Annotated in this window: 52 protein-coding genes, 2 tRNA genes, 1 rRNA gene and 1 pseudogene (1 of these 56 only partly in view); 34 read left to right on the top strand and 22 right to left on the bottom strand. The window is 65.8% G+C overall.

All coding sequences use genetic code 11. The features are described from left to right. Together VFQ64_RS06735 and VFQ64_RS06730 are read left to right on the top strand one after the other, a co-directional pair. Positions 1–912, top strand: the end of a protein-coding gene (locus VFQ64_RS06735; RefSeq protein ID WP_325102538.1) for a multidrug efflux RND transporter permease subunit. Its footprint begins 2,271 nt before the window's first position; 912 of the gene's 3,183 nt are visible here — the last part of the coding sequence; its start codon lies beyond the left edge, outside the window; its stop codon occupies positions 910–912. Between the two features lie 13 nt (positions 913–925). Beyond that, positions 926–2,326, top strand: coding sequence for a TolC family protein (locus VFQ64_RS06730; RefSeq protein ID WP_325102537.1), 1,401 nt, complete (start codon positions 926–928; stop codon positions 2,324–2,326). Positions 2,327–2,359: 33 nt separating this feature from the next. On the opposite strand, the gene VFQ64_RS06725 is transcribed toward VFQ64_RS06730, so the two are convergent. From VFQ64_RS06725 to VFQ64_RS06710, 4 genes are all read right to left on the bottom strand, one after another. Further along, complete coding sequence (locus tag VFQ64_RS06725) at positions 2,360–3,376, bottom strand: NAD(P)H-binding protein (RefSeq protein WP_325102536.1); 1,017 nt, start codon at positions 3,374–3,376, stop codon at positions 2,360–2,362. A 20-nt stretch (positions 3,377–3,396) separates the two neighbouring features. Next, entirely contained in the window at positions 3,397–3,798 is a 402-nt protein-coding gene (locus VFQ64_RS06720; protein WP_325102535.1) for a BLUF domain-containing protein, read from the bottom strand. Positions 3,799–3,825: 27 nt separating this feature from the next. After that, complete coding sequence (locus VFQ64_RS06715; RefSeq protein ID WP_325102534.1) at positions 3,826–5,301, bottom strand: PH domain-containing protein; 1,476 nt, start codon at positions 5,299–5,301, stop codon at positions 3,826–3,828. A gap of 68 nt (positions 5,302–5,369) precedes the next feature. Further along, positions 5,370–5,852 carry a PH domain-containing protein gene (locus VFQ64_RS06710; RefSeq protein ID WP_325102533.1) on the bottom strand — a complete coding sequence of 161 codons (483 nt, stop codon included), beginning with the start codon at positions 5,850–5,852 and terminating at the stop codon, positions 5,370–5,372. A gap of 136 nt (positions 5,853–5,988) precedes the next feature. Between VFQ64_RS06710 and VFQ64_RS06705 the strand changes: the two genes are divergently transcribed. After that, a complete protein-coding gene (locus VFQ64_RS06705) occupies positions 5,989–8,094 on the top strand; it encodes a S9 family peptidase (RefSeq protein WP_325102532.1) in 2,106 nt (701 codons plus the stop codon). Positions 8,095–8,720: 626 nt separating this feature from the next. Here the strand turns inward: VFQ64_RS06705 and VFQ64_RS06700 are convergent. Further along, entirely contained in the window at positions 8,721–9,473 is a 753-nt protein-coding gene (locus VFQ64_RS06700) for a hypothetical protein (protein ID WP_325102531.1), read from the bottom strand. A 220-nt stretch (positions 9,474–9,693) separates the two neighbouring features. Here VFQ64_RS06700 and VFQ64_RS06695 point away from each other — a divergent pair, with 220 nt between their 5' ends. The 3 genes from VFQ64_RS06695 to VFQ64_RS06685 are packed head-to-tail and all read left to right on the top strand — an operon-like array spanning position 9,694 to position 13,059. Then, complete coding sequence (locus VFQ64_RS06695; RefSeq protein ID WP_325102530.1) at positions 9,694–11,967, top strand: ATP-grasp domain-containing protein; 2,274 nt, start codon at positions 9,694–9,696, stop codon at positions 11,965–11,967. Beyond that, positions 11,948–12,631 carry a hypothetical protein gene (locus VFQ64_RS06690; protein WP_325102529.1) on the top strand — a complete coding sequence of 228 codons (684 nt, stop codon included), beginning with the start codon at positions 11,948–11,950 and terminating at the stop codon, positions 12,629–12,631. The genes VFQ64_RS06695 and VFQ64_RS06690 overlap by 20 nt, the downstream gene beginning before the upstream one ends. Then, positions 12,616–13,059, top strand: a complete 444-nt coding sequence (locus VFQ64_RS06685; RefSeq protein WP_325102528.1) for a GNAT family N-acetyltransferase — start codon at positions 12,616–12,618, stop codon at positions 13,057–13,059. Before VFQ64_RS06690 ends, VFQ64_RS06685 begins: the two co-directional genes overlap by 16 nt. Positions 13,060–13,074: 15 nt before the next feature. On the opposite strand, the gene VFQ64_RS06680 is transcribed toward VFQ64_RS06685, so the two are convergent. Further along, positions 13,075–15,141: a family 1 glycosylhydrolase gene (locus tag VFQ64_RS06680; protein ID WP_325102527.1), complete on the bottom strand. Its 2,067-nt coding sequence runs from the start codon at positions 15,139–15,141 to the stop codon at positions 13,075–13,077. A gap of 508 nt (positions 15,142–15,649) precedes the next feature. Between VFQ64_RS06680 and VFQ64_RS06675 the strand changes: the two genes are divergently transcribed. Both VFQ64_RS06675 and VFQ64_RS06670 read left to right on the top strand, forming a co-directional pair. Continuing rightward, a complete protein-coding gene (locus VFQ64_RS06675) occupies positions 15,650–16,942 on the top strand; it encodes a family 1 glycosylhydrolase (RefSeq protein WP_325102526.1) in 1,293 nt (430 codons plus the stop codon). A gap of 2 nt (positions 16,943–16,944) precedes the next feature. Beyond that, the gene (locus tag VFQ64_RS06670; RefSeq protein ID WP_325102525.1) at positions 16,945–17,679 is read left to right on the top strand and encodes a glucose 1-dehydrogenase; all 735 of its coding nucleotides are present in this window, start codon (positions 16,945–16,947) and stop codon (positions 17,677–17,679) included. 105 nt (positions 17,680–17,784) lie between these two features. On the opposite strand, the gene VFQ64_RS06665 is transcribed toward VFQ64_RS06670, so the two are convergent. Together VFQ64_RS06665 and VFQ64_RS06660 are read right to left on the bottom strand one after the other, a co-directional pair. Next, positions 17,785–18,411 (bottom strand): 2-dehydro-3-deoxy-6-phosphogalactonate aldolase, encoded by a 627-nt coding sequence (locus VFQ64_RS06665; RefSeq protein ID WP_325102524.1) that lies wholly within the window; start codon positions 18,409–18,411, stop codon positions 17,785–17,787. Further along, complete coding sequence (locus VFQ64_RS06660) at positions 18,408–19,301, bottom strand: 2-dehydro-3-deoxygalactonokinase (protein ID WP_325102523.1); 894 nt, start codon at positions 19,299–19,301, stop codon at positions 18,408–18,410. Before VFQ64_RS06660 ends, VFQ64_RS06665 begins: the two co-directional genes overlap by 4 nt. 407 nt (positions 19,302–19,708) lie before the next feature. On the opposite strand from VFQ64_RS06660, the gene VFQ64_RS06655 reads away from it, so the two are divergent. Further along, positions 19,709–20,845 (top strand): cellulase family glycosylhydrolase, encoded by a 1,137-nt coding sequence (locus VFQ64_RS06655; protein WP_325102522.1) that lies wholly within the window; start codon positions 19,709–19,711, stop codon positions 20,843–20,845. Between the two features lie 151 nt (positions 20,846–20,996). Here the strand turns inward: VFQ64_RS06655 and VFQ64_RS06650 are convergent, their stop codons facing one another. Further along, a complete protein-coding gene (locus VFQ64_RS06650) occupies positions 20,997–22,367 on the bottom strand; it encodes an erythromycin esterase family protein (RefSeq protein WP_325102521.1) in 1,371 nt (456 codons plus the stop codon). Between the two features lie 250 nt (positions 22,368–22,617). After that, a complete protein-coding gene (locus VFQ64_RS06645; RefSeq protein ID WP_325102520.1) occupies positions 22,618–23,403 on the bottom strand; it encodes an SDR family NAD(P)-dependent oxidoreductase in 786 nt (261 codons plus the stop codon). A 531-nt stretch (positions 23,404–23,934) separates the two neighbouring features. Between VFQ64_RS06645 and VFQ64_RS06640 the strand changes: the two genes are divergently transcribed. Next, positions 23,935–24,372: a hypothetical protein gene (locus tag VFQ64_RS06640; RefSeq protein ID WP_325102519.1), complete on the top strand. Its 438-nt coding sequence runs from the start codon at positions 23,935–23,937 to the stop codon at positions 24,370–24,372. A gap of 10 nt (positions 24,373–24,382) precedes the next feature. After that, positions 24,383–24,946 (top strand): RNA 2'-phosphotransferase, encoded by a 564-nt coding sequence (locus VFQ64_RS06635; RefSeq protein ID WP_325102518.1) that lies wholly within the window; start codon positions 24,383–24,385, stop codon positions 24,944–24,946. A 70-nt stretch (positions 24,947–25,016) separates the two neighbouring features. Here VFQ64_RS06635 and VFQ64_RS06630 read toward each other — a convergent pair whose 3' ends face one another. Beyond that, positions 25,017–25,430, bottom strand: a complete 414-nt coding sequence (locus VFQ64_RS06630) for a hypothetical protein (RefSeq protein WP_325102517.1) — start codon at positions 25,428–25,430, stop codon at positions 25,017–25,019. Positions 25,431–26,045: 615 nt separating this feature from the next. On the opposite strand from VFQ64_RS06630, the gene VFQ64_RS06625 reads away from it, so the two are divergent. From VFQ64_RS06625 to VFQ64_RS06585, 9 genes are all read left to right on the top strand, one after another. Further along, on the top strand, positions 26,046–26,840 hold the full coding sequence (locus tag VFQ64_RS06625; RefSeq protein ID WP_325102516.1) for a hemerythrin domain-containing protein: 795 nt from the start codon (positions 26,046–26,048) through the stop codon (positions 26,838–26,840). Between the two features lie 85 nt (positions 26,841–26,925). Continuing rightward, positions 26,926–27,606: a protein-L-isoaspartate(D-aspartate) O-methyltransferase gene (locus VFQ64_RS06620; RefSeq protein WP_325102515.1), complete on the top strand. Its 681-nt coding sequence runs from the start codon at positions 26,926–26,928 to the stop codon at positions 27,604–27,606. A gap of 592 nt (positions 27,607–28,198) precedes the next feature. Further along, positions 28,199–29,434, top strand: coding sequence for a tyrosine-type recombinase/integrase (locus tag VFQ64_RS06615; protein WP_325102514.1), 1,236 nt, complete (start codon positions 28,199–28,201; stop codon positions 29,432–29,434). A 312-nt stretch (positions 29,435–29,746) separates the two neighbouring features. Next, on the top strand, positions 29,747–29,986 hold the full coding sequence (locus VFQ64_RS06610; protein ID WP_325102513.1) for a helix-turn-helix transcriptional regulator: 240 nt from the start codon (positions 29,747–29,749) through the stop codon (positions 29,984–29,986). Between the two features lie 7 nt (positions 29,987–29,993). Next, positions 29,994–31,409: a DUF3987 domain-containing protein gene (locus VFQ64_RS06605; protein WP_325102512.1), complete on the top strand. Its 1,416-nt coding sequence runs from the start codon at positions 29,994–29,996 to the stop codon at positions 31,407–31,409. Positions 31,410–31,725: 316 nt separating this feature from the next. Beyond that, positions 31,726–32,319, top strand: a complete 594-nt coding sequence (locus VFQ64_RS06600; RefSeq protein ID WP_325102511.1) for a hypothetical protein — start codon at positions 31,726–31,728, stop codon at positions 32,317–32,319. Positions 32,320–32,467: 148 nt separating this feature from the next. Beyond that, positions 32,468–32,650, top strand: coding sequence for a hypothetical protein (locus VFQ64_RS06595; protein WP_325102510.1), 183 nt, complete (start codon positions 32,468–32,470; stop codon positions 32,648–32,650). Positions 32,651–32,932: 282 nt separating this feature from the next. After that, positions 32,933–33,619, top strand: coding sequence for a hypothetical protein (locus VFQ64_RS06590; protein ID WP_325102509.1), 687 nt, complete (start codon positions 32,933–32,935; stop codon positions 33,617–33,619). An 80-nt stretch (positions 33,620–33,699) separates the two neighbouring features. Then, positions 33,700–34,059 (top strand): hypothetical protein, encoded by a 360-nt coding sequence (locus VFQ64_RS06585; protein WP_325102508.1) that lies wholly within the window; start codon positions 33,700–33,702, stop codon positions 34,057–34,059. 214 nt (positions 34,060–34,273) lie between these two features. On the opposite strand, the gene VFQ64_RS06580 is transcribed toward VFQ64_RS06585, so the two are convergent. Both VFQ64_RS06580 and VFQ64_RS06575 read right to left on the bottom strand, forming a co-directional pair. Beyond that, positions 34,274–35,974, bottom strand: a complete 1,701-nt coding sequence (locus VFQ64_RS06580; protein ID WP_325102507.1) for a DNA methyltransferase — start codon at positions 35,972–35,974, stop codon at positions 34,274–34,276. A gap of 258 nt (positions 35,975–36,232) precedes the next feature. Further along, positions 36,233–36,323 (bottom strand) — tRNA-Ser (locus VFQ64_RS06575). A gap of 89 nt (positions 36,324–36,412) precedes the next feature. Between VFQ64_RS06575 and VFQ64_RS06570 the strand changes: the two genes are divergently transcribed. The 6 genes and pseudogenes from VFQ64_RS06570 (at position 36,413) to VFQ64_RS06550 (ending at position 43,489) form a co-directional block, all read left to right on the top strand. Beyond that, positions 36,413–37,267: a peptidylprolyl isomerase gene (locus tag VFQ64_RS06570; protein ID WP_325102506.1), complete on the top strand. Its 855-nt coding sequence runs from the start codon at positions 36,413–36,415 to the stop codon at positions 37,265–37,267. A gap of 35 nt (positions 37,268–37,302) precedes the next feature. Then, complete coding sequence (locus VFQ64_RS06565) at positions 37,303–38,031, top strand: DUF3445 domain-containing protein (RefSeq protein ID WP_325102505.1); 729 nt, start codon at positions 37,303–37,305, stop codon at positions 38,029–38,031. An 86-nt stretch (positions 38,032–38,117) separates the two neighbouring features. Further along, entirely contained in the window at positions 38,118–39,155 is a 1,038-nt protein-coding gene (bioB, locus tag VFQ64_RS06560; protein WP_414712874.1) for a biotin synthase BioB, read from the top strand. 2 nt (positions 39,156–39,157) lie between these two features. Further along, positions 39,158–39,424 (top strand): annotated as a pseudogene (locus VFQ64_RS15600) (winged helix-turn-helix domain-containing protein); the annotation flags it as partial. A gap of 93 nt (positions 39,425–39,517) precedes the next feature. Continuing rightward, complete coding sequence (locus tag VFQ64_RS06555) at positions 39,518–41,605, top strand: acetyl/propionyl/methylcrotonyl-CoA carboxylase subunit alpha (RefSeq protein ID WP_325102503.1); 2,088 nt, start codon at positions 39,518–39,520, stop codon at positions 41,603–41,605. Positions 41,606–41,812: 207 nt separating this feature from the next. Then, on the top strand, positions 41,813–43,489 hold the full coding sequence (locus tag VFQ64_RS06550) for a heme lyase CcmF/NrfE family subunit (RefSeq protein ID WP_325102502.1): 1,677 nt from the start codon (positions 41,813–41,815) through the stop codon (positions 43,487–43,489). On the opposite strand, the gene VFQ64_RS06545 is transcribed toward VFQ64_RS06550, so the two are convergent. Further along, positions 43,486–44,082 (bottom strand): L,D-transpeptidase family protein, encoded by a 597-nt coding sequence (locus VFQ64_RS06545; RefSeq protein ID WP_325102501.1) that lies wholly within the window; start codon positions 44,080–44,082, stop codon positions 43,486–43,488. The two genes, VFQ64_RS06550 and VFQ64_RS06545, sit on opposite strands and share 4 nt — an antisense overlap. Positions 44,083–44,278: 196 nt before the next feature. Here VFQ64_RS06545 and VFQ64_RS06540 point away from each other — a divergent pair, with 196 nt between their 5' ends. Next, complete coding sequence (locus VFQ64_RS06540) at positions 44,279–44,965, top strand: murein L,D-transpeptidase catalytic domain family protein (protein WP_325102500.1); 687 nt, start codon at positions 44,279–44,281, stop codon at positions 44,963–44,965. On the opposite strand, the gene VFQ64_RS06535 is transcribed toward VFQ64_RS06540, so the two are convergent. From VFQ64_RS06535 to infA, 7 genes are all read right to left on the bottom strand, one after another. Beyond that, complete coding sequence (locus tag VFQ64_RS06535) at positions 44,947–45,822, bottom strand: MBL fold metallo-hydrolase (protein ID WP_325102499.1); 876 nt, start codon at positions 45,820–45,822, stop codon at positions 44,947–44,949. The two genes, VFQ64_RS06540 and VFQ64_RS06535, sit on opposite strands and share 19 nt — an antisense overlap. Continuing rightward, a complete protein-coding gene (locus VFQ64_RS06530) occupies positions 45,822–45,968 on the bottom strand; it encodes a hypothetical protein (RefSeq protein WP_325102498.1) in 147 nt (48 codons plus the stop codon). Before VFQ64_RS06530 ends, VFQ64_RS06535 begins: the two co-directional genes overlap by 1 nt. 188 nt (positions 45,969–46,156) lie before the next feature. Beyond that, a tRNA-Phe gene (locus tag VFQ64_RS06525) sits at positions 46,157–46,231 on the bottom strand. A 29-nt stretch (positions 46,232–46,260) separates the two neighbouring features. Next, the gene (locus tag VFQ64_RS06520) at positions 46,261–46,431 is read right to left on the bottom strand and encodes a DNA gyrase inhibitor YacG (protein WP_325102497.1); all 171 of its coding nucleotides are present in this window, start codon (positions 46,429–46,431) and stop codon (positions 46,261–46,263) included. Next, positions 46,431–47,348, bottom strand: coding sequence for a ribonuclease (locus tag VFQ64_RS06515; protein WP_325102496.1), 918 nt, complete (start codon positions 47,346–47,348; stop codon positions 46,431–46,433). Before VFQ64_RS06515 ends, VFQ64_RS06520 begins: the two co-directional genes overlap by 1 nt. Next, complete coding sequence (locus VFQ64_RS06510) at positions 47,341–47,913, bottom strand: Maf family protein (RefSeq protein ID WP_325102495.1); 573 nt, start codon at positions 47,911–47,913, stop codon at positions 47,341–47,343. Before VFQ64_RS06510 ends, VFQ64_RS06515 begins: the two co-directional genes overlap by 8 nt. A 109-nt stretch (positions 47,914–48,022) precedes the next feature. Then, complete coding sequence (gene infA, locus VFQ64_RS06505) at positions 48,023–48,268, bottom strand: translation initiation factor IF-1 (RefSeq protein WP_197394904.1); 246 nt, start codon at positions 48,266–48,268, stop codon at positions 48,023–48,025. Positions 48,269–48,382: 114 nt separating this feature from the next. Here infA and hisS point away from each other — a divergent pair, with 114 nt between their 5' ends. From hisS to VFQ64_RS06475, 6 genes are all read left to right on the top strand, one after another. Beyond that, positions 48,383–49,711 (top strand): histidine--tRNA ligase, encoded by a 1,329-nt coding sequence (gene hisS, locus VFQ64_RS06500; protein WP_325102494.1) that lies wholly within the window; start codon positions 48,383–48,385, stop codon positions 49,709–49,711. Then, the gene (gene prfA / locus VFQ64_RS06495) at positions 49,708–50,784 is read left to right on the top strand and encodes a peptide chain release factor 1 (RefSeq protein ID WP_325102493.1); all 1,077 of its coding nucleotides are present in this window, start codon (positions 49,708–49,710) and stop codon (positions 50,782–50,784) included. The genes hisS and prfA overlap by 4 nt, the downstream gene beginning before the upstream one ends. A gap of 226 nt (positions 50,785–51,010) precedes the next feature. After that, a complete protein-coding gene (prmC, locus tag VFQ64_RS06490; protein WP_325102492.1) occupies positions 51,011–51,826 on the top strand; it encodes a peptide chain release factor N(5)-glutamine methyltransferase in 816 nt (271 codons plus the stop codon). A 258-nt stretch (positions 51,827–52,084) separates the two neighbouring features. After that, entirely contained in the window at positions 52,085–53,029 is a 945-nt protein-coding gene (locus tag VFQ64_RS06485; protein WP_325102491.1) for a DUF4167 domain-containing protein, read from the top strand. A 129-nt stretch (positions 53,030–53,158) separates the two neighbouring features. Continuing rightward, complete coding sequence (locus VFQ64_RS06480; protein ID WP_325102490.1) at positions 53,159–53,587, top strand: CBS domain-containing protein; 429 nt, start codon at positions 53,159–53,161, stop codon at positions 53,585–53,587. A 38-nt stretch (positions 53,588–53,625) separates the two neighbouring features. After that, positions 53,626–54,546 (top strand): hypothetical protein, encoded by a 921-nt coding sequence (locus VFQ64_RS06475; protein WP_325102489.1) that lies wholly within the window; start codon positions 53,626–53,628, stop codon positions 54,544–54,546. Here VFQ64_RS06475 and VFQ64_RS06470 read toward each other — a convergent pair. Next, positions 54,533–56,002: a lipopolysaccharide biosynthesis protein gene (locus VFQ64_RS06470; RefSeq protein ID WP_325102488.1), complete on the bottom strand. Its 1,470-nt coding sequence runs from the start codon at positions 56,000–56,002 to the stop codon at positions 54,533–54,535. The genes VFQ64_RS06475 and VFQ64_RS06470 overlap by 14 nt on opposite strands. 433 nt (positions 56,003–56,435) lie before the next feature. On the opposite strand from VFQ64_RS06470, the gene VFQ64_RS06465 reads away from it, so the two are divergent. Continuing rightward, positions 56,436–56,595: ribosomal RNA gene (locus VFQ64_RS06465) — 16S ribosomal RNA — on the top strand; the annotation flags it as partial.

The raw sequence follows: 56,595 nt of genomic DNA, 5'->3' as shown, positions 1-56,595 counted from the left end.
TTGAACGTCTATCTCGGCTCCGCCTTCATCAACGACTTCAACCTGCTCGGCCGCACCTATCGCGTCACCGCGCAGGCCGACGCGCCGTTCCGCGCCAACGAGGCGGACATCGCCAATCTGAAGACGCGTTCGAACTCCGGCGCGATGGTGCCGGTCGGCTCGGTCGCGACCTTTGCCGACAAGACCGCGCCGTATCGCGTCGTGCGGTACAACATGTTCCCGGCGGTCGAGATCGACGGCAACACCGCACCTGGATACTCGTCGGGCCAGTCGCTGGTGACGATGGAGCGGCTCGCCACCGGGACGCTGCCGAGCGGCTACAGCACCGAATGGACCGACATCGCGTTCCAGCAGCAGCTGGCGGGCGATACCGCGGCACTGGTGTTCGGACTGGCGGTGGTGTTCGTCTTCCTGGTGCTGGCGGCGCAATATGAGAGCCTGACGCTACCGCTGTCGATCATCATGATCGTGCCGATGTGCCTGCTGGCGGCGATGATCGGCGTCAATCTGCGTGGGCAGGACAACAATGTACTGACGCAGATCGGGCTGGTGGTGCTGATCGCGCTCGCCGCCAAGAACGCGATCCTGGTGGTCGAGTTCGCGCGCCAGGCGGAGGATCAGGACGGCCTCTCGCCCGTCGAGGCGGCGGTGCGGGCGGCGGGCGACCGGCTGCGGCCGATCCTGATGACCTCGTTCGCCTTTGTGCTCGGCGCCGTGCCGCTGCTGATCGCCAGCGGCGCGGGCGCGGAGCTGCGCCAGGCGCTCGGCACCGCGGTATTCTTCGGGATGCTGGGCGTCACCGGGTTCGGCCTGCTCTTCACCCCCACCTTCTACGTCGTCTGCCGCGCGCTTGGTGATCGGCTCGGGCGCCGCCGCCCGGCCGCCGAAGCGCAGCTGCAGCCGGCCGAATAGGAGCCAGACCCACATGTTCCGCATCATCATAGCCGGCGCTTCGGCGCTGACGCTTGCCGCCTGCGCAGTCGGTCCCAACTATGTCCGGCCCGCTACGCCGCCGGCGGCGGCGGGCGCATTCGTCTCGACCAGCCCCGCCGCGGCTGCCCTCGCCACGGACAATGACAGGTGGTGGCAGCTCTATCGAGATCCCGTGCTCGACGGGCTGATCGGCGATGCGCTGGCGGCCAACACCGACATCCGCGTCGCCGTCGCGCGGCTGGCGCGCGCGCGGGCATCGCTGCGCGAGGTGCGCAGCACTCGCCTGCCGCAGGCGAGCGCGAGCGCCAGTGCGAATTATGGCCGCACCTCGGAGATCCAACGCGTCCCCGGCCTGGCGCAGGAGGATTCGACCTTCGATGTCGGGCTCGACGTGGCCTATGAGGTCGACCTGTTCGGCCGCCTCGGGCGCGGGGTGGAAGCCGCCCGCGGCGAGCTGGGCGCGGCGGAGGCCGATGCCGATGCGGTGCGTGTCGCGATCGTGGCCGATACGACGCGTGCCTATGCCGAGGCCGCGTCGGCGGCCGAGCGGCTGGCGGTGGCGGAGCGGATCGTGGCGCTGCTCGACCGGTCGCTCCGCGTGACGCGGCGGCGCGCGGAGGTGGGGCTGACCACCGGGCTCGATACCGCCCGCATCGCGGCATTGCGCAACCAACGCCAGGCGGACGTGCCCGCGATCGCGGCCGAGCGCCAGGCGGCGCTGTTCCGCCTCGCCACGCTTACCGGCCGCCCTCCCGCCGAGCTGCCGTCGCAGGCGGCGCAGCGGCGCGAGGGCTTACGCATCGACCGGCCGATCCCGGTCGGCGACGGCGCCGCCCTGCTCGCCCGGCGCCCCGACGTGCGCGCGGCGGAGCGGCGGCTGGCAGCCGCCACGGCGCGGATCGGGGTTGCGACGGCGGACCTTTATCCCCGGATCAGCCTGGGCGGCTCGATCGGCGCAACCACCAACAGCCTGGCCTCGCTGTTCTCGGGCGGGCCGCTCAATTGGTTGCTCGGACCGCTCGTCAACTGGACCCTAAACCCCGGCCGCGGCCGCGCCCGCGTCGCCGGCGCCGAAGCCGACACGCAGGCGGCGCTGGCGACCTTCGACGGCGCCGTGCTGACCGCGCTGGAAGAGACGGAGACGGCGCTGTCGAACTATGCGCGTGCAATCGAACGCCGCGCCGCGTTGCAGGCGGCGCGCGATCAGGCCGCCGTCGCCGCCCGCATCACCCGCGCGCAGCAACGCGAAGGGCAGATCGACAGCCTGGTGCAGCTCGACGCCGAACGCACCTTTGCCGACACCGAAGCTTCGCTGACGCTGGCCGATGGCCAGATAGCGCGCGCACAGATCGATCTGTTCCGGGCGCTGGGTGGGAGCTGGAACCGCAGCTGACAACGGCTTTCGTCGTTCTGAGCGCCTTCCTGGTCAGAATACCGCGTGGTCGCCACGGTCGGGTGCGGTGGCGCCGGCAAGGACGGACCGGTAGAAGTCCGACAGTCGATCGGTTCCCGTCGAAGGCGTTGCGGCGGCATCGTACCGGCCGGTCCGGGGATCGAGCGTGAGCATGGACTCGGTCGCATAATATCTGCCGATCCGTGCGAGTTCCGCCTTCTTCGCCAGCGGCGGCGCGACCCGGCCCAGGGCGGCCAGACTGCTCACGATCATGTCGAGCAGTGCCACGGGGACAGAGCGGAACCGGGGCGCCTGGCCGAGCAACTCGAACAGCATCTCACCTTGCCGCCGCGGCGTGATCGCCTCCCCTGGCCCACCGATCGGAAGGATGCGGTTCCATCTGCTCTCGTCCGTCAGGCACCCGGCGATGAACTCGGCCAGATCGCGGTCGCTGATCGGCTTGCAGGCGGTGAGGGTGCCGTCGCCGAAGATCAGGAAGGGGCGGCCGTCGCGCAGGCGTCCGATCTGCCCCGACAAGGATTTGAAGAAGGCGGTGGGACGCACGATCGAGTAGCGCAGCCCGGATCCGATCAGCGCCGCCTCGAACGCCAGTTTGGCGCGCTGGAATTCGAGCAGCGGCTTTTGGACGCAGATCGCGGATACCAGCACGAAATGGCTTACCCCGGCCGTCTTTGCCGCGCCGAGAGCATCGACGTGCGCGCGATAGTCGACCGCCCAGGCGTCTCCGGGGTTTCCGGTCCTCGAGGCCATGCACGACACCAATGCGTCAAAGCGCTCGCCCGCGAAGCCATCCCGCGCCAACGATTCCGGATCGGCGGCGTGGACCTGTTTGATGGTGGCGCCTTTGAAAAGCCGGCCGGTGTCGGCTGGATATTTGGCGCGAGGGCGGACGAAGCACACGACGTCGTGTCCCGCCTGAACGAGCGCGGTAACGGTCGCCCGCCCGGTGGTGCCGGTGGCGCCGAGTACACACACCCGGCGCGATCGCGGGTCAGAAGGTCCTGTCCAGTCGTTGACGATGCCGGTCATGGTGATCGAGACCGCACCGATCAGGTGCCGGACGCTTCGTCGCCGGCTCGCGCAAAGACTTGCTGGAGCGCCTCGCACGTCGCTCCCCGGACCGCGCCAGCATGGACCTCGTCGGGCGACCAGAGCCACGACCGGGCCGGATCGTGCATCATCGCCCACTCGGGGAACAGGCGTGCGGATACCGCAATGCGACTGAGCAGCGTCACGGCGAGATGCCGGTCGTCTTCCGAGATGCGTGCGTACAGCATGTCGATCGCATCGGCATCGCCTTCGATCAGTTGCAGGTAAATGTCCTGGCGGCAGATCAGCGCGCCGGTGATCCCCCGCCGGGCGTTGTTCCGCCGTGCCGTCTCCAGGATCGCCGACAGCACGGCACTGTCATAGCCGAACGGCTCCGACATGTAGATCAATTGCGTGACCATGCTCTGGGCTCCCGTTCGGCGGGTACGCTAGGCCATTCCTGAAGCATCGCCTAGCGATGGCGCGGTCACATCTCCGTGCCCGGCGTGGTCCACCCGGCACAGCTGATCGACAAGCGCCCGACCGTCCGCGAGGCGAAGATCGTGAACGTTCGGACCCTGCAGCCGGGCACCTCCGGCGGTATCGACCAACACGCTCGCCAGCCCGAGCCGGCGCTGCAGCCAGCTGCGCCGCAGCGTCACCGTCTGCACCCGTGCGATCGGCACGATCCAGGTCGCACGGCCAATCACCCCGCGCTGAACCTGGAGCAGCCCCGAGGCAAGCCGGTAGCGGTGGTGCCGACGGTCGAGCAGCGCGATCGCGACGAGCGGCAGCAGCAAAGGCGACGCGAGCAGGGCAAGCGGCGTGACCAGGGTTGCTCCGGCGATCAGCAACGCCGGCAAGGCGACGCCTCGCAGCAACGCGCGCCAGACATGCCCTCGAGCCACCGCGACCATGTCGGCCGGATGCGCGCGTCGCAGCCTGAGCACGTCGAGGAGGCGATCCACCTCGTCCTGGCGGGCGAAGGGGGCCAGGTCCTGCTGTCCCTTGGCCCCGTCGCCGCCCAGCAGCTGAGCACGCAAGCGCGACCAGCCCAGCCGACGACGCAAGGGTCCACTGTCGATCGCGGCGAGCTGCACGCGCGGTAGCGGGATGATCGCGTCGCTTTGCGTGAACAAGCCGCGCCTTCGCCGCAGACGCCCGTCTTCGCCGGTCAACGTGAAGCCGTGTTCGCGCAACGTTGTCCGGATCACCCCTGCGACGATGCCGACCGCCAGGACGATCGCACCGGCGGCGGCGATCGCTCCGGCCAGGGCGGACGCGGGTAACGAACGTACGGTTCCGCTCTCCGCGAATGCCGCTTTCCAGAGCTCGCTGCTGTCCACGTCAAGCGGCCCGTCGAGATACTGCAGCGCGCCGAAGCCGACGGCGATCCAGACCAGCGAGAAGTTGAACAAGCCCCAGAGCAGGACGCGCGGTACGCTCATCGCGAACAGCGGCGTTCCAGGCCCAGGGGCGGGCGCTCCTTCGTCGGGAGCGGTGGACAGGACCTTTTGCGCGGTCTGTCGGCGTTGACGCAGGACATTGCGCAGCCGCTCGGCCTCCGCCGAGGAGACGCTATCCAGCAAACCTTCGTCCGCGCCGGCGCCGCCGGTCTCCAATGTCACCTTGGCCAGTCCGAATAGGCGCTGAAGCAGGCGCCGCTCGATGCCGACATCCGCAACGCGCTCATAGGGAATGGTGCGACGGTTGCGGCTCAACACGCCACTTTCGATGACCACCGCGTCGGCGGTCAGCGCGTAGGTGAACCGTGACCATGCGAGCCACCGGACCGCGCCCGCCAGGAGCAGCGCGACCGCGGTACCTGCCAGCACCAGCCATAGTTCGGCGCGCGCGCCGATCGCGAGAAGCGCTGGAACCCCTAGCAGCGTCGACGGCGCTCCTCGCACGATCTCGATCAGCATCGACGCAGGATGCAGCCGCCGGGCGCTTGGCTCAGGGTCCGAGGCGTCGGAAGGACGTTCGACCGTGCTCACCATCGCTCTGCCCGGACATGCGCGCGGATCGTGTCGCGCAACGCCTCGGCGGTCGGACGCGATATGCCGGGCAGGACGACGATCGCGTGCGAAGTACCCGCGGTGTGCAGGACAAGTCGCGCGACCCCGAACGCGCGTTCGATCGGCCCTTGGGCGATGTCGAGGTGCTGGACACGCGCTAGCGGCACGACGGTGTGAACCTGCGTCCAAACGCCATGAGCGACGTGCAGCTCGTCGGGCTTGAGCGCCCAGCCCCAAGCCGCCCAGCGCCGCCGCGGCGCGCCGATCAGCGCCCAAAGCGCGACGGCGCCGGCGAACACGAGCACAGGCCAGGCCGGCCAGTCGAGGCGTTGTTCGACCGCGATGCCGAGCGCGAGGCCACCGGCGGCAAGCAGGAGTGCGGGGAGAAGCGCCGCGATGTGCATCACGGTACGCTGACCGGGTTCGAGGCGGGTCAGGACGATCTCATCTGGGCTCATGTTGTCGGGTATGCGCGTCGGACCTGTCATGACTCAAGGAGTTCCGACGATCCGCGTACGCCGAAGGAAGCGGTGGCTGGGAATGGTCAATGGACAAAATGGGCCGTATCAGGTCTTGGCAAGACGGGGGCAAGACATGGCGATGATCCGGCTGATGATGGCAGGGGCGGCATTGATCGCCGTCGGAGCTCCGGCGCAGGAGGCGCCCCGCGCGGGCAAGAAGCCGCATCAGATCGCCTCTCCCAACGGAACCCGCGCCGACGACTATTACTGGCTGCGCGACGACACCCGGAAGAACCCGGAAATGCTCGCCTATCTGTCCGCCGAGAACGCCTATGCCGATGCGAAGCTCGCGCCGCTGAAGCCGCTGCAGGCGCGGCTCTATGAAGAGACCGTCGCGCACATCAAGCAGGACGACAGCAGCGTTCCCTACCGCGACAATGGATGGTGGTACCAAAGCCGCTACGCCACCGGCGCCGACTATCCGGTGATCGAGCGCCGCCGCTCGCCGGAAGCTACGCCCGAGGTGATGTTCGATCAGCCCGCAATGGCCAAGGGCCACAACTTCTTTGCGTTGTCCGACTGGCAGGTCAGTCCCGACAACAGGCTGGTCGCCTGGACCGAAGACAAGGTCGGTCGCCGGCAATATGTCCTCAAGTTCAAGGATCTGGCGACCGGCCGTGCCCATGCCCATACGGTGACGAACGTCGAGCCCAACCTGGTCTGGGCGGACGACAACCGGACGTTGCTGTATATCGCCAAGGACCCGGTCACGCTGCGCGGCTATCGGGTGATGGCGCACGTCCTCGGTACGCCTGTCGCGACCGACCGGCTCCTGTACGAGGAGAAGGATGACACCTTCCAGATGGGGATCATGCGGACGATCGACGATCGCTTCGTCTGCATCGTCGTGCAGAGCACCGTCAGCGACGAGCAGCGCTGTGCCCCCGCCGCCGATCCGACGCGTTTCGCCGTCCTGGCGCCGCGCGCGCGCGAGTTCCGCTACGCCGCCGACCATGCCGGCGGCCGTTGGGTGATCCGAACCAACTTGCGCGCCAAGAACTACAAGCTCGTGACGGCGGCAGACACGAACGTCGGGCGGGGCACCGCTGCCTGGCGCGACCTGACGCCCGCTAGCGACCGCGTCTTCATCGAAGGCTTTAGGCCGTTCGACGGCTTCGTCGCGATCGACCAGCGCGAGGGCGGCAACCGCATGATCCGGCTGCTCGACGGCCGCGGTCGATCGACCCCGGTCAAGGCAGACGAGGCCGCGTACCAGATGGCGCTCTCGGTCAACGAGGAGCCCGGCGCGCGCACTGTCCGCTACACCTACGGCTCCCTCAAGACGCCGACGACGACTTACGAAGTCGACGCGGACACAGGGCAGCGCCGCATCCTGAAGGTCGCTCCCGTGCCGCGCTATGATCCCGCGAACTATGTGACGGAACGGCTTTGGGCACCCGCGCGAGACGGCGCGCGTATCCCGGTGTCGGTCGTCTACAAAAAGGGTATGAAGCGCGACGGCACTGCGCCCTTGTTCCAATATGCCTATGGCAGCTACGGCTACTCCACCGATCCCGCGGTCGATGCAGGACGCATCGCTCTCCTCGACCGCGGGGTCGTCTATGCGATCGCGCATATCCGCGGCGGCCAGGAGATGGGGCGCGGCTGGTATGACGCCGGGCGCCTCCTTCAAAAGAAGAACAGCTTCACCGACTTTGTCGACGTGACGCGGTACCTCGTCGCCGGGAAATATGCGGCGAAGGGGCGCGTCGCCGCCATGGGAGGCAGCGCCGGCGGGCTCCTGATGGGGGCGGTCGCCAACATCGCGCCCGCCGATTACAAGGTGCTCATCGCCCAGGTGCCGTTCGTCGACGTGGTCACTACCATGTTGGACGCCTCCATCCCGCTCACGACCTTCGAATATGACGAATGGGGCAACCCGGCGCAGAAACCCTTCTACGATTACATGCTCAGCTACTCGCCCTACGACAATGTTTCGGCGAAGACCTACCCGGCGTTGTTCGTCGGCACCGGATTGTGGGATAGCCAAGTGCAGTATTACGAACCTGCCAAGTGGGTCGCGAGGCTGCGCGAGCTCAAGACCGACAGCAATCCACTGATCTTCCGCGTCAACATGGAAGCTGGACACGGCGGCAAGTCGGGTCGCTTCGAGCGTTATCGGCAGAACGCTGAATGGCAGGCGTTCATGCTCGACCAGCTCGGGGTGACCGGCAGTTAGGGCAGCTGAGTGTGCCGTTGAAGCCGCACACTCAGCTGCAGCGGCGCCTACTCTGAACCCCACGCCGCTGCCTCGGGGCGCTCGCCGTCCGATGGAGATGGCGCATTAATCGGGGTCCGGTGAGCGGAACGGACTTGCATGGTCGCACCAGGAAGAAAGCCGCAGAATCGCCGGGTTTCGCGCGAAGTCCGACAGGATATATGTGCCCGGTAGACTGTGTGGCGGTGCTGTCAGTCTAACGCGAACCGCTCTCTCCACGATGCACCTCGCATCAAGAGGACAGGGGCCTAGCTTGCGACCACCTGCAACTCTGCCAAGCAGCAGGTCGTCATTCTTTGTGGTTCTTGCGGCAAACGAGGTGGTGTTCGAGGCTGAAGTGGTGGTGGACGCCGGCCCGACGGAGGCGAATCTCTGTGGCCTGTTCATCGGTCGCCTCAGCCCGGCTCGCTCTGGTCGTCGGAGCGGCAGGTGGGAGTTCTCCACCGGTTTCGGGACCAGCGACCAATCTCCTGCTTCTCGGCTACATTCAGCTCGTTCATCGCCGCCCGGTATGAGCGTAGCGGGTCGGTGGTAACCGCCTTTTGCTCCCCATCGCGCTTGTCCCCGCTTCTAATCATCTCCGCTCATCAGCGGTGCACTTGGCGTGGCAGCGTCCACCCAGGTCTTGGCTCGCCGGCTACATCGGCGACCCCTCTGCCCAAGCTGCAGGCGAAGCTATCCTGATCCTCACGGGCCCAAAGCGACGGGGCCGCCGCGCGGTTTCGATCGGGAAACGGAATGCGACTGCGAAATGCGTCATCGAAGATCCCGTCGACGCGAATGCTGAACGACAGCTCGTCACTCGCATCGGCACCGTGGAACTGGTTCACGGTGTCAAACCAGGCGGCATGACCCGCCACATAAGCCCGCTCGCCCGTGTCGGGATCGAGCATGTAGAAGGGCTTGGTGAGGTTGGTGCGAAACCAGATGAACTCGTGACATAGCTCAGCGCTGTCATGATCCTTGTGCGCGGACACCGCCCGGCCGCTGGGATCGTACATGATGAGCATGCGCCCGGTCGCCGCGAAAGGAAGCGTGGCGATGAAGTCCATCAGCGGCGCGAACGCTGCCGCCTCGGCCGAGGGTTCCCACAGGTCGGTACGATCGAGGTCGTAATAGTTTTCCGGCTCACGCGATTGCGCAAGCTCGATCATGCGCGAGCCTGGACGGTCCGGCGCATCGCTTTGGAGCAGGAACGGCCCGGTATAGAAGGCACGATCCGCCGCGGCGGCGAGGCGGCCGCGCAACTGCTCCGTGATAAAGCCATCCAGCGCTTTCAGCCGGGCAACATCGATGAATGCGTCGAGGTCCTTGTAGCTGGGATAGAGCGGCGACGTCATGAGAGATGCTCGCGGTGATTCATCCAGCGGCCGTACAGCGGCGACCGCCGAACTGACAGCAACACTGGTTAATCACTATTTTTCCGATACTTGATCTTCGTTAGAGCATTCTATTTTAAATCTTTAAATAAGGCGGCCGACGTTTCTCCCCCGCCGACGGTCGCCTTGCTACTCATTTCAGGCGTGCCGCGCACCGTCCCTCGTTTCGCTGGAAGTCTACATGAAAATCTATGTGAGCGGGCTCTACGCCGGCGGCAATCCGCAGCCGGGCGTGGGCATTGTCCGCTCCCTGCGACAGGGCTTTCCGAAGGCGACGCTGGTCGGCGTCGAATATTCCAACCGCGTATCCGGCATTCACTTCGACGAGCTGGACGCGCTATGGATCGAGCGGCCTTGGGGCGAGCTCGACCTGGACGCATACGGCGAGAAGGTGCGCGGCGCGCTCGACGGGGGCGGCTTTTGGATTTCGGGCAGCGACCTGGAGGCGATGTGGCTGGCCAGCATATTCCCCGACGGGCACCCGAACCTGCTCGCGCCGCCGATGGCCGGGATCAAGCGCATCACTAAGCCCGTGGTGGAGGCCGCGTCGGACCTGCCGGTCCGCATCCCGACCTATCTGTCGACCGAGCACAGCGACTGGGACCTCCACGCCTTTTGCCGCGAGCATAACTGGCGCGTCTGGTTGAAGGGGCCGTATTACGACGCCTCGCGTACCCCGACCTGGGATGCGTTCACGGCCGTCCGCAACGCGCTGAGCAAGGTCTGGTCCACCGAGAAGCTGTTCCTTCAGGCGCATGTCAGCGGCTATGAGGAGTCGGTCATGCTGTCCGCCTACCAGGGCGAGCTGCTGGGCGCGGTCAGCATGCGCAAGCGCGACATCACGCCGGAGGGCAAGACCTGGGCCGGGGACGTCTCCGAGGTTCCGCCATCCTTCCTTGAGCCGCTGCGGCGGATGGTGCGCGACACCAACTGGACCGGCGGGGGCGAGCTGGAGATGGTCCGTGACGCGGCCAACCAGCTGTGGCTGATCGAGATGAACCCGCGCTTCCCCGCATGGGTTCATGGCGCGACCATCGCCGGGCAGAACCTTCCTGCGCTGCTGGTGCAAGCGGCCAGCGGCGTCAGCGCGCAGCCTGCGCCGGCGCACTCGGCGGAGTTCACGCGTGTCGTGCTCGAAGTGCCGGTGCGGCCCGACTATCCGCTACCGCCGCTTCCGGAGCCGTTCGCCGGCGCGGTCGGCCATTCGATGAAGCATCCCTCGGGCCTGACCGCGCTTGCGGCGCGACTCCACGAGATCGACCCGGACATGCTCGACGTTGCGCTGGACCCCGCAGGGAGCGCGGCCCCAAGCGCGGCGGCGGTTCTTCCCGACAGCTTCGTCGCCGATATCGCGGCCCAGGATTTCGACGCGATGCAGACGCCACAGTACATCTACATGGATACGACGGCCGCCGGGCTGTTCGAACAGGCCGCCGCGCGGGCGCACCGGCTGAGCACCAACGACGTCGAGGTCATCAGCGGCTATTCGATCAAGACCAACCCGGACAAGCGGCTGATCAAGCTGGCGCTCGACCATGGTTTCTATGCCGAGGCGATCAGCCTCGGCGAAGTGCAGACCGCGCTGGAGGTCGGCTTTCGCCCCGATCAGGTGATCCTCAACGGGCCGGGCAAGTGGTGGCCGCAAGGGTTGATGCCGCGCGAGCGGATGCACGCAGTGTTCTGTGACAGCATCGCCGATCTCGACCGTGTCGTCGCCGCCGTCGAGGCGGGCGAAATGTCGGCCAAGCACATCGGTATCCGCATCCGTACGCCCAACATCGTCTCGCGCTTCGGTATCCCGCTCGACAGCCCGACCACCTTCGGCAAGCTGGTGGCGGCGGTGAAGCGGTTGCCGGCCAACAGCGCCTTCGGCGTCCACTTCCACATGGCGTCGAGCCATGTCGGCGTCGCGCAGTGGTGGCACTTGTTCGAGTCGATGCTGAAATGGTGCCGCTCCATCCAGACGCTCACCGGCCGCACCATAGAGATGCTGGACATGGGCGGCGGCTGGTATCCCGACGACTGGCATGCGGACGAAACGGCGAAGATCGCGAAGGCGGTCGAGCTGGTCCGCGCGATGCTGCCGGCGGTGCGCCAGATCGCCTCGGAGCCCGGCAAGGCCATGGCGCAGCCCTCCATGGCGCTCGCGATGCGAATCCTGGAAATCCAGGAGCACGAGGAGGGCCATGTCGAGGCGGTCGTGGATGCGTCGATCGCCGAGATCCCGATGCACTTCTGGCAGCCTCACCGGATGGTCCGCCAGTGCGGCGAGACGGGCGCGCTGCAGCCGATCGGTCGCGGCAAGACCCACCTGATGGGGCGGTTGTGCATGGAGCACGACATCATCGCCTCCAACGTCCAGCTTCCCGAAGGGACCCGCGCCGGCGACCTTCTGATCTTTTGCGACGCCGGCGGTTACGACAGGAGCATGTCCTATGTATTTGGCCGAGGATAAATCCAAGGCGGGCCTCGCGCCGACCGAGGGCGGTCAGCGCGACTACACCGACGATCTCATCACGCTCCCGATATCGTCCGGTGGCAAGTGGGAGCATTTCCCTAACAGCCATATCTCGCATCATCAGGCGGCGTGTTGCGATATCGCGCACGCATGGCTGCTGGCGTTCGACTTCGCGCAATTGAACGGCGGTGACGTTCTCACCGGCCCACGCTGGATGCGAGAGCATTCCAGTTGGGGGCCGTCGGCATGGCCGATCCACTGGTGCGAGGCGGTGGACGCGAAGATCGTCGATTGTGGCGTTCACGCAGCCATGGCGCACGAGGCGTTCGTCGCACGCGGCGTCCGCGCCTTTCGCGCCCAGTTCGTCCAACGGTACAGCGGCGCGGCCGCGGCGTCGTGGCGTCGGAACTGGAACAAGGAGGGCGTTTCGGACCACTGGATCGACGGCGATGCGATCTACCATGAGGGGAACGCCGTGCTGGTCGGCAATGACGAGGTGAAGCTGTGGGACGGCTCCGCCGGGTGGTGGATCAACCCTCGCGGCGACGGCGGCTACGGCAGCCTCTCCGCCGTCCGCATCGAAGCCGATCTGCCGGAGTTGGCCGGGCCCTTGCGTTGGGGCGAGCGGCGCATCGCCCTCAATCAGTGGGTCGCCGTCTGAACGGTTCGCTTCGGCTGGTGGCGCCCGATGCGCCGTCGGATGCTGATCGCGCGACGATCCTGGCGGCGTTGGCGGCGTTCAACCGCGCTCACGCCGATGCTGGTGTGGTTGGCCCGCTTGCCGTCCTGCTCCAGGACGACCAGGGCGGGACGGTGGGCGGACTTTGGGGGGCGACACTGTTCGGTTGGCTCAAGATCGAGCTGCTGTTCGTCCCGCGGCCGCAGCGCGGCACCGCCGTCGGCAGGACCTTGATGGCGCGCGCGGAGCGCCTCGCCGCCGAAAGGGGCTGCATCGGGGCGTTTGTGGACACCTACAGCTTCCAAGCGCGGGGCTTCTACGAGAAGCTGGGGTACAGCCTCCTCGGCACCATCCAAGACCAACCTCCCGGCGGCGCGCGCCACTTCCTGCAGAAGCGCTTCGGCGTGTAAGGGCGCTGCTGCTCGCTATTCGGCGGCAATCAGCATCTCGGCCTCCAACTGCCGTCCGTCGATGTCGGCAAGGGGTGTGCTCCTTTCCGCTCGGCGCTCGTGAGCGAAGCGCTCGAGTGTCGTTTCGGTCGGCGGGGAATAGGAGGCGCGCGGCGAAGGCAGCACGTCCATCGCCGAACGAGCCTCCATGCCAATCGCCAAGCGGGCGGCGTCGGCACCCGCGACGAAGCACAGCGCGGCTGCGAAATCGGCCTCGCTAGCGGCTTCGGTCGGAGCGAAGCTCGCTACTCCACGCGCGCCGTCGAGCAGCAGGTCGAGGACGCCGTCAATCAGGTCCGGGCCATAGACCGCGTCCCACGGCATGCCCGCATCCACACGGACTGTCTCCCCCCGATCGAGTGCGTCGAGGATCTCCGCAGCACGGCAGGCGCCGTCCCAGGGCACATAGACCGGAGACGACTGGGCGATCAGCAGGCGCGACGTGCCGGGTACGCCCCGCGCGCGCGCGCGACCGGTCACCAGCGCGCCCGGGAGATCGAGCGCGCGGCAGGTTTCCGCCAACTGCTCCATTTGCCAATGTGCGAACATCGATGCGTCGCCCTCGCCGGAGCACAGCCGGTCGTGGTCGCGCGCGTCCAGTACGCCCCACGGCCTCACCGCCGCGATCGCCTCGGCCGCATCGCTGTTGCTGCGCACATAATGCAGCCCGCGCGCCTCGCAGGCTCGGCGCGCCAGCCTCGCGAGCGGCCCGCCATCGTCGATGATCCAGAGCGCGGCGGGCACGGACGACGCGCGGCGGCGCGGCGTGAGCTCGTAGCGCGGATCGGCAAGTGCGACGTTGGGGCAGCGCGCGTCGCGGCGCCACTTGCCGGGGGCGTGCAACACCGGCGCCTGCGGCTCCCTGCCGGCCGCGAGGTCGCGCAGCACGTCGGCCAGGAGCGTCGGCCGCGGGTTGCCCCCGCGCACGTCGTACACGCCCGCTTCGTAATGGCCATCGAAGCGGGTCAACATCCGGTTCCAGTCATGGGAACCGAGGAGCGACCACGCGGTCACCGCGCGCACGTCGATGCCGCGCCTGCGCAACGCCTCTACTCCCTGCCAGACCTCCACGAACCAGCGTACCTGATCACAGCGCGTCGCCCCGTTGTGGCATTCGGTCACGGCCAGTGGCAGGCGATAGCGCTCCCACGCCTGCTCCAGCAGCCGCGGCAGGCCGTGCACCCCCTGGCGCCAATTGCGCACGGCGTCGACGTCGACATGGACAACGCCATCCGTGTTGCTGAGCGTGCGATCGGCCAGCGAGCGGCCCTGGTGCAGCTCCACCCGGTGATCGAGCAGTCGCTCGCTGGACAGATAGTGGTTCACACCGATCACGTCGGGCGGACACGGATCGTCGGCGATCGTCCGCAGCCGCTCCCCGAAGCCGTGCATGACCAGGCGTTCCCACAGCGCGTGCCCCGGCTTGACCATGCCGCACAGCAGGTCCCACCCGATCCACCGGCGTTCGTTCTGGAAGTCGGCCTCATGCTGCAGCGGGGGGGTCGCATGACAGTAGCCGAGGTCGTCGGTCTGGATCAGCCGCGCGGCCGGATTGACCGCTCGGATGGCGCGCATGGCGAGGCGCGTCGCGTCGATCTCGTTCAAGAGCGCGAGCCAGAACAGACGCTCGTCCTGCGCATGGGGGTGCCAGAAGCCGTAAAGCGCGGAGAAGCGGGCGGTGGTCAGCGGCTCGTTGACCGGCGTCCAGTCGCGTATCCAAGGATAGCGTCGGGCCACGGCCGCCGCGTGAGCAGCCAGTCCCGGCGCGAAGCTGTCGTCCATGAGGCTCGTGTAAGCGGGCCCGGCGCCGTGATGACACAGGGTGACGATCGGCTGCATGCCGAGGCGCCTGATTTCCGACAGGCGCTGGTCGGTCCAATCGAAATCGTACTCGTCGGGATGGTGTGGGCTGATCCGTTCCCACAGCGCGGGATAGCGTAGCGAGCGGATCCCCAGTTCGGCGAACAGCGCGATGTCCTCGGTCCGTTCCTCATGCCCGGTACGCGGTGTCTGATCGTACCACTGATCCCCGACCCGGTTCACGGTGCACTCGTAACCGCCCCAGAGTTCCAAGCCGACCTCTGCAGGTTTTTCCTGAGGCTGTTTAACATTCATTATAGTTGTTACCGAGGTTGTTACGAAGATGCTGTTCAGAACGTGAATGCACCATGCAAGTTCCGCTACCCGAATGTGCTCGTGACCAGTGTAACATCAATTGTATGGTGGCAGGAATTTGATCTTCGGTTGAACTGCCCTCGATATTTGAGAATTGCACCAGCCAACTTCATCCGAAGTAGCTAGATGAGCAGAGCGCATGAGCTAATCTGCATCAGAAAAACAAGAGAGACTGAAAACCGCACCCGGCGCACTTGGTTCGACAACGCCGTGCGAAAGTTGCGGCATCTCGCCTTGGAGCTTCACGTCCGTCACGTCGAAAGGCCATGGCCCACCGGCAAGGCAAGGGACACTCCAACGGGGTCGCGCGTTGATCGATCACTGCGGCGCAATATGACCTCACGCCGACGGCAGGAGCGTTGCCATCGCCACCTTCATGTTCGCGACAGGGGTGGAGAACAGCGTCCCCACCATCAACGGCGGCCGCACCCGCGTCGACGAGATGGCTAGCTGTCATCACTACGAGCGGTGGCAGGAGGACTTCGCGCTCGTTCAGGACATGGGCATCGGTTATCTGCGCTATGGGCCGCCGATCCACACGACCTGGCTGGGCGTAGATCGGTATGACTGGGAGTTCGCCGACCGCACCTTTGCGGAATTGAAGCGGCTGAACATCGTTCCCATCGTCGATCTGTGTCATTTCGGGGTGCCGGATTGGCTGGGCAATTTCCAGAACCGCGCGTTCGCGGACTTGTTCGGCGGCTATGCGCGCGCGTTTGCCGAGCGCTTCCCGTGGGTGCAGCTCTATACGCCCGTGAACGAGATGTATATCTGCGCCACCTTCTCGGCGCGCTATGGCTGGTGGAACGAACAGCTAAGTAGCGACGCTGGCTTCGTGACCGCGCTGAAGCATATCGTCAGGGCAAACGTGGAAGCCATGCGCGCGATCCTGGAGATCCGGCCCGACGCGATCTTCATCCAAAGCGAATCCTCGGAATATTTTCATGCGGAAGTACCGGCTGCAATCCGCCCGGCCGAACTGATGAATTCACAACGTTTCCTGTCACTCGATCTCAACTATGGGCGTCGTGTCGATTCCGAGATGTACGAGTATCTGCTCGATAACGGGATGACGCGTGAGGAATACCATTTCTTTCTCGACAATCGCCTGAAGCAGCACTGCATCATGGGCAACGATTACTACATCACCAACGAACATCGCGTCGATGTAAATGGCCTCACCCGGCCCTCGGGAGAGATTTTCGGCTATAGCGAGATCACGCGTCAGTATCATAACCGCTATCGCCTGCCGGTGATGCACACGGAAACCAATCTGGTGCAGGGGCCGCTTGGGACCGAGGCGGTCGATTGGCTGTGGAAGCAATGGGCCAACGTGCTGCGCGTCCGCAACGATGGCGTCCCGGTGGTCGGCTTCACCTGGTATTCGCTGACCGATCAGACCGATTGGGACAGCGCGCTGCGCGAGCAGCGCGGCAACGTCAATCCGCTCGGCCTCTACGACCTCGACCGAAAGCTTCGCCCGGTCGGGGAAGCCTATAAAAGGCTGATCGCGCAATGGCGCGACGTGCTGCCGACGCAGAGCATGTGCCTGACCGTGCCGGTGGTCGCGCCCGACGAGGAGGGAGGGCGGCACGCGGCGGCCCAGCAGGCGGCGGCGCGGCGCATGATCAGGACACCCGCAAGCGGTCCGGCGATCCAGGAGAATTGAGCATGAACAGGCGGTTCGAGGGCCGTGTGGCGATCGTGACGGGGGCGGCCGGCGGCATCGGCACCGCCATTGCCACGCGCTTGGCCGCAGAGGGTGCCAATATCGTCATGGCGGACCTGAAGGCAGACGCGGCGCAATCGGCGGCGGCGGCGCTCGAAACCGAATCGATCGGCGTCGGTTGCGACGTCGGCGAGGAGGATCAGGTCGAGGCCTGTGTCCAAGCCGCGCTCGACCGGTGGGGCAGGCTGGATGTGGTGGTCAACAATGCCGGGCTGATGACGTTCAAATCATTGGGCGAATGGACCGGCGACGACTGGCTCAAGGTGCTGCGCGTCGACCTGCTCGGCGCCGCCTTCTTCACCAAACGGGTGCTGCTGCATTGCGGAAAGAGGGGCGGCGCGATCGTCAACATCGCCAGCGTCCATGCGGTCGAGACCAGTGCCAACGCCGCTCCTTATGCGGCCGCAAAGGCTGCGCTGCTGTCGCTCACCCGTACCACCGCGATCGAAGGACGCGACCGCCGCGTTCGCGCCAATGCGGTGCTGCCCGGCGCGATCGAGACGCCGATGTTGTGGCAGAATCCGAACCTCAAATCGGGAGTGGAGACGATCGACAAGCGTGATGTCGGCCAGCCCGCCGACATCGCTGCCGCCGTCGCTTTCCTGGCTAGCGACGAAGCGAAGTTCGTCACGGGTGCCTCGCTCGCGGTCGATGGCGGCCGGTTGGCAAAGCTCTGATCAGCGGCTGCCCCTGCGCTTCGCTGCCCTCAGGGCCGAACTGGGCATCATCATGCTCGACCAGGGCGCCCACGCCAGGCTCCTTGCCCGCTTGGCGGTGACGCTTCAGCCCAGCGCCGCGACATAAGCGCGCGCGCGCTCACCGACCTCGTCGGCACTGCGCCCGGGCGCATACAGCCCCGAGCCGAGGCCGAAGCCGTCCGCCCCGGCCGCGCGCCAGGCCGCGATAGTATCGGGGCTGACGCCGCCGACGATCAGGACCGGGACCGCGGGCGGCAGCACCGCGCGATGCGCCTTGAGCACCGCCGGGCTGGCCGCCTCAGCGGGAAACAGTTTCAACGCATGGGCCCCGGCGCGCAGTGCCGTGAAGGCTTCGCTTGGGGTCGAATAGCCGGGTGCCGACACCAGGCCCGCACCAGCCGCCGCGGTGATCACCGCCGGATTGCTGTCCGGCGAGACGATGATGCGTCCGCCTGCTCCCGCCACCAGCGCTACGTCGGCGAGGTCGAGCACGGTGCCGGCGCCGATCGTCGCCTGCTCGCCGAAGCACGCCGCCAGTCGCGCGATACTGTCGAGCGGATCGGGCGAATTGAGCGGCACCTCGATGATGCGAATGCCACTGGCAATGATCGCAGCGCCGACCGCCTCTACCTCGTCCGGGCGAACGCCGCGAATGATCGCGACGAGCGGGCAGGCGTCGAGATGCTCGCGGAAACGCACCGGAGCGCTCATGCGATTGTCGCTGCCAGGGCGTTCATGCCCGCGACGAGCGCTGTCGCGCCGTCGATCTCGCGGCAGGGGTGCCCGCGTATGGTAAAGGCTGTGGCGTACAGCGCGGTCAGCGAGCCGCGGCCGACGACCAGGATGTCGCGCCCCGCGTCGATGCTGGCGAGGCCGGCGCGCAGGTCGCTGCCGATCAGCAGCCCGCTGACAAGGGAGGGCGCGTCCGCGGCATCGCGCCGGCCGAGCAGGACGCCCGCGCGGACCCCGAACAGTTCGGCCCCGATGACCGCGCCCGCCATACCGCGCTCGACTCCGTCGGCAAAGGCCGGGCCCGCAGTCGCCTTGCCGGCGAGCAGGTCGGCAAGGATGCTGTGGCCGCGCAGCAGCGCGAACAGTTCGCCGGTCATCACCGTCCGAAAACCGGTAACCGCGCCGCCGGCCAGCTCGATCCACTTGCTGTGGGTGCCCGGGTGGCAGATCATCGCGTCCGTCCGCGCCTCGAGCGCCGCGATGCCGAACACCTGCACCTCCTCGCCGCGCATCACGTCCGACCGGTCGCCATCCAGCAGGGACAATCCCGGCACGATCGCGACCTGCCCGGGTTCGACCCACAGCAGACCCTGTGCGAGCGCATCGAGCGAGGCGGGGCAGGGGACATAAGGCGTTTCCTGCCAACCGCGATTCGAGCCCACCATTCCCGCCATCAGCAGCGGCTTCGACCCGAAGCGCGCCCGCAGGGCTGCGACCTCGCCTGGAAAACGATCGCGCGGGGTGACGAGCGTACCCGCATCGTCCTCCATCTGATCGACGACGCGACCGTCGCCATCGATCAGATAGGCCCGCCGTGCGGTCGATCCCCAGTCGACCGCGACAAAGCCGCCCTCGGCCCAGCGGCTCATGCCGGGTCTCCGGCTGTATCGCGCCCGTGCATCGCCCCTTAACGCCCGCACGGCCGATTGGAGCCGTCATTGGCGGACCAAGCTTGAGCGGCCCGTCCGCCTGAGCATGAGCGACACCGACCGCCGTGCCGCTTCTTAAAGCTCGCCTCCCACGCGACCAGCCGCTCGATCCGGACGAATAGCCAGCGTGGCGCGACCGGAGCCCGTTCGATCCGTGACATGACAGCCTTCTACCATGCTTGCGCGACTGGGCAGGGCCGCTTCGTACATCCGGGCCACGTCGCGAAAGTCGCTGTCTGGAAGCAACGAGCTCTCTCATACATTGCCCGTAAAGAAACATAGGTTAAGTATATGTCTTGCGTCGAGCCGGTTTGCGAGGGCCGGTTCGATCAGACGAGTACTGAGCGATGAACCTGTTTCCTGATCAGATGATGCAGTCGGCATCGGCAAATCTGCCGCCTTTTGTCGCGGCTTCACGCGCGCCCCGCTGGACGGTCGAAGCGGCGCAGCGTTGGCATGCCGAGCAGCCATGGCTGGTCGGCTGCAATTTCACGCCCTCCTATGCGGTCAACCAGCTCGAATTCTGGCAACAGGACACCTTCGATCTCGTCGCCATCGACCGAGAGCTTGGCTGGGCGGCGGGGCTGGGGATGAACGCCACCCGCGTGTATCTTCACGATCTGCTCTGGCAACAAGACCCGGTCGGCTTCATCGCGCGGATCGAAGCCTATCTGAACGCGGCCGAGCGGCACGGCATCCGCACCATGCTGGTTCTGTTCGATTCCTGCTGGCATCCGGATCCTGCGTTGGGCCCGCAGCGCCAGCCCACGCCAGGCGAGCATAATTCGTGCTGGGTGCAGTCGCCCGGTCTTCGCGCGCTGGCGGACGCAGCGGAGCATTCCCGGTTGCAGGCCTATGTCCGCGCCATCGTCACCGCATTCGGGCAGGATTCGCGCGTGCTGGCCTGGGACATCTGGAACGAACCGGACAATGGTCATCAGGTCGATCTGTGCGACGCGTCCGTGTTGTCGGCCAAGGCCAAGCTGGTTCTGCCGCTGCTGCACGCGGCCTTCTGCTGGGCGCGCGAATGCGCTCCTCGCCAGCCTCTGACCAGCGGCATCTGGCTGGGAGACTGGTCCGCGCCGCACCGCCTGAGTGCAGTCCAGCGCGCCCAGCTGACGCAATCGGATGTCATCTCGTTTCACAACTACGGCAAGGGCGGCGACTTTCGTCGGCGGGTGCGGTGGTTGAGCAAGCTGAAGCGGCCGCTGATGTGTACCGAGTTTATGGCGCGCCCGACCGGGAGCACGTTCCAGGCGGTGCTTCCTTTCGCCAAGAAGGCGCGGGTAGCGGCCTTTTGCTGGGGCTTGGTGGCTGGCCGGACGCAGACCCATCTTGCCTGGAACCCGCGCCACAACCGTCAGATCCAGGAGGGCAGGGCGCCATGGTTCCATGACGTCCTGCATCAGGACGGCAGACCGCATCTTGCGCGCGAAGCATCGTTCCTGCGCCGCATCACGGGCCGCGAACACCGCGTGGCCTGACGCCGGCTTCGAGCGCTGCTGCCGCTACCGCGCCCTGCAGGTCGGGTGCGGGCAGGCAAGATGACCCAAGGCGAACGTTGCGCGCACTCTTGGGGTCTTCCGAAAGCTGGACGCGCGTTCAGGCAGCATTCGACACCTTTGTGGGGGTTCATCACAGCGGGGTCACGGCTCGTGTGCGGTCGAGGTGGACCACGGCATCAAACTGCCCGGAAAGGCGGGTCCAGGTATAGTGGCTCTGCAGCTCCGTCGCCGGCGCATAGATGACGCCCACCTCGCGCTTTCGCCGTGGCGACGCCAAGGCACTCGCCACGTCGGAGCCGTTGGGAAGAAGGATGAGCGCGTCGCCCAACTGCGCACCGTGGAACACGCCAGCATAGCTATCGGGCAAGGCGGTACGCAGCGTCCGCTCGCGATGTGGACCACCCCACCGCTCGGCTGCGATCACGGTGCCCTCGTAGGTCGTGAAGCCCAGCAGGAACGCGGCGCTGCCGAAGCGTTCGCGGAGGAGCTGTCCGAGATTAAGCTCGCCGCGAAGCGGCATGTCGGTCGCGCGGGCGTCGCCTACATGACTATTGTGCGCCCAGATGATCACCTTTCCAGGCACAGCCGAAGAAGACGCTGTATGGTCCGCGATCTCCGACACGGTCGCAGCCATGCGGCGGTCACGCACATTCCAGGCGGATGTGCCGCCATATGCCGTGCGGTAATATTCCTCCGCGCCGGTGACGGATGCCGCGCTGCGTACCGCTGAGAAGAGCGCCTCCGCCGCGATCGGATCGGCGGGATTGGGACGAGCCCGGAGCTCTGCGAGCACGGCGGCGGCTTGGCGCGCGCACGATCGCGCCGGAGCACGGGCGGCTGCGCCGTAGCGCGCGGCATCAGACCTGAAACGTGAAAAGCAGCGGTACTGCGCACGGGCTCGGTCCGCGGCGGGAGGATCCGCCGCCGTCAGATAGGCGACGACAGCGTCGGCGGCGGCGAACAGGTTGTAGACGTCCATACCATAGACGCCGACCCGCTGCGCGAAGGGCAGCGTCGCATTGTGCGCGCGCAATGCCTCCACGAAGTCGCGGAACTCGGCGTTGCGCCACATCCATTGCGGGAAGTCCGTGAAGTCCGACAACGCGGCCTGCGCAGAGCTGTCGTTGCCGAGCCCGCGGACGTAGCGGTTGACGCGATCCGCGTCCGGCCAGTCTCCTTCGATCACGATCGCGCGAAAACCCTGTTCGCGCACCAGCCGCAAGCTGATCCGCGCGCGCTCACGGTAGAATTCATGGGTGCCGTGGGTTGCCTCGCCCAGTAGCACGAAGCGGGCATTCCGCGTCGCCTGCAGCAGCGGGTCGTAGTCGTGGGAAGTACCCTCAAGCGATCGGGCCGCCGCGACGATTGTTCGAACGTCGGACGCTGCTCGAACCGATGGGTCCTGGCCGTCGAGTGCTCCGGCGGTATGCCCCTCGCCCGAGGCGCAAGCCGCCAGCGATAACGAAGCTGCGACGCCTGCTTTCGAGAGGGCATCTGCCAAGTTGGTCATGAAGCCAAGACGAGCTGCGGAGGGGAACGTTCCGGTACTTTACGTGTGTTAGCAGGGGCTTAGCATTGAAGAAGCGCATCGCACGGGCCAGAACAGATGGGATCGCGTCACATGCCGCATGGGAGTGGCGCTGGGCGTGCCTTGCATGCGTTTCGAGGACGCGGCGGCGTTGCGGATCTGCCGTGATCGCTGCGCCGGCCCTCACCCATGGGTAGTGGCGAGTTCGTCGACGAGCCGGACCTCAGCCGACCAATAGGGATTGCGCCCCGTCGATCCAGACCGGAGTTCCGCTGATGTGGCGGGCGCGATCCGATAGAAGGAAGAGCACCAGGTCTGCCACTTGGTCCGATGTGCCGGGCTCGCCGTCCGTCAACGGTATCTTCCCTTCAGGATACTCGACCGGTTCGCCGGCGAGCTCCGAATCCCGATGCGTCGTGCTGTCTTCGATGTTGGTCGTGATCTGCCCCGGGCAGATCACGTTCACCCGGACGTGAAATTTGGCGAGTTCGAGCGCCAGCATCTTGGCCATCGCCACCTGCGCAGCTTTGGTGCAGCTGTAGGCGGTCGCACCGGCGTTGGAGAAGATTCGCGTGCCGTTCACCGAGGCGGTGATAACGACGGCGCCACCGCCCGCCTGTTTCAGATAGGGAACACCATAATGGAGCGTCAGGTACGTCCCACGCAGATTGGTGTTGATCGTGCGGTCCCACTCGTCGGGCGCGAGCTCGTCGATGGGTGCCCACACGCCGTTGATGCCCGCGTTCGCGAATAGGAAGTCGAGCCGGCCATACTCGCGTGCCAGTTCGGCGATGGCGCCTTTGACCTGATCCTCGTCCGACACGTCGGCCACGAGCGCGAGGGCGCGGCCACCGGCGGCTGCGATCTCGTCGGCGACCTGCTCAGCCTCGTTCCGGCTATGGGTGAGGACGCCCACCGCACAGCCTGCCGCCGCCAGACGAAGAGCTGTCCCTTTGCCGATGCCCGAACCACCGCCGGTCACCAGCGCCACCTTGCCCGAAAAATCCATGCCGCCCTCCTGTTCACCTGTTATGGGATCAACGGTCCAATCTGCTCTCGTATTCTGGGTATTTTCGCAGAGGCGGCTTGTTTTTCAATAACATGCAATCATATCACTTCCACTGTTCAACAACGGAAAGGAGGTGGTCGAATGTCTCATTGTCTCACGCCGCTCGCGGCAAGCCCGATGGACGCGACTTCCACCGCGGGGGTCGTCGCCTGACGACACGCCGCGATCGGCTGACAATGGAAGGGCCGCTCTCGCAAGAGGGCGGCCCTTCGCATTTGCGGGGACGCCGGATCACAGCGCCCTCCTGGGCGTTCGGTCGGCAAACGAGGGTCAGATCATGAGCCACGTCGTCCTCCTCGGCGACTCCATCCTGGACAACCGGGCCTATGTCGCTCCTGGGCCCGACGTCAGCAGCCAGTTGCGTGCGCACCTCGGTCCGGACTGGAAAGTGACGCTGATTGCCGTCGATGGGCATGTCACCTCGGACGTGGAGCGCAGGCAGCTGGCCCATGTTCCACCAGCGCCAGCCACATGGTGGTTTCGGTCGGTGGAAATGACGCGCTGGGCCACGCGTCCATCCTCGCTGAGCGCGCGGGGTCGGTGGCCGAGGCGGTGGGCCGGCTTGCCGATGCACGGGCGAGCTTCGCAGCGGTTTACGATCGGATGATGGAGGCGGCCTTGCGGCTCGGCATTCCGACAGCGGTGTGCACGGTCTACGACGCCAACTACCCCGAACCTCAACGACGGCTCGTCACGACCGCGCTCACGGTCTTTAACGATGTAATCACCCGCGCCGCGTTCTCCCGGAAGCTGCCCCTGATCGACCTGCGGCTGATCTGCAGCGAGCCGGCGGACTATGCCAACCCGATCGAGCCCTCCACAAGGGGTGGTGAGAAGATCGCCGCCGCGATCGCGGCGCAGGTAACTAACGAGAGTTCGGGCCGGCGACCCTCCTCCATCTGGATTTGAGCTCTCCAGGGTGACCGAGGATACCAGCCTGTCAAAGAGGCCCTCTTTCTGGCTGCGCCATCGCCCGGATGCCGCCGGGCTCGTGCTCGATGACGAAGGATGGACAGATGTCGACGCGGTACTTGCAGCGCTCGCGCGTCAGGGCACAGGGGGTGGCCTCGATCGCCTTCGGGGCATGGTCGAGCGCAACGACAAGCAGCGCTTCGAGTTGACGCTCGACGAGAGTCGGATCCGTGCACGGCAGGGCCACTCGGTGGCGGTCGATCTGGATTGGCCGGTGCAGGTGCCGCCTGACCTCCTGTACCACGGCACCGTCAAACGCTTCCTCCCCGCGATTCTGCAGGAGGGTTTGCGGCCGATGAAACGACACTACGTCCACCTCTCGCCCGACATCGCCACGGCAGCCCGCGTCGGCGCCCGCCGCGGTGCACCGGTGGTCCTTGCGGTGAGCGCCCTCCGACTCCACCGGTCCGGCACTCCGCTCCTTCTCACCGGGAACCAGGTCTGGCTGACAGCGGCAGTGCCGCCCGGCTTCATCGAAGTCGTCCGGATGCCTTCAGCGGCCGACTGCTAAGCAATCCGACTACGCGGATGCGCCCTAATGGTTGAAAGCGGACAGCGATGCTGCGTTACGCACAGGCAGGCTATGCCGGAGTGATGCGCGCGAGCGGAAGCGAGTGGCCCGCAGGCGTCGACCCGGTCAGCTGCGGATCCAGCTCGCCAGACACAATTGCCGCCTCAAAGGCATCGAGCACCGCGGGCAGTTCGTCGGGATGCCAGAAGCTTACCGCCTGCCCGCCGATTACCAGCTGCTGACCGTCAGGCCGGGTCGGCGCAAATGCAACCCGATCGTCCCCATCTCTGGTGATCCATCGCCCGCCGGGCTGATCTGGGTGCTGCTCATCGAACGCCTGGCGGGCGCTTCGGAGCTTGTCGATCATGGCAGCACGCTCCCAAGTCGGGTCGCTCGGAGCGACGCCGACTGTATCCAGGATTACGTCTTTTAGAGACATGCTGTCCTCGCAGTTCGGGCGCTGCGGCTGCAGGCTGTAGTTCAACCTGCGTCAGATGCAGTGGTTCCGCGGACGTCTGAGCGGCACTGAAATTGGTCCGAGGCTTAACCCTCTCCGAAATTGAGCTGCCCTGCACGAGCCGCCCGGCGCAAACCGGCAGCGGAAAAGCGGGCAAAGGATCTGATCGTCAGCGGCGCGGGTGAATGTCCGAAGTGGTGGAAAAGCGGACCTCCCGCTAAATCCCGGGCTACCTTGTCGCAGCCTAAGCGTCTCGAATAGGCCGCTACATCAACTCGGGTCAGGCTAACGGTGAGCCATAGTCATTCGCGCCGGCCTCGCCCGGAGCCGTCGTGAGCCAGAAAAAAGCGCGAAGTTCACCAAGGGGACGAAAGTTAATAAGGCCCGCCATCCAGTGCGAACAATATCGTGCAGCCGCCTTTTAGAGGTCAGAACGAGCGCTACGGAAAGCGGTTCTTCTATGCCGAGGATCAGGGCCTAATCGCCGGCGTCGACGAGCGTGCCGCGAGAGCAGCGCAGCTCGTGTTACCAGCCTGCGAGTGATGTGAGCCTGCCCACTGCGCCGAAACTGCTTCATCTATGTGACTTTCGGGAACGTGGAGTGCTGAAGCTTTGTTATCGACCTGTAACAACGGAGGCCCGATGAAGTCGATCGCCGAGCAGGATGCCGCCGAGATGGGCGGCCGCGGTAGCGTGCTAAGCCGGCAGAAGCAGGATCACGTCAAGCTGGACTGCCTCCTGAACCAGCTCGGCGGTACGCCCGCACCGGAACAAGGTCGCCTGCTGCTTCGCATCTATCGGTTGGTCTTCCCTCATGCCTTTGCTGAGGAGGCGGTGCTTTGGCCGGTAATCCGGCGCGCACTGCCGGATGGAGAGCAACTCACTCTGCAGGTCGAGCTCGAGCATCAGGAGATCAACGAGCTTGCCACACAACTGGAACGGCTAAGGCCCGGTTCTCCTGAGCATCAGCAAGTCCTGAGCCGGATTGTTTCGCTCCTGCGTCAGGACGTGCGCGACGAGGAGGAAAAGTTGCTACCTCGATTGCAGGCAGCGCTTTCGCCTGCGGAGCTTCGGCGCCTTGGCTTCGCGTGGGAGGCGGTGCGTTGGATCGCGCCAACGCGCGCGCATCCGATCGTGGCTCGGCGTCCGCCAGGCAACCTGTTGTCTGCACTGCCGCTGGCGCTGCTCGATCGCTGCCGGGACGGAATCGATGTTCTCTTGCACTCGGGCGCCGGTCCTGCTGCGCCTCCGCTGCGCGCCCTCGACCGTGCCTTCACCGGCACGTCGCATGCGGTGGAGCGGCTTCCGGGCATGCGAAGTGGTGAGCATCCTGCGACCCGGCTGGGTTCGCGATCAACCTGGGGATGGACCGTGGCCGCAATTGTCGCAGTTGGCGCCTCTGTGATGGCAGTCGCGCAGCAAAACCGACGATCCTAGAGCAGCGGTAGCCGACTGGCCTGACGTCCCCTCCCGAACTGGAGTGGCGCTGAGGCAGTCCGGCCGCGAACGGAGCAGCAAACGCGTGAGAGCTTTGACCGAAGTGCATCTCGCCACCTTGCGTCGGCACATGGTCGAGGTGATCGAGATTGAATACGATCTCGCCGCCGATGAGATCGGCGCCGCCTCGCTCGACCGGCGGCTGAGAGAGGCGCTGCTCCGCATGCCGCGCCACCGGTTCGTGCCCGATCCGTTCCTCGCTCTTGCCTATAGCGATCAGCCGCTGCCGATCGGCTTCGACAAGACAATCTCGCAACCGTTCATGTCGGCGCTGATGATCGACCTGCTTCGGCTCAGGCCGGACGATCGGGTGCTCGAGGTTGGTACCGGCCTGGGCTATCAAACTGCCTTGTTGAGCCGGCTCGCGGCCGGAGTGTGGAGCGTTGATGTAGTAGAGGAGTTCGTGCTGTCGGCGGCGGAGCGGCTCCACGCCCTTGAGCTGACCAACGTCACCTTGCGGGTTGGAGACGGCGGGCGCGGATGGCCGGACGAGGCGCCCTTCGACGCGATTTTGGTCAGTGCCGCCGTGCGCACTCTGCCGATCGCGCTGGCGGGCCAGCTCGCGTCTGGCGGGAGGATGGTGCTGCCGATCGGCGAAGGCGAAGGCGGGCAGCGCCTAGTTCGTGTCGAACGGAGCGGCAATGCAGATGTCTCGCTGGTCGAGATCATGCCGGTCCAGTTTACCCACCTTGAAACCGTAATCTGACCTTCCCTTCGGGCAGTTTGGCCAGAGCAGCGCTAATCGAGTGGCGGACCAGTGGAGCGGCGGATCTGAGACCTGGTACAGCCGCGCAGCAATACATAGCAGATGGCGGAGTTGTCGCCTTCGCGCGGGAGGTGCTGCCCAGCGGACGTGCTCCGCTTCGTAGGCGGAAGGTTTTTCGGCGCTCTACGATCTTGCTCCTTGACTGGGCAAGACGCTCCAGCTTCGCGAGCGGAAGATGTTCGAATGATCGATAGGAATCGCATCATTTTCTATTCGGTACTGGATCAGATTGCCGCGGAGAATCCGCCAGCGAAAACCGTATCGTGAGTTCGAATTTGACTCTCCGCAGTACCAAACCGAACTGAAAACGCGCGATTTGGCGCGGCTTTCCGGAAAAGTCATGAAAACGAGTTAGCAACTGGTTGGCGGAGCGGGAGTCCGCTTGGGTAGGGTCTAAGGGGGTCCAGTAGCGTCTAAGTTTCCCGTTTCGGGTCAGTGCTTTACCATCATTCTTCGTTCAACGCCGTCCAATGCCCGCTAAGGAAATCGCAAGCTTTATGTGGGACGGCATGGGGGACGGAGGAACGAAGCTATGGCGAAGAAAGCAAAGGAACTGTCTGCGCTCGCAGTGTCGAAGCTGAAGGCCGAAGGTCGCTACGCTGTTGGGGGAGCGGACGGACTGCATTTTCGCATTACCGGCAACAGCAAGGCTTGGGTTCTCCGCATCAAAATCGGAACGAAGCGCAGCGACATTGGACTAGGACCGTATCCCGAAGTGTCGCTTGCCGATGCTCGCGAACTTGCTCGCGAACATCGTCGCAAGGTGCGGACCGGTATCGACCCGCTTGCCGAAAAGCGGGAAGCGCGCGCTGCCCTGCGGGTCGCGAAAGCCAAAACGAAGACGTTTGAAGAGTGTGCCCGCGCCTATGTCGAGTCCCAACGTGCCGGTTGGAAGAACGAAAAGCACGCGAAGCAATGGAGCGCGACGCTCGAAACCTATGCCTATCCCGTGTTCGGGTCGCTGCCTGTCGATACCGTCGATAGGGGCATGGTGTTGGACGTGCTGAACCCGATTTGGGCAACGAAGACGGAAACAGCGAAGCGGCTTCGCGGTCGCATTGAAGGCGTGCTGGATTGGGCGAAGGTTAGCGGATACCGGGACGGAGAGAACCCCGCACGCTGGCGCGGGCACCTAGACAAGCTGCTAGCCGCGCCGTCGAAGGTGCGGAAGGTCGAACATCATGCCGCGCTGCCCTATGCCGAAATCGGCGCATTCATGGCCGAACTTCGAAAGCGCGACGGCGTAGCGCCGCGCGCGCTCGAACTCGCAATCCTTACCGCTGCCCGCTCCGGCGAAGTGCGCGGCATGACGTGGGCAGAGATAGACCTTGCGGGCAAGGTGTGGACCATCCCCGGCGACCGCATGAAGGCGGGCAAGGAACATCGCGTGCCGTTGTCCGACGCCGCCCTAGCGGTCCTGAAGGCGCTCCCGCGTGTGAGGGGCACGGAACACGTCTTTGCTGCCCCGCGCGGCGGTGCGCTGTCCGATATGTCGCTAACGGCCGTCCTGAAGCGCATGGGGCGCGACGGGCTTACGCAACACGGGTTCCGCTCCACCTTCCGCGATTGGGCAGGCGAAACGACCGCATACCCTCGCGAAGTGATCGAACATGCCCTCGCGCATCAACTCGCAGACAAAGCCGAAGCCGCTTACCAGCGTGGCGACTTGCTGGCGAAACGCGCCCGGCTAATGGCCGATTGGGCGAAGTTTAGTGGCACGGTAGCGAAGTCGGGCGCAAACGTGGTCGCAATTCAGGGCGCAGCCTAATGGAGCCGGTTGAAATAGAAGACGATGTGCCCTTCGAACCGCACCTTGGGGGCAGGCCGTTGCGCTCCGCAAGCAAAACCGCTGCACTAGACGAAGCTGCCGCGAATTGCGATTTGAACCCTAACGCTGCGGCTATGGTAATTCACGGTCGCTACTATGCTACGGCTAAGATGGATGGAATACAGGGCAAGGAACAAGTAAAATCCTTGGCGAAGCAAATCCGAAAACGACGAAGAAGTATTCTCCCCCTTCCTTAGCAGCGCAGCCGACCCGTAACTGCCCACATTCAACACCGTCCAAGGGCACACGGGTATGTCTAATAGTCTTCTTCGCCTTCCGGCCGTTGTCGAGCGGACCGGCCTGTCGCGCGCATCCGTGTATCTGCACGTCCACAAGGGCGTGATGACGCCCCCCGTGAAGATCGGCGACCGCTCCGCAGCTTGGCCCGAAGCTGAAATCGACGCGATCAACGCGGCTCGCATTGCGGGCAAGTCCGAACTCGAAATTCAAGTCCTAGTCGGGTCGCTACAGCGCCAGCGCAGCGCAGCTTGACCCCGCAATGTCTGCAAACGAGCGCAGCGCCGCACTGCCGCGCCCTGACACGTTCCCGCCCGGCTTAGTCGGAGACGTTGCCGAGTTCATTTACAACGCCGCCCCGTATCCGAATACCACCATAGCCCTAGCAGGCGGCATCGCCTTCGTTGCTGGCATCGCAGGTCGCGCCTACAATGTGGACGGGGCAGGGCTGAACCAATACGTTCTGACACTCGCACCCACCGGGGCGGGCAAAGAAGCCGTTGCCGAAGGCATCGCGCGTCTAATGAGCGCAGCCTATTCAAAGACGCCTCGCATTGCCGAGTTCCGGGGGCCGGGGGAACTTGTATCCGCACCGGGTCTATTCAAATGGCTACATAAGCTTGCGACACCAGTGATGCTTAGCATCATTGGTGAGTTCGGATTGATGCTGAAGGCAATGGCATCGCCAAGCGCGAACGCGAACATGGCCGGGCTGCAACGCGTGTTGCTGCACCTATGGAGCAAAAGCGGACAAGGTTCGGTATTCGACGCATCGGCCTACAGCGATAGCGAAAAGAACACCGGACCAATAAAGAACCCAAGCCTGACAATCTTCGGCGAGGGCGTTCCCGAAAGCTTCTACAGCGCGCTTGATGTTGGCATGATCGCATCGGGCTTGCTGCCCCGCGTACTGCTATTCGAGACGGCCGAACCGAAACCCTACCGCAACCGCAATCGGATGCTAGAGCCGCCCCCGGCCCTAATCGAAGGTGTTGCTGCGCTAGTAGCGCAGTGCCTCAATCATGCGGCGACGGACCGTGCCCACGGTGTCCCGTTGGACACCCAAGCGGGAGCGACGTTCGAAGCCTTCAGCCGCTTTGCCGTCGATATGGAGAACGGCGCGGCGAACGATCAAACGCGGGGGCTATGGGCACGCCTCGACCTGAAGGCGTTGAAGCTAGCCGCGCTCATTGCAGTAGGACGCGACCCGTTCAATCCGCGCGTTACCCACGATGATGCAATGTGGGCAACGAACCTAATAGTGGACCAAACGAAGGCACTGATAGGCAAGTTCGAACGTGGCGAAGTCGGCGAAGAGGCTGGCAACGAAGAAAAGCAACAAGCCGAAGTGCTGCGTTGCATAGTCGAGTATATCGAAGAGCCGTTCGCACGGTTCGAAGTTTACGGTGCAACCGAACCGCTGCATAAACGGCACGTCTTCACTCAAAGCTATCTATCGCGAAGGCTATACACCCTACCGGCCTTCAAGCTAGATCGCCTCGGCCCAACCGGCGCACTCAAACGCGCAATCCAAAACCTACTAGATGCAGGAGACATAGCCGAAATCTACAAGGCGCAAGCCCTGAAGGAGTTCGGAACCACGGCCCGATGCTTCCAGCCCGTTGCGACGAAGTTCCTGATGGACCGGCTCCGTAAGAAAGTCGGACCGGGCGTATGAACAGCAAGTGCCTGAAAACAGCCATTTATAGACGTATAGGTGATATAGACGGCGCGCGGTCCCGACCACCCGTGCCAGTGCCTTTGTCAGAGGCCGTCTATATCATCTATATTCTATATATTCTTCTATTCTGTCTTTGCTTCAGCAACTTAGCGCCGCCCTGCAATTCTTACCCGCTCACTACCGTTCTTACATCGACAGTAGCGAGTTCGGCAGACGGGATTTCCGCCCGAACTGCGCAGATATGCGCCATTCCTGAACTCGCTGGCGAAGCCGTCCCACATACCAGCCCACAATCAACCGGGAGCCTGTCCGCATGAACGCGCCATTCAAGCCGCCATTCGAGCCGGGCGAAGGGCGGGGCATAGAATACCCACCGAAGACGCTAGCTGCGCTGCGCGCGCTCGAATCCGAAGCCGTGCGGTGGGACAATCTCGAATGGGCGTTCCTGCTAACGCTGCTGAACGCATCGTTCGACCGGCGAATGAGTGTGGGCACAAAGGGGCTAATGCGTGATGCAGCCCGAACGGTGGTCATGCTCGCAATGCGTGACGTTGCTAAGGCGCGGCTCGCAAAAGGCATTCTGCTACTGTGGGACGGCGATATGGTCGCGCCACTGATAGCCGAATTCCAAACTGCAATGCGAGTAAGCGTCAAGCTGAAGGCTGAAACGAAGATTGCCTTAAAGGAACTATGCCGGTTGATGTGGACCGAAGGTGGGATAGCAAAGAATATCCCGAACCTAGAGCAACCGACTAAAGACGAAGTAGCACTAGACACACTCACCCGAACACTTGACTACATAGAGCATATGAGAGGCAGGCCGGAGTATTCTAGCCTTGCGGGGCTACGCCGTGCCTGTTGTTCTTGCCTTCGAGTCATCAACGCTGTATTCGACTGCGCTTATTGACCCTAGCAGGTGTGAAAGCGGTAAGATTTCGATGGACGGGGTAGCAGCATCGCAAGGGAATTGGGGCGCTGCCGCTCCTAGTCCCCCTGTCGGGAAAGGGCCGAAGTGTGATGCTCCGCGCAAATCATATCGGTCGCATCGTGCGAAGTTGAAGACTGTTCGCGATGTTAGTGCCGAACTGGCGAAGCTGTATCGCGAAGCCCGTGCCGGAAAGATCGAAACGGCAGACGCATCGCGGCTCGGCAACCTACTGTCGATTGTCGCTCGCATCCTGTCCGATTCCGAACTGGAGGCGCGTATCGAAGCCCTAGAGCAAAGGGGGCTGCATTGAGCCGCACCCTAGCTGCCCGCGTCGCTCGGCTAGAGCCGCGCCCGGTTCGGCAAAGCGCGCCGCACGTCCTGTCTATCGGACCCGGCGAAACGGTCGAAGCTGCCCTAGCGCAGTTCCGCATTCGCCACGCTGGCGAAATTGAGCGGCGGCACGGGCTGATAGTCCTGCCTGCCCGTATCGAGACGCCCGAAGACGAAGCCGTTTTCGCAGTCCGGTTCCACGCCCAACAGATGCAGCTTGTCGCCACCGCTAAGGCGAAGGCGCGACCGAAGGATGAGTTCAATGGCTAACGCTCCCGGCAACACGCCTGAAGGTGCCGAGTTTCTACAGCAACTCGAAGTGCCCACATTCCGCAGGGCGATGGTCGGCGACAAGGCGAAACTGAATGCTGTCGTTTACAACGTCGTCGGCGAAGTAGATCGTGAATTGCAAGCGGGACTAGCAACCGTCGCTGCGCTGTCGAAGGATGAGACGAAGACGCCTGTTGCGCAGGAAGAAGCAAAGAAGAAGATTGCGGACCGCCTCATAGCAATTATTGAGCGCAGCCACGACGCTTTGATGCACGGGGCTGCGCGGCTTGAAGCGGAAGCCTCTGCCATTGTGAAGGAGCGGTTTGCGCCGGACCCGGATAAGACAGCACTGTATGCCGAAATGCGGGCTTGGTTTCGTGAGGCATATGCAAGGCCGGGCGGCATCATGGAAATCCGGGACGCGATCACGTCTAACAGCGACTTCGCAACAGTGGCGCACAATGCACCATACCAATTGCTAGGTATGCCAATCGAGACATTCTCGGATATGCAAATGGCCGGACTGAAGACGTTTGCGTCCGACGCTCAAAGCTTGATCGAAGACAGTCGCGCAATTGCGCGGGTTGCTAAGAACTATCCCGAAGTCGCGCAGTCGGTAAGGGCTAGCTTCTATAACCCCGTCCTTGCAATGCGTGCTGCATCCCGCGTCGAAGCCTAAGCGTGACGCTTGCACAACAGCGAGTTGCCGCACTTGCGGCATGGCTTGGCGCGAATGCCAGTGTGGGCAAGCCAATGATTGTGCCGACCGCCCTAGAGGCGGCTCCGCAGGTCGGGTTCTCCCGCACCGCGCTACCGCTGTTTGTGCCGCATAGGCAGTGTGAGGGTGTCGATACCGGGCCGGTGGCGCTAGATGCTCCCGACACGCCCGACCGCCTCGCTACGCGCCTCACTTACCTGCTAGCGATGATCGAGGCAGGTGCGGTGCCCCCGTGCCGCGTCATAGGGCTAGACGACGGCCGGTTGACCCTTGCGGACGTGCTAGAGCGCAAGGGCATCGCCGATGCCGACCTAAGCGCCACGCCTTTGCTCTTCACGCCGCTATGGGGCTTGTCGGGCTTCGACCGTGCGACCGTCCTCACAAGGTATGCCCTGCCCTGAAGCGTTTCCCGTGTCCGTCGCGCGCCATGCCCGGTAAGCGACGGCGATCATCCCCCGGCCCGGTGTAGTGCCCATGCGCAGGCCGGGGGATGGTTTCTCACCCGAACTTTGCGCCGAAGTTGGTCGGTATGTGGGACGGCGGAAGCCGAACTGAAGAAAAGCGCGGATTTATGCGGTTAAGCGGGGCTAAATGGCGGAAGCGGTTTCCGCTGCATCAAATTAGCGCAAGCGCACCCTGTCCGGTCACGAACTTCGTTCCGACCTTCGTCGGCGTATGGAATGTCAAACCGCGCTCTAGAACGTCGGTTGCGCTCAATAGCTGAAGCCGCTTGTATGCGACGCCGTGATACTCATACTCGCCTGCATCCTCGGCTTCCTGCCGCATACCCTTCGTCGGCTCGTTTAAGCACAGGAACCCCGACATTGGGCATCGCTCGCGTTCCATCACCCCTCGCAGGTCGCGAACGTCGGTTGGCTTGAGTTTGCCACCCTTAACTGAAAGGATGATCTCTTCGAGTTTGGTTTGAGTTTCGAAATACAGGCGACCGTCAATGCCACGGTCGGCAGACTTCTTTTGCATCGGGAACCCGCCAACGCGCTCCACAAACCATTGCTGAAATTGGTGTGGACTCTTTTCGAATAGATGCTTCGCTTGCTCCACACTGATAGGCACGCCGTCAACTTCGAAGTGCAAGCCCGGAACAAGGCGATGCCGCTCCGCAAGCTGCGTCGTTACCATCTGTATAGGCAGGATAGCGATATCGCAGCCTATCCAACGTCGGTTGTTGCGCACGGCCGAATAGATAGTCGTGCCGCATCCGCAGAACGGGTCGAACACCACGTCCCCTTCGTTGCTCGAAGCTTGGATGATGCGATCTAGAAGCGGGACGGGCTTCTGTGTCGGATAGCCTAGCCGCTCATTTGCCTGCGAAGATACGGGACCGATATCCGTAAGCACGTCCTGAATGGGCACGCCGGGATTTTCGTCGGCATACCGCTTCTGTTGCGGAACGGTGCCCCGCGTCGGCCAATAGATCAAACCGGCTTTGTCGAGCAGTTCCAACTTTTCGGGCGTAGTCAGCTTCGAAAGGTCGCGCTCCGGGTAGGCGCGCTGAAGCGACTTGATAGGCACTGCCCAATGCCGACCGGACGCCGTGGGGTCCACCCCACGCCAAGGCTTGCCAGAGTCGCCGGTCCGCACTCCCGCTCCGGTAAGCGTCACAAGCCGATACCGACCCTTGCCGTCATTGAAGCGGTAAAAGTCATCTAGGTAGGACTTGTCGTATTCCTGAAAGACGCGGTTCCAAGTGTATTTCGAAGATCGCGAGTAGAACAGGATAGTATCATGCACCGGCCCCCAACGCTTAGAACCGCCATGCGAGCCTGTCCGCTTCCAAACAATCTCATTACGAAAGTTCTCGTGCCCGAATATCGCATCCATCATGACTTTGATGTAGTGACTTGCAGACGGGTCGCAGTGCAAATAGATGGAACCTGTCTTCTTCATGATGCTTTTCATGAAGAGGAGGCGCTGCACCATATAGATTAGGTAGGCTAGCAATTCGCGATTGGTATGCCGAAGAGCATCTACCCACAGCGTCCAAAACTGCGCTTGATAACTGTCGATACCTTGTTGAATCATCAACTTCGGGATTTCGCGCGCAATCCGCTCTTTCTCGGCGTCGAACTCCCACGTATCGGCGAACGCGTGAACCTGTTCTGGCACGGGTTTGCCAGTCAGATTGCGATACATAAGGTTGTAGTTTGTATCGGATTTAAAGGGCGGGTCTAGGTAGATTAGGTCCACACTCTCTAGACCTAGCTTGTTCTGCATTATGTCGAGATTGTCGCCATAGTAGAGGCGGTTTGGCGACGTTCCCGCACCACCACCCGCACCTGACAACAAACCCGACATTGACGCTCCCCCCGGCTCGCGACGCAATGCGAATCGCCAGCTAGCAGGTCAAGTGGGGCGGAATTGAGTCGGTCGATTCGAGCGAGCCGCACAACAGCACCGCAGGCCGATCAAGGGAACCGCCGAACCGAAGAGCGGCACCCGTCGAAGTGTGGGCACAAGCTGCGATGCACTGCGAAGTTTAAGTGGGACTTTAGGTGGGTCGGCACCCGCCGAAGCGGAAATAAACTAGCAAATACAGACACTTAGGGCAGGTCTTGGCGGAGCGGGAGGGATTCGAACCCTCGATACGCTTTTGGCGTATACTCACTTTCCAGGCGAGCGCCTTCGACCACTCGGCCACCGCTCCGCATACCTGCAAGGCCCGGCTCGCTAGCGCCTCCCTGTCGCCGCCGCAAGCGATTGCGCGTCGGGCGCGGGCGCGGCAAGCTGGCGGGCATGTCACGCTTCGTCCTGCTCCCGCTCGCCCTGCTCGCCTGTGTTCCGGGCGCCGCGCAGACACCGCAGCCCAGCGACGCGGTGGAGGCTGACTGGCGTACGATCCCGGACGACGAGCTGCTGGTGATGACGCTGGGCGATGACAGGCGCGTGGTGATCCGGCTCGCCGCCTACACGCCTTCGCATGTGGCCAATGTGCGGGCGCTCGCCCGGGCGCGGTGGTGGGACGGGTTGAGCGTGTATCGCGTTCAGGAGAACTGGGTCGCACAATGGGGCGATCAAACCGAGAAGAAGCCGCTGCCCACAGGGCTCACCGACCGCCCGGCGGCGGAATTCGAGATCGCCGCCTTCACGCCGGCGGTGCGCATGGCGCGGCCCGATCCCTACTCCACAGCGTCCGGCATTACCGCCGACGGCTGGCCGGTCGCGACCAACGGCAGGGAGGCATGGCTGACGCATTGCTACGGGATGGTCGGTGTCGCCCGCGACGCGCTGCCCTCGACCGGATCGGGGGCGGAGCTGTTCACGCCGATCGGCCAATCGGCCCGCCGGCTCGACCGCAACTACACGGTAGTGGGACGGATCATCGAGGGCATGCGGCACCTCTCCGCCCTGCCGCGCAGCGAGGCGCCGATGGGGGTATACGCGACGCGGGGCGAGGATGCGGCGATCGTGTCCGTCCGGCTGGCGAGCGACATTCCCGCCGGCGAGCGACCGCGCTTTCAGTATCGGGCCGCCGACAATTCCCGGTTCGAGGCGGCGGTGCGGCTGCGCGAGAACCCGAGGCCGCCGACGGTCTCGCTGGGCGGGGCCAGCGTGTGCGACGTGGCGCTGCCGGTGCGACCGGCGCCGTGACGGTCGCGCGCACGTTGCGAATGGGATTGTCGCGCGTGTCCGAGGACGAATGGTTGCAGGCAGAATTCGACCGCGTTGCCCGCGCCGTGGCGTTCGACGAGAATGCGGACGCGGTGCTGATCCTGCCTGAAGCCGAAGAGGCGGGACGGGAAGTGGCAGCGCTGGTCGGGGTCGAAGGTGGGCTGCGCGAGGCGGCGCGGGCCTGCTGGGAGGACCTCTGCATTTTGCAGCGCAACAGGGCGGGCGACCACGTCCTGACCGGCGGCGCGGTCGCCTTTCCGACCGACTGGCGGCTGGTGGACAAGATCGGCCTGAAGCTGACCGCCGTGCATGCGCCGATCCACGGCTATGCCGAGCAGCTTGCGGCGGGGGTGGATCACTTCTTCCGCACGCTTGCCCCGGGGCCGATCTATGGGCGGTCGAACTGGTTCGTCGTCGCGAGCGATGTCTGGCGGTACATGCCCGTTGACGACCCTGCGGACCGCTTTGCGCATGTGGACGCTGCGAATGTGGGCAGCACGTTGTTCCTTCGAAGCGAGCGCCAGACGCTGCGACGTCTGCCGCAAACGGACGCCGTGCTGTTTACCATCGGTATTGCGGTTAAGCCGCTGGGCGCGCTGAGTTCGGGGGCTGTGCGGAAGATCGCGAACGATATCGCTTCAACCGCGACAGGCGAGCACGAGCGGCGCGCGGCGCCGTTTTACGCCGGCGCATTGGCGGGCTATGCGCGGCGGCGAGCAGAGGAGCCGACCAAGTGCTGTTAGACGTAAAGGTGGACTCTTCCCCGGCGAAGGCCGGCGCCCAGTCGCGCAGAGATCAGGGGGAAGGGCAACGGCCTGCCATCGAAGCGATGGCGGCTGGGCCCCGGCCTTCGCCGGGGAGGAGCTCTGTTGCGGAAGAGATCCGCATGGACTGGACACGGGAGCAGGTGCGCGCGCTGTTCGACCTGCCCTTCACCGACCTCCTCCACCGCGCGCAGACCGTCCACCGCGCACACCACGCGCCGGACGAGATCCAGCTCTGTACGCTGCTGTCCATCAAGACCGGCGGCTGTCCCGAGGACTGCGGCTATTGCTCGCAATCCGCCCATGCCGATACCGGGCTGAAGGCGGAGAAGCTGATGGACGTCGACAGCGTCCTCGCCGCGGCGGCGGAGGCCAAGGCGGCGGGGTCGCAGCGCTTCTGCATGGGGGCGGCGTGGCGCTCGCCCAAGGACCGCGACATCCCCAAGGTCGCGGCGATGATCCAGGGCGTCAAGGCGATGGGGCTTGAGACGTGCATGACGCTGGGCATGCTCGACGCCGGCCAGGCCCGCGCGCTCGCGGATGCCGGGCTCGACTACTACAACCACAACCTCGACAGTTCGCCCGAATATTACGATCGGGTGGTGACCACGCGCACCTATCAGGAGCGGCTCGACACGCTGGCGAACGTCCGTGATGCCGGCGTCAGCGTCTGCTGCGGCGGCATCGTCGGGATGGGGGAGACGCGCGAGGACCGCGTCGGCTTCGTCCACGCGCTCGCCACCCTGCCGCGCCATCCGGAGAGCGTCACGGTGAACGCGCTGGTGCCGATCGCGGGGACGCCGCTGGGCGACATGCTTGCCGGCACCCCGATGGCGAAGATCGATGACATCGAATTCGTCCGCGTAGTGGCTGCGGCGCGCATCGCCATGCCGCTGAGCATGGTCCGCCTCTCCGCCGGCCGCGAAAGCATGTCGGAGGCGACGCAGGCGCTGTGCTTCCTGGCCGGCGCCAACTCGATCTTCACCGGCGACAAGCTCCTCACCACCGGCAACGCCGGCGACAGCGCGGATGCCGCGCTGTTCGCGAAGCTGGGGCTGGTGCCGTTGGCGGGCGAGGAACCGATGCGGGTGGCGGCGGAGTGACAATGAACGAGTACCCTACAGAAAACGCGGTCGCCGATCGCCTTGCTATTCTTCTTCTCGACGCTGGAGGGAGCGTAGACTGCCGCGAGACATACTCGCCGTTGGCAGATCAATTCTCCCTCTCTGATGAGCTGCGCGAGCGCCGGATGACGGATGGCACCAACCGTTTAGAGTGGCCTAACAAGGTACAATGGGCTCGCGACAATCTGCGCAAAGCTGGTTGGCTGGCTGATTCTGAGCGTGGGGTTTGGACCCTTTCTGATGCAGGAAGATCGCGAGCCGAGCAGCTGAGGAGAAACCTGCCAGCCCCTCGTCCCTCGACTTACATGCGCTCTGCCAACCGATCGGTGGCAGCTAAGCGCATGCTCAAGAAAATCCTGATCGCCAATCGCGGCGAGATTGCCTGCCGCGTCATGCGTACCGCCAAGCGGATGGGGATCGCGACCGTCGCGGTCTACTCCGACGCCGATGCGCGCGCGCCGCACGTGTTGATGGCGGACGAGAGCGTTCGCCTTGGCCCAGCGCCGGCGGCGGAGTCGTACCTCAACCCCGAGCTGATCCTGCTCGCCGCGCGTGAGACCGGCGCGGACGCGATCCACCCCGGCTACGGCTTCCTGTCCGAGCGCGAGAGCTTCGCGCGCGCATGCGCCGACGCCGGCATCGCCTTCGTCGGCCCGCCGCCCAAGGCGATTGCGGCGATGGGGGACAAGATCGAGTCCAAGAAGCTGGCCCAGGCTGCGGGCGTCAACGTGGTCCCCGGCTTCCTGGGCGAGATCGACGGCACCGAGCACGCCGTCCGGATCGCCGGCGAGATCGGCTATCCGGTGATGATGAAGGCCAGCGCAGGCGGCGGCGGCAAGGGGATGCGGCTCGCCTGGTCCGAACAGGACGTGCGCGAGGGCTTCGAGGCGACCAAGCGCGAGGGACTGGCGAGCTTCGGCGACGACCGCGTGTTCATCGAGAAGTTCATCGAGTCCCCGCGCCACATCGAGATCCAGCTGCTCGGCGATCAGCACGGCACCGTGCTGTACCTCGGCGAGCGCGAATGCTCGATCCAGCGCCGGCACCAGAAGGTGGTGGAGGAGGCCCCGTCGCCGTTCGTCACGCCCAAGATGCGCCAGGCGATGGGCGAGCAGGCGGTGGCACTCGCCAAGGCGGTGGGGTACTACTCCGCCGGGACGGTCGAGTTGATCGTCTCCGGCGCCGACACGACCGGCGAGAGCTTCTACTTCCTCGAGATGAACACCCGGCTGCAGGTCGAGCACCCGGTGACCGAGGCGGTGACCGGGCTCGACCTGGTCGAACAGATGATCCGCGTCGCGGCCGGCGAGAAGCTGGCGTTCGGGCAGGACGATGTGGTGCTGAACGGCTGGGCGGTGGAGAACCGCGTCTATGCCGAGGACCCGTATCGCGGGTTCCTGCCGAGTACGGGGCGGCTGGTGCGATATGCGCCGCCGGAGGCGGAGGCACATCAATCCCCCTCCCGCTTGCGGGAGGGGTTGGGGAAGAGGATGTCACCTTCTGCCGGACAAGCCCTCCCCCAGCCCCTCCCGCAAGCGGGAGGGGAGAACCCCTACACCCGCGTCGATGACGGCGTCACCGAGGGCGGCGAGGTGTCGATCTTCTACGATCCGATGATCGCCAAGCTGATCACCTGGGCGCCGACGCGCGCGGCCGCGATCGACGCGCAGGTCGCCGCACTCGACCGGTTCGAGATCGAGGGCGTCGGCAACAACATCGACTTCCTGTCCGCCCTCATGCAGCACCCGCGCTTCCGCTCGGGCGCGATCACGACCGGGTTCATCGCCGAGGAATATCCGGACGGCTTCACGGGGGCGCCGGCGACGGACGACCTGTTGCGGACATTAGCCGCCGTCGCTGCCTTCGCCGCGACCGCCGAAGCGGATCGCGCCCGCCGGGTGGACGGACAGCTCGGCAAGCGGCTGCGACCGCCTGGTGAGTGGATCGTCCGTGTCGGCGGTCACGACCACCAAGTCCTGCTCGATCGCGACACGGTGCTGGTCGATGCCGAGCCGCTCGACCTGGCCATGGAATACACGCCCGGCGACCGGCTGATCGAGGCGGAGATCGACGGCAAGCCGCTGACCGTGAAGCTCGCCCGTACCCGCACCGGCTTCCGCCTCACCACGCGCGGCGCTGCCCACGTCGCGCGCGTGCTGCCCGCGCATGTCGCGCCCTATGCCAAGCACCTGATCGAGAAGGTGCCGCCCGACTTATCGCGTTTCCTCCTCGCGCCGATGCCGGGCTTGCTGGTCCGCCTCGATGCCGGCGTCGGCGACAAGGTGGAGGCCGGCCAGCCGCTCGCGGTCGTGGAGGCGATGAAGATGGAGAACATCCTGCGCGCCGGCAAAGCGGGACGCGTCAAGAGCGTCGAGGCCAAGGCTGGCGAGAGCCTGGCGGTGGACCAGATCATCCTGGAGCTGGAATAGGCGAGCGGCCGGGCGCGATGTGATCGGATGGGCGTCTGCGGCTATCAGCATCGGTCGGCGCGCGAAGCTCTTGTCGAAGCCGGCCCTTTCTCAAGATCGTTCGGGTAGCGCCGGTGATCTGGAGCGGACGCGCTGCATTCGGCATCGCACCCCGCGCTGCCGGCGGCGACAAAGGAACGCGATGCCAGAGAGCGAGACGACCCTGCGATGATGGCCGAGGCGGGCCTCGCGGCGCTGTGGCTGGCGACGGCGCTGGCGGTGTTGCAGCTGGTGTTGGCGGGGCTCGCGCTGCGTGCCGAAGCGCAGGAGCGCGGCGACACGCCCCTCATCGCTCAGCAAATTGCGGCCGCCTTCCGCCCCGTTGCTGTGACCCAGGGCGTCCTGGCCGCCGTCGCCATGCTGCTGCTCATCGGCGTGTTCCTCCGCTCCGACATGAGTGTGTCGCTGGTCGCGGCCAACAGTCATTCTGCCATGCCCTGGCCAGACAAGCTGGCCGGCGCGTGGAGGAATCACGCAGGTTCGATGCTGCTCTGGGTCGCGATCCTGGGCGTGGCAGGCGCCGCGGTGGCATTGCGCAAGGGGCTGGCGGAGCGGACCCTGATCGCGACGCTGGGTGCGCAAGCACTGATCGCGTTGTGCTTCTACGCCTTGCTGCTGTTCGCCTCCAATCCGTTCGCGCGGGTCCTGCCAGCACCTGCGGATGGGCAGGGGTTCAACCCGCTTTTGCAGGACTCTGGCCCGACCTTTTACCTCCCACTCTGTGCGGGCTATGTCGGGCTGAGCGTCGCCTCCTCCATGGCCCTGGGGGCGCTAGTGACGCGCGATGTCGGGCCGGCCTTGGTGCGTGCGATGCGGCCCTGGGTGCTGGGCGCGTGGGTGATGCTGACGCTCGGCATTACGGCAGACAGCTACCTGGCCGATCGCAAGCTTGGCGCGGGCGACTGGTGGATATGGGACCCCATCGAAAATGCGTCGCTGCTGCCATGGCTGGCGGCAACCGTGCTGCTGCATTCGATGACCGTACTGGCGACCCGCGATGGCCAGCGCGCCTGGACGATCATGCTGGCCATGGTCGCCTTCTCGATGTCGATGCTGGGCACGTTCCTGCCACGCGCGGAGATCGACTTCGCAGGGTATCCGCAGCGCGGCGCGCTCATCCTGACGCTGCTGGTAATGGTCATGGCGGCCGGGCCGCTGCTGCGTTGGCGGGGCGACGATCGCAACCCGGTGCTCGGTCGCCTCACCTGGCCGTTAGCGGCCACCGGGCTGAGCGCGGCGTTGCTGGTGGCGGGCTCGGGCATCGGGTGGCTGCCGCTGGCCGGACTTGCGCTCGCGATCGGCCTCGCGGTAGCCAGCTCGGCGCCGCTGTGGGGTCGCAACCTGCTTGGGACGCCTCTCTTCACCTGGGGGATGGTGGTGGCGCACTTCGGCGTCGCAGTCAGCCTTGCCGGGATGGTGTGCGCGAGCGCCTTCACTGTCGAGCGGCTGGTCCCCGCCCGCGTCGACGAGCCGATCAGCGTCGGCCCTTATCGCGTGACGCTGCGCGGCATCTCGCCGGTGGTCGGGGAGAACTGGTCGGCGCTGCAGGCGCGGCTCGACGTTGTGAAGGGGCGGCGCACGCGCGTGCTGTTGCCGCAGCAGCGCTTCTTCTCCGATCCGCCGACAACCGCCCTGGAATCCGCGATACTGACCGCGTGGAACGGTCGGCTCCGCACCGTGCTGACGCAGGCAGGGGCAGACGGCCGCTGGCAGCTGCGGCTGTGGTGGAGGCCGTTCGTGACGCTGATCTGGTTCGGCGGCATGCTGATCGCGCTAGGTGGCTTGCTGTCGGTGATCGGCCTTTGGTGGCGGGGGCGGCGGAGAGCTGCCGCGCGCGAGTCTTAGCGAGACGCGACTTGCAGGCCGGCCTTGTTCGCGCTCGCCGTCTCACTGGCGGTGCCGGTGCCGTCATATACGGTCGGCGCGATCTCTCCGTCGGCGCCCACCACGGTGACAGTCGTGCCGACCGCCGTGATCCCATACAGCTTCTTGGCGAAGGCGAGCGGCACCCTGATGCAGCCGTGCGAGGCGGGATAGCCTGGGTTCTTGCCGGCATGGATGGCAACCCCGTCCCAGGTCAGCCGCTGCATGAACGGCATCGGCGCCGAATCGTACAGGTTCGACTTGTGGTCGATCTTCTTCTGCAGGATCGTGAAGGTGCCCGACGGCGTGTCCTTGCCATCCTTGCCCGTCGACACGGTGGTCGCGGCGATCAGTGTCTCACCACGATAAACATAGGCACGCTGCTCGGCGATGTTGATGACGATGTTGACCGGATCCGCGCTCGCCGTGTCGGTCCACACGAACTGGTTGGGGCCGAGCGCCACCGCAGCGGTCTCCACCGCAACCGCACCCTCGTTGCCGCTCGCCACCGCCGGCGATGCAAGGCCCATCAGCACGGCCGCGAGCGTCGCGACCGACCGGTTTACGCTTGACATACCCGAACTCCTTCGTCCGCCCGCCAAACGCCCGAGCTTGATCTGGGTTCAATCGTGCGGGTGCGACGAAACGTGGGAGTCACGCGCCCGGCAGAGCAAAATGGGATGCAACCTCCCGGCAATGCTAAAGAAATTCAGGGTCAAACCCGCTATATGGAGAGCGCGGGCTGGGAGATTTTCGTCGATGCATCAGGTGATGAACACGGCGCACGGCCGTCGTGCGGTGCTGAAGAACGGCATGGTGCTCGCCGGCGTTCTGGCTGTGCCGGGCGCGGTGTCCGCGACAGTGCAGAGGCTGACGCAAGGCACGCTGATGCCGCGGGCTCAGCCGCTGCCGTCGCCAATGGTCCCGGCCGCGCCCGTTACCTCCGCCAAAATCGTCCGGCCGCAGCTGCTCCGCCGTGCGCTGGCATCGCTCGACGCGCAGGGGTCTGGGGTGGCGCGCGATCGGATCGCCATTGCCGACTTCGCCTCCCCCTCGGCGCAGGCGCGCTTTCATCTGATCGATCTCTACAACGGCACCAGCAAGTCGTTTCTGGTCTCGCACGGCAGCGGCTCCGATCCGCGTCATACCGGCTGGCTGCAGCGCTTCTCCAATCAGGAAGGGTCGAACGCCTCGTCGGAGGGCGCGTATCTCACATCGAATTATTATGTCGGCAAGCATGGTCGCTCGCAGCGGCTGATCGGCCTTGATCCTACCAACGATCAGGCACTGCCGCGTGCGATCGTCGTCCACGCCGCCTGGTACGCCAATCCGTCGATGCTGCAGACCCACGGCATGCTCGGCCGCAGCCAGGGTTGCTTCGCGGTGGGAGAGGGCGACCTTGACGAGGTGTTCCGCCGTCTTGGCGAAGGCCGGATGATCTACGCCGCCAAGGTCTGAGCGGTCGCCGCCTTGTCATAACGGCGGCCGGCGAGCAGCTCGAATTCGAGCACATCATGCGCGCAGAAGATGCGCACCTCGTCGCCATGATCCAGGGACAGGCGCCTGACCCGCTGCTGATTCTGAAGACGCGCCGCCGCGTCGACATTCATCAGGTGCTGATAGCCGCGCAGGCCAGGTGGACACTCGTACCGCTCGTGCCCGATCTCGGCATGATGGAAATAGGCATCGGCGGCGTAGAACAGCCACTTGCCGCCGTCCTCCTGCACCGCCACGCCGGCATGGCCCCAGGTATGACCGGCGAGCGGCACGAGCAGGATCTCCGGCGGCAGGCCCTTCAGGCCACGGACCGCGTCGAATCCGAACCAGCGTTCGCCGCCGCCGAAGGGATAGAGCCGCCAGTCGTTGACGCCGTTCCACTGTCGCGGGCGATACCGCTTGTCACCCACGAACGCGCCGCCAGCACCTTCGTCCGCGACTTCCTTCTCGCGCGCGGTGACGTGCACGGCGGCGTTGGGGAAGTCCTCCAGTCCGCCGGCATGGTCGAAGTCGAGGTGAGTGACGACAATGTGCCGCACGTCCTTGGGATCGAACCCCAAGTCGCGGACCTGCGCGAGCGCCGTTTCCTCGCGGCGCAGCTGCGGCTGGTTGAGGCCAAAGAAGAACTTCGACAGCCGGTATTGGGGGTGATCGACATCCTTAGTGCCGAACCCGGTATCCACCAGTACCAGCCCGGCGTTCGTCTCGACCAACAGGCAATGGCACACCAGCGCGCCGCGCGGCGTATCGCTGCGTCCGTCGAACAGCCGCCCTCCCGGCGGGCAGCAGGTGCCGCAATTGAGGTGATGGATGCGCATCAGCGCATCGACCAGGCGCGCAGGCGGACACGGGTGCGCTCCTCCAGCGCGGCTTGACGAGCCCGACTCTGCCACCACCAGCCGGCCATCGCGCCGCCAGTCGCGACCAGGGCGAGGGTCGCAGGGTGCGTGGACTTATCGGTCATAGGGGCTCCGCGTCGGAAAAGACGAGGGCACAACGGATGGCGGGACGGGTCGGGGGCGCGGGAAAATGGCTGATGCGGGTTAATCGTGGCGCGGTCACCGGCAAGGCCTGTCACACGTCGGTCGCCACGCCCCGGCCGATCGGCGCCGCGTCCTGTCGCAGCTCCGCTGCGGCAGGCCGGCCAGCGGATGGTGCCCCGGGGCGGAGTCGAACCACCGACACGACGATTTTCAGTCGTCTGCTCTACCACTGAGCTACCAGGGCGCACCCGACCGCCGGCCGGAAGCGCGGCCTTAGTGGGACGTGTCGGGGCTGTCCAGCCCGTCTTCATCCTCGTCGCCGGGGCGTGTGGGGACGCGATAGCCCTCGTTGAGCCATTGCAGCAGGTCGCGGTCGCGGCAGCCCTGCGAGCAGAAGGGGGTATGCTGGCGTGAGGCGGGCTTGTCGCAGATCGGGCAGGTCATCAGTCGCTTTCGAGATTGGGTCTAGCGCCGGTCCGGCGCGCGAGTTCCGCGAGCCACTGCGGGCGGGCTTGCACATAGTCGAGCACGGCGGCGGGCACGCGATGGCGTCGTGCGGGACCGGGCTCGCGTTCCAGCCGGCGCAGCATGGCGCGGGCGGCGGCGCCGACGGGATCGGCGCGGAGCAGTTCGGGCAACGATGCTCGCGGTCGCGCGCGGACGATCTGGAGGAAGCCGAAGCCGTTGACGGCGGTGCGCTCGAACGGCGGCGGCAGCTGGCGATCGAGCACGGCCGCGACCGCCAGTCGCGCCGCCTTGCCGCCGAGCGTCGGGAAATCGATGCCGATCGAGCCACCGATGCCGTGGCGACGGATGGCCTGGGCCACGGCCTCGGCTCCGCCCGTCGCGAGGGGTTCGAGCGGCTCGGCGCCATCGACATCGAACAAGGTCATGGCTGGGGTCGGCCACATCCTGAGCGCCCCCCCGGGGAAGGCGATGTCGCCGGTTCGCGCTTCTTCCAGCAGCTCGGACCAGCCGGCCGCCTCCAGCAGGTCGGGCTCGTGCGCCGAGAGCCGACGCACCGGATGCTCCGTCAATCGTGCCAGCAGTCCGGGCGCGGGTGCGGGCGCGGCACCGCTGGCGATGGCGCGGGGGAGCTTCGCGCGGCCCGGCTCAGGGATGGCCTCGCGGGTGATCGCCACTGTCAGCGCACCTCCCTCCGGCACGCCGGGCGCGCTTGCCAGCTGCGCTTGCACCCCGCTGTCGAGGCGGACGAGGCCAGGGCCGATCAGCCGCGCGCGCGCGACCAGGCCGACCCGCACGCCGCCGTCGACCTCGAGCGCCGCCTCGACGATCCGTCCGTCCGCGATCAGCGCCGCGCGCTCTTCGCCGATGCCGGCTTCGTACAACCATTCAGGCAAGCGGCAGGCCTGCGGTCTTGAGCAGTGCACGCGTCTCGAACAGCGGCAGCCCGATCACGCCCGAATGCGAGCCGCTGAGAAAGCGCACGAACGCCTCCGCATAGCCCTGCACCGCATAACCGCCCGCCTTACCCAGTCCCTCGCCGCCGGCGACATAGGCGTCGATCTCGGCGGCGGAGAGCGGCTTGAACGCGACGATCGTGTCGGCGATCCGGGCGCGGGCCTTGCCGGCGGCGTCGATCACGCAGACGGCGGAGAGGACATGGTGACGACGGCCCGACAGCTTACCGAGTAGTTCGCGCTGCAGGTCGGGCGTGTCGGCGGGGGGCAGGATGCGGCGGCCGAGTGCGACGGTCGTGTCACCGGCCAGCACCACCTCGCCGGGCGCGCGCGCGACCGCTTCGGCCTTCGCGGCGGCGAGGCGCAGGGCATAGACGCGCGGCACCTCGCCCTTGAGCGGGCTCTCGTCGATAGCGGGGGAGGTCACGCGCGCTGGCGTGACGCCGAGCCGCTTCAGCAGATCGAGCCGTCGTGGCGAAGAGGAGGCGAGGACAAGGTCAGGCATGCGGTTCTTCACCTTCCCCGGCGAACGCCGGGCCCGGAGCCGCAAGCGCAATGCCCAGGATCACTGGGCCCCGGCGCTGGCCGGGGGAGCGTTCAGTACGCGACAGGCCTCAGGACGGCCCCGGACCGCCGCGGCCCGGCATGAACCGATAGGTGATGCGGCCCTTGGTGAGGTCGTAGGGGGTCAGTTCGACCAGCACCTCGTCGCCGGTCAGCACGCGGATGCGGTTCTTGCGCATCTTGCCGGCCGTGTGGCCGAGAATCTCGTGGTTGTTCTCGAGCTGCACGCGGAACATCGCGTTGGGGAGCAACTCCACCACGCGGCCGCGCATCTCGAGCAGTTCTTCCTTGGGCAAACGAAACCTTCCTGTGTGGAGCGCGCGGCCCTTAGCTCAAAGGTGGCGCGAAGGGAAGGTGGAGCGGCGGCCACGTTGCCGCAAGCCGTGCCCTCGCCTAGAGACCCGCGACTTATGTCCAAAACTCCTCAACGCGTTCGCGGCACCCAGGATATCGCCTTTGAGGAGCAGCGCCGCTTTGCGCATGTGCTGTCCACGTTCGAGCGGGTGCGCGCCCTGTACTGCTTCCAGCGCATCGACATCCCGGTGTTCGAGGCGACCGAGGTGTTCGCGCGTTCGATCGGCGAGACCACCGATGTGGTGTCGAAGGAGATGTACACCTTCGCCGACAAGGGCGGCGATTCGATCACGCTGCGGCCGGAGTTCACCGCCGGCATCGCGCGGGCGTACATCGGCAACGGCTGGCAGCAGCACGCGCCGATGAAGCTGGCGACCAGCGGCCCGGTGTTCCGCTACGAACGCCCGCAGAAGGGCCGCTTCCGCCAGTTCCACCAGATCGACGCCGAGGTGATCGGCGCGGCCGAACCGGCGGCGGATGTCGAGCTGCTGGTGCTGGCGGATCAGCTGTTGAGCGAGCTCGGGATCGAGGGCGTGACGCTGCAGCTGAATACGCTGGGCGATGCGGAGACACGGGATGCCTGGCGTGCGGGGCTAGTGGCGCATTTCGAGGCGCGGCGGGGGGAGTTGTCGCCGGAGAGTGTCGAGCGGCTGGCCAAGAACCCGCTGCGCATTCTGGATTCCAAGGACCCGCGCGACCGCCCGGCGGCGGACTCCGCGCCGGACATCGATGCGTTCCTGACGGCCGACGCGCGGGCGTTCTTCGATGCGGTGACCGCGGGGCTCGATGCGGCGGGGGTGAAGTGGACCCGCAACCCGCGACTGGTGCGGGGGCTCGATTATTATCGGCACACAGCGTTCGAGTTCGTCACCGACGGGCTGGGGGCGCAGGGGACGGTGATCGGCGGCGGCAGGTACGATGGGCTGATCGGTACGCTCGGCGGGCCCGAGACCCCGGGCGTCGGCTGGGCTGCGGGGGTGGAGCGGCTGGCGATGCTGGTGGAGGAGGCGGGCAATCCCTCCCCGGCCGTCACTCTCATACCTGAAAATCTGGAAGCCGAGCCTGTCGCCGTTCGATTGGCTACTGCCTTGCGCAGTGCTGGACTCGTTGCCGACATGGCCTACCGAGGTAATTTCAAGCGGCGGTCAGAGCTCGCTACGAAGTCGCGAAGCCAAAGCCGGCTCATTGTGACCCCGCCGCGCATAGCAGCAGGTGGCGCCTCAAACGTCGGAATATCGCTTAGAGCAAATCAGCCACATGAGGGCGGAGATGCGGCAATCAGTTCGGTCGTTGAAGTTCTCGCCGCCACCTTTTCACTTTCAAGTGATCTGCTCGCTCCTCGAGGCGCACAGCTCGATGCAGTCATCGAGCCATGGTCGGCATGACCACCATCTCTCCCGACCGCATCCGGCAGATCGAGGCGCGGCGTGACGAGTTGCAGGCGCTGATGGCGACCGGCGACCTGACCGGTGACCGCTTCGTGCAGGTATCGAAGGAATATGCCGAGCTGGAGCCGGTGGCCGAGGCAGCGGCGGAGGTGCGGCGGCTGCGGCAGGAGGCGGACAGCCTGCAGTATATGACGCAGGACGGCGATGCCGAGATGCGGGCGATGGCGGCGGAGGAGCTGCACGCCAACCAGGCGTTGCTCGACGCCGCCGACCGCCGGCTCGCGCTCGCCCTCCTCCCGCGCGACGCGGCGGACGAGCGCGCGGCGATGCTGGAGATCCGGGCGGGCACCGGCGGCGACGAGGCGGCGCTGTTCGCGGGCGACCTGTTCCGCATGTACCAGCGCTACGCCGAAGGGCAGGGGTGGCGGGTCGAGCTGATCTCCGCCTCCTCCTCGGATTCCGGGGGCTTCAAGGAGGCGGTCGCGAGCGTCGCGGGCAAGGGCGTGTTCGCGCGGCTCAAGTTCGAATCCGGCGTCCACCGCGTACAGCGCGTGCCGGCGACCGAGAACCAGGGGCGCATCCACACCTCCGCCGCGACCGTCGCGGTGCTGCCCGAGGCGGAGGAGGTCGATGTCCAGATCGACGAGGCCAAGGACCTGCGCATCGACATCTATCGCTCGTCGGGGCCGGGCGGGCAGTCGGTCAACACCACCGATAGCGCGGTGCGCATCGTCCACATTCCGACCGGGCTGGTCGTCATCCAGCAGGACGAGAAATCGCAGCACAAGAACAAGGCCAAGGCGCTCCGCGTTCTGCGCACCCGGCTGTACGAACAGGAGCGCGACCGCCTGCACCAGGAGCGGGCGGGCGCGCGCAAGTCGATGGTCGGCTCGGGCGATCGGTCGGAGCGCATCCGCACCTATAATTTCCCGCAGGGGCGGGTCACCGACCACCGCATCAACCTGACGCTGCATCGCCTGCCCGAGATCCTCGAGGGCGACATGGAAGAGCTGATCGGCGCGCTGATCGCGCAGGACGAGGCGGAGCGGCTGGCGTCGCTGGAGGGGTGAGGGTCGCGGAAGTTGAGGGGAAGTTGAGGCTCGCGCACTGCGGATCGGCGCAGGCCGGACGCGGAAGTTTAGGGGAAGTTGAGGCTCAAACACTTGCCGGGTGCCGGACTCCGGGCTCCGCGGGCGGCAAGGCGGGAGAGGGACTGGTGCTGAGAAAGAGCGCCCGCGCCGTGACACGTCCCGAGGATTGTAGGACAGCGGAAATCATAGCCTTGTCGAACATGCGATGACCGTTTGCGAAGCCTTGCGCGACGCCACGGCTCGCTTCGCGTTCTCGGCCACGCCGCGCCTCGATGCCGAACTCATCCTCGCTCACGCGCTCGGCATCGAGCGCCACGCCCTGCTGTCCGACCCCGCGCGTCCGGTGCCGCCGACCTTCGCGGCGCTGGTCGAGCGTCGCGCGGCGCAGGAGCCGGTCGCCTATATCACCGGCACGCGCGGGTTCTGGACGATCGACCTCGAGGTCGGACCGGGTGTCCTGATCCCGCGCGCGGACAGCGAGACGCTGATCGAGGCCGCGGTGGCGCATTTCGCCGGCACGCCCGGGCCGAGGCGCATACTTGATCTCGGCGTCGGGTCGGGGACGCTGCTGCTCGCGGCGCTCGACCAATGGCCGGAAGCCTCCGGGCTCGGGATCGAGCAATCGCCCGCGGCGCTGACTTACGCGCAGCTTAACGCCCGCGCGCTCGGAATGGCGGCGCGTGTCGCGTTCCGGAACGGCGACTGGGCCGATGGTATCGGCGAACGCTTCGACCTGGTGCTCGCCAACCCGCCCTACATCGCCGAAGCCGAGCCGCTGCCGGAAGAGGTCAGCCGGTATGAGCCGGCCGAGGCTTTGTTCGCCGGCGCCGACGGGCTGGATGCCTATCGCCGCATCGCGCCCGCCTTGCCCCGCCTGCTCGCGCACGGCGGCATTGCCTGTATCGAGATAGGGCATGAGCAGGCTAACGCCGTCTCGGCGCTGCTGACCGCGCACGGACTGACGATTAACGTTCATCAAGACCTTGGCGGTCGGGACCGTTGCGTCACGGCCACGCCTTGAACAAAGCGACCCGTCCTCCCACATTTCTCTTGTGAGACGGGCGTCCACCCCGCTATTGGCTTGGCAGGGGCATACGCATTCAACGCAAGTGGTTGAATCGGGGGAATAGCCCGCACCTTCGTGACAGCGCCGCAACAGGGTTCCGCGGCCGTGACGATACGTCGGGCCTGCGATCTGCGCGGCCGGGCGAACGGCGCCGCATTCGGGAGCACGACCAGTTTTGGCCAGTCTCAATATTCGAGTACGAGGACGAGAAGCTTGATCAACAATCGGCAGCCGGGTCGCCGGCGCGGTCGCGGTGGCAACAACAACAATGGCCCGCGTCAGGGTGGTGGCCAGCAAGGCAATGGCAGCCGCATCGACAGCCGGGCGCGCGGCAATGCCACCCAGCTCCACGAGAAATACAAGAACATGGCCGCCGACGCGCAGCGTTCGGGCGATCGCGTCGCCACCGAATATTATCTGCAGCATGCGGACCATTATTTTCGGGTGTTGAGCGAGCAGCGCGGCCGCCTGGACGAGCAGCAGCCCAACCGTGGCCGCGACGCGTTCGATCTGGATGGCGACGACGAGTTCGGCGACGAGGGTGAGCCGATCCGCGGCAACGAGCAGGACGCCGCCCGCGCCGAGATGCGCGAAGGCGGCTCGGGCGACCGGTCCAACGATCGGGGCCAGGACCGTCAACGCGACGATCGCCCCCAGCGTGACGACCGGTCCTATGACCGGCAGCGCGAGGACCGCCCGCAGCGTGACGATCGTCCGCAACGCGAGGATCGCGCCAACGGTCGCGACGACCGGCCGCGCGCCGACCGCGAAGTCCGTCGCGACGGCAATGGCGACGCCCGTCCGCGTGGCGAGTGGCAGGAGCGCCCGCGCGAGCGACGCCCCGAGCAGCCGCCAGTCGAGATCGCGGCGCAGCGCCGGGCCGAGCCGCTCGGCGCCAGCGAATCGCTGGAGGGCCGCGCCGAAGAGGTGCTCGAGGCCGACCGTCCGCTCGATCCTCCGGCGCCGCGCCGGCGCGGTCGCCCGCCGCGTCAGGTCGAGCCCGCAGCCGAGGCGGCCGGCTTCGACCATGTCGGTCTGGAGGCGGATCGCCTGCCGCCGTCGCTGACCATGGCCGCGAACGATGCGGCGCCGGTCGAAGCCAAGCCGCGTCGTCGCCGTGTGCGGCCGGCGGAGGACACGCCGAACGCCGCCGAATAGGACGTCGACATTCCGAGCCGATCCGCAAGGCCGGTCCCGCACCCCGCGGGGCCGGCCTTGTTGATATGGGTGCTTTGCCGGCGGCCAAGCTTGTGGAACACTCGTCGCCAATAATGGGAGGAGAGGTCCATGACGATCGCGGCGATCCTGAGGGACAAGGGCCCCGACGTGGTCTCCATCGGTCCGGACGCCAGCGTCGCCGATGCGGTGAAGCTGCTGTCCGAGCGGCGGATCGGTGCGGTCCCGGTGGTCGAGGACGGCGCCGTTGCCGGCATCTTCTCCGAGCGCGACGTGATTCACTGCCTGCAGGCCAAGGGCGCTGCTGCGCTGGATGGATCCGTGCGCGAGGCAATGACGGCGCCGGCGATCAGCGTCGCGCCGGAGCAGCCGGTGATCGGCGCGCTGTCACTGATGACGCAGCGACGCATCCGCCATCTGCCAGTGGTGGCCGACGGCGCACTGGTCGGCTTTGTCTCGATCGGCGATCTGGTGAAGTATCGCATCGACCGGATCGAGGCCGATGCGGCGGCGATGCGGGATTATATCCAGTCGGCGTAGGCGTGCGTTAACGGGAGGTCCGCTATCCGGCAGGGCCTATGCCGACGATCCTGGAACATCTGAACTGGGCGTGGAAGATGCGCCGGCACCTGGCGCTGGCCCGCGGGGTGCTGGACACCCCGCCGATCCGGCCGCGCAATGACGGCGTGGTGCTGTTCTCGATGCTCGGGAGCAGGGCGGTGCTGCCCTATCTGGTCGCGGTCAAGTCGCTGCACCACCAGCTCGGGCGTGGGCGCGTGGAGATCCTGGACGACGGCAGCCTCACCGCCGCCGATCGCCGGACGCTCGCCCATCACTGCGGCGACCCGGTCATCCACCACATCGATGCCGTCGATACCGGTCCGTGTCCGCGCGGCGGCACCTGGGAGCGGCTGCTGACGATCCTGGACCTGCGCTCGGCGGACTATATCGTCCAGATCGATTCCGACACCGTGACCTGCGGCGCGGTGCCCGAAGTGGCGGCGGCGATCGAGGCGGGGCGGAGCTTCACCATCCGCGGCGAGGCGGATGCGCAGCTGATGCCGATTAATGCATTCGTCGCCCAGCTACCGATCGAGGCGCCGCCGCTCCACATCCAGAAGGCGAGCGAGCGGTGCCTGGACGCGCTGGCGCTGCCGCAATTGCCGGCGCCCCGCTATGTCAGGGGCTGTGCCGGCTTCACCGGCCTGGCACCGAGCGGGGACGGCCGCGCCCTGGCCGAGGCGTTCTCGATCGCGATGGAAGCCCGGCTCGGCGCGGCGCGGTGGGGGGAATGGGGAACCGAGCAGGTCACCTCCAACTTCCTGATCGCCAACACGCCCGATCCGATGCTGCTGCCCTATGACCGCTATCTGAACTTTTGGAACGAGGCGCCACCTGCGGACGCGCGGCTGGTGCATTATGTGGGCACCTATCGTTTTCACGGCACGAGCTACATGCGCGCGACCCGCACGGCGACGGCCGCGCTCAGCGCCGCCTGACCAGCGTTATCAGGTCGCGCACCGTTTCGCGCGAGAAGGCCAGCATCCAGCCGGCATAGACCGTGCCGCCGGCACCGATCAGCAGCAGCAGCCGCAAGCCGGGCGACTCGATCGGCCGGAGGCGGTCGACCAGCACCACGGTCGCCGCCATCGCCAGCGCCGCCTGTACCGCCGGCATGATCGCAGCCAGCAGCGCGCGCGGCGAGGCCTGGATCGCGGGCAGCACGCGCGCGGCGAGCACCGCCAGCATGATCGGATAGGCGACCAGCCACGCGCCCGCCAGGCCGGTCAGCCCCCACCGCACCCCGACCAGATAGGCGAACGGCAGCACGACCGCCCCGATCATCGACGCGCGCACGCCGATGCCGGGCTGGCCGATCGCGTCGCTGGCAGGCGGCATCAGCACATACAGCGTCATGAACGGCATCGCGCAGGCGAGCAGCTGGACGACAGGTACCGCGCCGACCCACTTCTCGCCCAGCGCGAACAGCACCAGCGGCTCGGCGGTGACGGCGGCGCCGAGATACAGCGGCAGCGCCGCGGTCATGATCGCGCCGGCCGTGGTGACGAATGCGCGTCCCACAGCGCCGGGCTCGTCCTGCATCCGCGCATAGGCGGAGAAGGCGACCTCGTTCAAAGGCGGCACGACCTTGTTCTGGAAGATCTGCGTCAGGAACAGCGCGGTGGTATAAAGCCCGACCGCATGCGCGTCGAACCAGCGGCCCGCGATCAGCACGTCGGCCTGGGACTGCGCGAACCAGAACACCTGGCCGGCCGCCATCACCCCGCCGAAGCGGGCGAGCGCGCCCGCGCCGCGGAAGCGGAAGGACGGCCATACCAGCGAGCGCGCCGCCCAGGTCATGCCGACCGCGCGCACTCCGAACAGCACGATCGGCGCCCAGACCAGGGTCCATACGCCCCACCCGGCCAGCGCGCCACCGAGCGCCGCGGCGGCGCTGGCGAGGGCGGCGAGGATGTTGACCCGCGCCTGCTTGGCGAAATCCATCTCGCGCGCGAGCAGCGCATAGGGGAGGGCGATAAACGGCGTGAACAGATAAAGCGCCGCCTGGACGCGCAGCATCGTCGCTACCTCCGGCTGACGATAGAAGCCGGCGACCAGCGGCGCGGCCGCGAGCTGCAGCAGCGCCAGCACTGCGTTCAGCACCAGCAGCATGCCGAACAGCTGTCGCACCTGTAGCCGCGTGATCTCCGGTGCGCGGATCAGGCCGCTCGCCAGACTGTAGCCGTTGAGGAGGTTGAGGAAGCCGAGCACCACCCCTGTCATGGCGTAGAGGCCATAGTCGGCGGGCTGGAGGATGCGGATGACGAGAAAGGTCGCGCCCCACTGGACGATCTGCGCCAGGATCTGGCTCCCGGAGCGCCAGATGACGGCGCTGCGGATCTTCGCCGCAAGCGATTCTCCGGCGCGATTCGGCGGGGGCAGGGCGGCGTCCATCGCGCGGAAGCCTAGCGGCAGGGGTGCTTACAACCGGTAAACCCACGAATTTCCGGAACTTTTTTCACTCGAAGTGAGAAAACTGCAAAAAAGGGTTTGACGGACCGAATGTCCTAACCTAGATGGGTGTCACCGCAGCGACGGACCACACGGTCCAACGAGGCGGTCACCAAATAGCCAGGCGCCCGGGTCGCCCTCCAAAAGAGGGTAACACCAAGGCGTCGGTTCTTTGCGCTCTTTGACATTGTTGGTCAAGATGAAGGGACATGTGGGCGGCGGCTCCGGGTCCGGCAACCTCAGGGTGTCGGGTGCTCGGTTAAAGCCAAGCCTAACATGTCTCATTACATATCCACAGTTTTATGTAATGTGCAGGTTGGGCTCCCTGAGATGAGCGGTCCTTGCGTGGGTTTTCCCCCGCGCTTGGCTCGTACATCAACTTGAGAGTTTGATCATGGCTCAGAACGAACGCTGGCGGCATGCCTAACACATGCAAGTCGAACGAGACCTTCGGGTCTAGTGGCGCACGGGTGCGTAACGCGTGGGAATCTGCCCTTGGGTTCGGAATAACAGTTAGAAATGACTGCTAATACCGG

Origin of the sequence: Sphingomonas sp., from assembly GCF_035714405.1 — a bacterium.
Lineage (GTDB): Bacteria > Pseudomonadota > Alphaproteobacteria > Sphingomonadales > Sphingomonadaceae > Sphingomonas.
This window is presented reverse-complemented; position numbering and strand designations above follow the sequence as displayed.

Excerpts from the sequence above, each read along its gene's own strand:
- VFQ64_RS06730 (WP_325102537.1), top strand. The coding sequence starts at position 926 with ATGTTCCGCATCATCATAGCCGGCGCTTCGGCGCTGACGCTTGCCGCC.
- VFQ64_RS06725 (WP_325102536.1), bottom strand. The coding sequence starts at position 3,376 with ATGACCGGCATCGTCAACGACTGGACAGGACCTTCTGACCCGCGATCG.
- VFQ64_RS06720 (WP_325102535.1), bottom strand. The coding sequence starts at position 3,798 with ATGGTCACGCAATTGATCTACATGTCGGAGCCGTTCGGCTATGACAGT.
- VFQ64_RS06715 (WP_325102534.1), bottom strand. The coding sequence starts at position 5,301 with ATGCTGATCGAGATCGTGCGAGGAGCGCCGTCGACGCTGCTAGGGGTT.
- VFQ64_RS06710 (WP_325102533.1), bottom strand. The coding sequence starts at position 5,852 with ATGAGCCCAGATGAGATCGTCCTGACCCGCCTCGAACCCGGTCAGCGT.
- VFQ64_RS06705 (WP_325102532.1), top strand. The coding sequence starts at position 5,989 with ATGGCGATGATCCGGCTGATGATGGCAGGGGCGGCATTGATCGCCGTC.
- VFQ64_RS06700 (WP_325102531.1), bottom strand. The coding sequence starts at position 9,473 with ATGACGTCGCCGCTCTATCCCAGCTACAAGGACCTCGACGCATTCATC.
- VFQ64_RS06695 (WP_325102530.1), top strand. The coding sequence starts at position 9,694 with ATGAAAATCTATGTGAGCGGGCTCTACGCCGGCGGCAATCCGCAGCCG.
- VFQ64_RS06690 (WP_325102529.1), top strand. The coding sequence starts at position 11,948 with ATGTATTTGGCCGAGGATAAATCCAAGGCGGGCCTCGCGCCGACCGAG.
- VFQ64_RS06675 (WP_325102526.1), top strand. The coding sequence starts at position 15,650 with ATGTTCGCGACAGGGGTGGAGAACAGCGTCCCCACCATCAACGGCGGC.
- VFQ64_RS06670 (WP_325102525.1), top strand. The coding sequence starts at position 16,945 with ATGAACAGGCGGTTCGAGGGCCGTGTGGCGATCGTGACGGGGGCGGCC.
- VFQ64_RS06665 (WP_325102524.1), bottom strand. The coding sequence starts at position 18,411 with ATGAGCGCTCCGGTGCGTTTCCGCGAGCATCTCGACGCCTGCCCGCTC.
- VFQ64_RS06660 (WP_325102523.1), bottom strand. The coding sequence starts at position 19,301 with ATGAGCCGCTGGGCCGAGGGCGGCTTTGTCGCGGTCGACTGGGGATCG.
- VFQ64_RS06655 (WP_325102522.1), top strand. The coding sequence starts at position 19,709 with ATGAACCTGTTTCCTGATCAGATGATGCAGTCGGCATCGGCAAATCTG.
- VFQ64_RS06645 (WP_325102520.1), bottom strand. The coding sequence starts at position 23,403 with ATGGATTTTTCGGGCAAGGTGGCGCTGGTGACCGGCGGTGGTTCGGGC.
- VFQ64_RS06640 (WP_325102519.1), top strand. The coding sequence starts at position 23,935 with ATGGTGGTTTCGGTCGGTGGAAATGACGCGCTGGGCCACGCGTCCATC.
- VFQ64_RS06625 (WP_325102516.1), top strand. The coding sequence starts at position 26,046 with ATGAAGTCGATCGCCGAGCAGGATGCCGCCGAGATGGGCGGCCGCGGT.
- VFQ64_RS06615 (WP_325102514.1), top strand. The coding sequence starts at position 28,199 with ATGGCGAAGAAAGCAAAGGAACTGTCTGCGCTCGCAGTGTCGAAGCTG.
- VFQ64_RS06610 (WP_325102513.1), top strand. The coding sequence starts at position 29,747 with ATGTCTAATAGTCTTCTTCGCCTTCCGGCCGTTGTCGAGCGGACCGGC.
- VFQ64_RS06605 (WP_325102512.1), top strand. The coding sequence starts at position 29,994 with ATGTCTGCAAACGAGCGCAGCGCCGCACTGCCGCGCCCTGACACGTTC.
- VFQ64_RS06600 (WP_325102511.1), top strand. The coding sequence starts at position 31,726 with ATGAACGCGCCATTCAAGCCGCCATTCGAGCCGGGCGAAGGGCGGGGC.
- VFQ64_RS06590 (WP_325102509.1), top strand. The coding sequence starts at position 32,933 with ATGGCTAACGCTCCCGGCAACACGCCTGAAGGTGCCGAGTTTCTACAG.
- VFQ64_RS06580 (WP_325102507.1), bottom strand. The coding sequence starts at position 35,974 with ATGTCGGGTTTGTTGTCAGGTGCGGGTGGTGGTGCGGGAACGTCGCCA.
- VFQ64_RS06570 (WP_325102506.1), top strand. The coding sequence starts at position 36,413 with ATGTCACGCTTCGTCCTGCTCCCGCTCGCCCTGCTCGCCTGTGTTCCG.
- bioB (WP_414712874.1), top strand. The coding sequence starts at position 38,118 with ATGGCGGCTGGGCCCCGGCCTTCGCCGGGGAGGAGCTCTGTTGCGGAA.
- VFQ64_RS06555 (WP_325102503.1), top strand. The coding sequence starts at position 39,518 with ATGCTCAAGAAAATCCTGATCGCCAATCGCGGCGAGATTGCCTGCCGC.
- VFQ64_RS06550 (WP_325102502.1), top strand. The coding sequence starts at position 41,813 with ATGATGGCCGAGGCGGGCCTCGCGGCGCTGTGGCTGGCGACGGCGCTG.
- VFQ64_RS06545 (WP_325102501.1), bottom strand. The coding sequence starts at position 44,082 with ATGTCAAGCGTAAACCGGTCGGTCGCGACGCTCGCGGCCGTGCTGATG.
- VFQ64_RS06540 (WP_325102500.1), top strand. The coding sequence starts at position 44,279 with ATGAACACGGCGCACGGCCGTCGTGCGGTGCTGAAGAACGGCATGGTG.
- VFQ64_RS06535 (WP_325102499.1), bottom strand. The coding sequence starts at position 45,822 with ATGCGCATCCATCACCTCAATTGCGGCACCTGCTGCCCGCCGGGAGGG.
- VFQ64_RS06530 (WP_325102498.1), bottom strand. The coding sequence starts at position 45,968 with ATGACCGATAAGTCCACGCACCCTGCGACCCTCGCCCTGGTCGCGACT.
- VFQ64_RS06520 (WP_325102497.1), bottom strand. The coding sequence starts at position 46,431 with ATGACCTGCCCGATCTGCGACAAGCCCGCCTCACGCCAGCATACCCCC.
- VFQ64_RS06510 (WP_325102495.1), bottom strand. The coding sequence starts at position 47,913 with ATGCCTGACCTTGTCCTCGCCTCCTCTTCGCCACGACGGCTCGATCTG.
- hisS (WP_325102494.1), top strand. The coding sequence starts at position 48,383 with ATGTCCAAAACTCCTCAACGCGTTCGCGGCACCCAGGATATCGCCTTT.
- prfA (WP_325102493.1), top strand. The coding sequence starts at position 49,708 with ATGACCACCATCTCTCCCGACCGCATCCGGCAGATCGAGGCGCGGCGT.
- prmC (WP_325102492.1), top strand. The coding sequence starts at position 51,011 with ATGACCGTTTGCGAAGCCTTGCGCGACGCCACGGCTCGCTTCGCGTTC.
- VFQ64_RS06480 (WP_325102490.1), top strand. The coding sequence starts at position 53,159 with ATGACGATCGCGGCGATCCTGAGGGACAAGGGCCCCGACGTGGTCTCC.
- VFQ64_RS06475 (WP_325102489.1), top strand. The coding sequence starts at position 53,626 with ATGCCGACGATCCTGGAACATCTGAACTGGGCGTGGAAGATGCGCCGG.
- VFQ64_RS06470 (WP_325102488.1), bottom strand. The coding sequence starts at position 56,002 with ATGGACGCCGCCCTGCCCCCGCCGAATCGCGCCGGAGAATCGCTTGCG.